This window comes from bacterium (assembly GCA_036382775.1).
Lineage (GTDB): Bacteria > Hydrothermota > Tepidihabitantia > SM23-42 > JAOAFX01 > DASVHD01.
Genome location: DASVHD010000010.1, coordinates 1 through 57,671, shown reverse-complemented (window position 1 = coordinate 57,671; position 57,671 = coordinate 1). Strand labels below are relative to the sequence as shown.

Here is a 57,671-nt window from a genome sequence, read left to right as displayed (position 1 = left end):
GACATAAATACAAGCAATAATGTTGATTTTCCGTCGCTTGCCGTTAATGGCGATCAGGTGCAACTGTTATGGACCGCCAAAGATTCCATCCGGTACCGCTTTGGCTGGACCAATACCGAAAACTTAAGTCAACCCATAACCATTGCGGCCTGCGAAAATCCGATTGCCAGCGGTTCCTATCTTGCCTGGACCAAGCAAGATGGGTATTTATCGCATCTCTATTACGGCGCGATCCCAGCCAGCGGGTTAATTGACCCGGTTGAAATCAACTATTCTACGGATCTGATCAATTATCCACAGATACTGTTCAACCCAAAAAAACAGAATCAAACGCCATCCCTGGATCTGATCTGGACCGAATACAGCCAACTGGACAGTCTGGGCTACATCTATTATCTCAACCTTCCCTTGACCGAAGAGATTCCTGTATATTCCTTTGATCTGGGGACGGAAACACCGGTGCCGGTACTGGTACAGCGTGATGGTTTCTTAGCTTACGGCAGTGAAGACTTCAAAACCATAGACTACGATTCTACGGAATTAATCTATCATTTGACCTTGCATTCGCCCCACAAGAAATACAAGATCAAGTGGACCTATTATCACCAGGAACCGGACAAGATCAAGCTCGATTTCAGCATTGACGATATTCTGCATCATAACCGCTGGGTCAATCCTTGTGAGCAGGTGATTCAGGAAACCTGGATCCCGGATTCGTGCTTGGCAGATAATGAAATAACCATCAAAGTTAAAAAGCTTAGCGGTTCACTCGCGGTTTTAAGCGGATTTGAAATTTATGAGCAAATAGTCGGTGGCGGTGGACCACAGGGCAGCGAGATCATGATCAGCCGGCCGTTTTCTATGGATAGGATTTATCCCAATCCGGTAAAAGGAATGATCAAGATCAGATTCAATTCGCCGGATGAACGTCAGGTGATCATTAAGTTGTATGATGTTACGGGCCGATTGGTAAACAAGTTATTTGCAAACAAAGCACATACCGGCATGAATGAAGTTCCTTTGAAAACAGGAGAATTAGCAAACGGAATATATTTTATAAAACTCGAAGCTGATGCATACTGTAAGGTCGAAAAAGTAGTGTTTTTAAAATAAATTTCAAGTTATTTGATTCGAAATACACACCGGCGGTCTTGACCCGAATCATTTTCTGGATAGAATCATCAGGCATGCGTAAATCAATAATCTTTTTTATCCTCATCATATCCTGTCCGCGGCCCGAGGTAAAAGCCATACCCGAGCCTGATTATGTCAGAGAAGCTCAGCGGACATACCGCGATAATCCGCTTTATGCATATGTTATTTTGAAAAACATGACCGCCCCCGCGACATCGTATTCGCCGGAGCATGCGCAGGTCCTGCTCCAGATGTACATTGACCAGCGTGAGTACGGAAAAGCCGAGCGCCTGCTTGATAGCACGGCGTGGTCCGCTGTCCTACCCGTGGATTTGATGCTGCGGGTGGCCCTGAACGCCCAGCGGTGGGACAAGGTACTATCCCTGGCCGATGATAACCTGTTGAAGGGGATCGCGCATTACAACCGGGCCGATTATGACAGCGCGATCGAATACTTGAAAAGAAATGTCGAACCGGCGAACTACCGGGTCATGTACCTGGCAAAAACCTATTATGCCTTAAACAAATTCGACAGCGCACTGAGTGTGCTTGGCAGCATAGATTCGGTGGATAATTACCTTTCCGACCGGTACCAGAGCCTGCTCTTTGACATGCTGCTGGCGGCATCGGATATCGCGGCGGTAAAAAAGGATCTCGGTAAGCTGAAGGACGCATCGCTGCGGGACCATGTCATGCTCAAGGTGTATGAAAAGCAGAACCGACGGACCGAGATCAAGGAAACCGCCTGGCGACTGATAAAAAAATATCCGCGGTCCAGCGGCGCTTACTATGCGTTGTCGCTGGTAAAACCATTGACCGCCGCAGAGCACGGGGCGTGTGGCAAGGTCTATTATTATCAGAAAAAATATGATGATGCCATAAAGCAGTTCCAGAAGGCTTCGCGCGACAGCGAGATCTATTACCTGCTGGGCATGATCGCATATAACCGGAACCAGTTCGAGCGCGCGCTCGCCAATTTCAGGAACAGCGGCTGGACCGAAGCGCTCTACTACCGGGGAAGGATCTGTGAAGACCAGATGGATTACGCGCGGGCGATCGGCATATATGATTCGTTATGCAGCCTTCACAAGAACAGCCGGTACGCGACCAGGGCGCTGAAACGCAAGGCATTCCTGCTTGAAGATATCGGCGACACGCTGTCCGCGGTTCAGGTGTTCCTGCAGGTCAAGGAAAAGGGAACGCGTTTCCGGGCCGCCATGCAACTATACCGTCTGGGCAGGCTGGACCAGGTCGTCTCGGTGCTGGATGACAGTACCGAACCCGGTTTTCTCTACTGGCAGATCCGCGCGAAGGATCGTTTAAACCAGCCCACTGACAGCCTGAAAGCGCTGCTGTTCAGACGGTACCCGTTATCTTACTACTCCCTGTTTAAAATCGGAAAGACCGTGGTCTTTGATTCATTGTCGTTGAGCCAATGGGTCCAGCAATGGGGGGATTCGACCGTGACCTTTGATCACGAGGATTCTTTGCATGTCAGCCGGGCGATCAGATATTTCGCCCTCAATGATGTTGAGGCGGTGGCGGCTGAACTGGAAATGATCGAGGACATGTCAGCGCAGGACCTGTGTTATCTCATGGGCTTGTGCCGTCTTTGCGGCGCCGACCGGCTGTCCGTTAACTTTGGTCTGAAAATTAAGGCGCTCGCCGAATTGCGCGGTATCAGGAATTTTCCCAGGGAATTCATGAACATGATCTATCCGGTGCGTTACGCCTTCAGTATCATGGAACAGAAGACCGACCCGATCCTGACCCTGGCACTGATCTGGCAGGAGAGCCTGTTCGACCCCCGCGCCACTTCCACGGCGGATGCCCGCGGGCTCATGCAGATAATCCCCTCCACGGGCCGGCTGATCGCCCGCGATTTCGGTATCGATCAATATTCCCTTTACGATCCGGAAACTTCGATCCGGTTCGGAAGTTATTACTACGGACTGGTGACCAGCGATTTCAATTCCGTGCCGCTGGCACTGGCCGCGTATAATGCGGGGCCGGTCAAGGTCAAGAAATGGCTTGCCCAGGACCCCAATGCCGAACTTGACGAGTTCATAGAGCTGATACCGTACAGTGAAACGCAGAATTACGTGAAGCTTATTATGGCACGACAGATCATATATAGCAGCTTGTACGGGGATTACAGCGGTGTTGGGTCGGACTGATCTTTCTTTTTAAACAGCAGTTCCTGGACGATCAATATAATGGCGCCGATCGTTATGAAGGCGTCAGCTACATTGTATGTGAACCATCGATAATTGCCAAGACCCATATCTATATAGTCGATCACGTGGCCGAGCCGTAAACGATCCAGCAGATTGCCGAGCGCGCCGCCGATGATAAGGCCAAAGATCGCGACTTTCAGCCGCTCGGTCTGGGATAATCCGATATAAGTGAAAAGGATCACGCCGGCGATGGTGAGAATATAGTATAGGATGCCATGCCCGTAGGACAGGCTGAACACGCCGTAGGGATTGTACGCCAGTTTGAACCGTAACAATGAGCCGAAGATCTCCCGGGGCGGCTCGAACGGCGTCAGCGCGTTGGTGACCAGGATCTTGGTGACCTGGTCAAGGACGACCGCCACGGCGATACTACAAACTAGGAGCAGGATGTTTTTCTTAATGACCCCGGTATTCATGCCGGATGATGGTTTATGTTGTGAAAATGAAACTGTCAAATTGACGGCGGGCTATTTTGTACACTTGATGCAGGTCCGGGCGCGGGGCAAGAACTTGAGACGCCGTTTCTCCACGGGCTTGCCGCATTTTTCGCAAAAACCGTATTTGCCTTCAGCGATCTTCCTGAGCGCCAGGTCGATCTCAAAGAGCGTTTCCCGACGCTGGGACAGTATCTGCGACGAGATCTCCCGTTTTTCCGTTTCCGTGCCCTGATCGGCCATGTGGTTGGCGTATGCGGAAAGGTCTCCGGAGGCTTCCACCTGGGTCCGGGCGATCTGCTCGCTATCGTACGCCAGGCCCTTCAGGATGCCTTCCCGTTCTTTGATGAGCAGTTTTTCAAAGATCTTCAGTTCGCTTTTCTTCAGTTTTTTGATCTTCGTCATTTTCTTTTCTCCTTTAGCATGTTTAGATACGATTTTGCCTTGATATTCGTAGGATCGACCCTCACGACCTCTTCCCACTCTTTCTGCGCGTCTAAATATTTTTGCCGCTGGTAGAAACACAAACCCAGCAACGTTCGTGCGTCAAGGTACTTACGATTCCGGTCCAGGATCTCATGCAGGATCGATTCCGCTTTCTTGAAATCATCCAGCTGAGTGTAGGTCTTGGCAAGCTTTAGTTTAATATCGAGAAAAGCAGGACTGATCTTCGCTGCGCGTTCATACTCTTCGCGCGCTTTCTGGAATTCCTGGAGCTCGTAATAAGTGTCCCCGAGCTGGACATAGGTATTGGCTAGCTTCGCTTTGATCTGCGGCGAAAAGCCCTTATCCTTTGTCTCCAGGCTGGCCGCGCGCTCGAATGATTTGATCGCGGCATCGAACTGGCACTGGTCATTATAAACGATGGCGAGGTTAACGTACGCTTCTATGTAGTTCGGATTCAGCTCGATGGCTTTTTGAAAACTCGCAATGGCCGTCTGGTTATTACCCAGGTGCGAATAGGCGAGTCCCAGCGCGTTATGAACGTCCGGGTAACTGGCATATTGACTGGCAACTTTCTTTAAACCTTCGAGGGCTTCCTTTACCTTACCCTTATCATACAGCTCGAGCGCCTCGACATACATCTTCTTGGTCGCTGAATCCATAAGGTATTATATCCATATTTTACGATATGTCAAGGTGTTGAGGTCGTAAAGGGTTGCGTGATCTGTATAAAAAAGCGGTTAAACCGCCGTAATTACGGCGGTTTAACGTTTCTGGCGTCGGAATTGCTTTTCGACCGTCGTGGCGATCCCGCCCCGGGGATTGAATTCGCCGAGGACTCGTGCCCGGCGCGGTTTCACGGCTTTAACAAAATCGTGGAAAATGCGGTTGACCGCGTTTTCATAGAAAATTCCAAGGTTACGGTACGCCAGAATGTACAATTTCAGGGACTTAAGCTCGACAAAATATCGATCGGGCTCATATTCGATCGTGACCTTGCCCGTGTCGGGGAGACCGGTGCGCGGGCAGACCGATGAATATTCAGGAATGGTTATCGTTATCGCATAATCACTGAATTGGCTGGGAAGGACATCGAGCATGGGGAGTTTGGCGTCCAAACCCGCAAGCGCGTGCTTCCTGGAATAGGCTGGTGCCGAAGGTCTTTTCAATTTCATAATGGCTCCTTTAGAAAGAATGTTTTTTGTCCGGATATTTGCCGTTCTTCACATCCTGACGGTACGCGGCAACAGCCCGACGTATCTGCGGTCCCAGATTGGCGTATTTTTTTACGAACTTCGGCGTGAAGTCTTCAAAGAGCCCAAGCATGTCCTGGAGCACGAGGATCTGGCCGTCGCAGTGAACACCAGCCCCGATCCCGATCGTGGGGATGTTTACACTGCCGGTGATCCTGCGCGCCAGGGTGGCCGGGATCTTTTCAAGAACAATTGAAAAACAGCCCAGGTATGCAAGGAGCCTGGCTTCTCGCAAGAGCTTCGATGCTTCGGGCCTGGTCGAGCCCTGCAGTTTATACCCGCCGAATTTATGGATCGATTGCGGGACCAGCCCGATGTGACCCATGACCGGGATACCGATGTCAACGAGCTTTTTTACTGTGCTGGCAATGACCGTGCCCTCGAGTTTGACCCCGCTTGCGCCCACTTTCAGGAACCTCCCGGCGTTGTAGATAGCTTCGCTTTCCGATACCTGGAATGAAAGGAACGGCATGTCCGCGATGACCAGGGCATTGTGCACAGCATGGGACACGACCTTAGTGTGATACAGCATTTCCTCCATCGTGATCGGCAGGGTCGTTTTTTCACCGGCAAAGACGTTCGCCGCCGAATCACCAACAAGGACGATATCGATGCCGGATTCATCGAGGATCCGGGCGGTCGGGTAGTCGTAAGCGGTCAGGCAGACGATCTTTGACCGCTGCTTTTTCATGGCCCTGATAGTTTCAACGGTGATCATGCCCGGGAAATGATGCGGCGGGGTTCTTTCAATTGCGTGATCTCATTGACCAGCACGTCGACATCGCGGGAGTTGCCAATGAAATCAAAACCGCTGATATTGATGATCAAGAGCGGCGATGAATTGTAATGGAAGAAAAAAGTGTTGTACGTATCGGCCAGCCGCTCGACGTATTCATATTCCAGCTCCCGCTCAAATGCCCGGTTGCGCTGCTTGATCCGCTTGTACAGGATATCGGACGACGCCTGGAGGTAAATGACCAGATCCGGCCGCGGGATCTCTTTGACCAGCATCGCGTAGATCTTGTCATACAGAAAAAATTCCTCTTCGGAGAGATTGACCTCGGCGAATATCCGGTCCTTGGCGAACAGGTAGTCGCTGATGACCCGGGAACTGAAAAGGTCCATCTGGGCGATCTTGCGCTGCTGGCGGTACCGGGACATGAGGAAGTAGATCTGGGTGTGAAAAGCGTAGTGCGACGGATCGGAATAGAATTTTACCAGGAAGGGGTTGTTGTCAAATTCCTCGAGCAAAAGCCCGGTATGGAACTTGTCGGCGAGGATCTTTGCCAGGGATGTTTTCCCGGCGCCGATCACGCCTTCAATTGCGATAAACCTTAACTCCCTCATCACCAAGTTCCCGGGCGTATTCCTTTATGGTCTTGATCCGGCGGGGCGGCCTGAAGTCAGCGGCGATCTCAGCCATTGGTATCAGGGCAAAGGACCGGTGGAAAAACTCTTTGTGCGGGATGATCAGGTCCTTTTGGTTTACCACGCGGCGGCCATAGAAAAGGATATCGAGATCGATGACCCGCGGGCCCCAAAATGCGTTTTTGCGCCGGCCCATATCGCGTTCGATCGATTTCAGGCATTGCAGGAGCTTGGCTGGCGAACGTTCCGATGATGCTTCGATCACCATATTGAGAAAATCAGGCTGATCCGTGTTACCCCAAGGCTTGGTCATGTAAATCCGGGACTTTTTCTGGATCGTGATCATCTTTTCCTGCAGATGCTTGAGCGCGGTCTGTAAATTCTTTTTAAGATCTCCCTCGTTCGTGCCTAAAAGGATAAAAATATTATCCATTCCTCGTTATTCTATCTTAAAACTCATGCCTTGTCAAGTCAAGTTGGAAATAAACCGGGTTCTTTCTAACGGTCGTCACACTCTTTTCAGCATATCCAGTGATAATACACCCCCTCCTTTTTCCTCCCCCCTCGAGGGGGAGGGTTAGGGTGGGGGGGCAATGACTGAAGGAACGTGGAAGCGTGATTTTACCGCTTCAGAATTCTTTTGACGGCTTTTATTATTTCTCTTGCGGTTTTCTGGTCTGAGGCTTCGGCGATGATCCGAACGAGCGGCTCAGTATTGGAGGGGCGGATGTGCACCCAAGAGTCTTTTTTAGTGATCTTCAAGCCGTCAGTCTTGTTGACCTTGCCCTTGAAAGCCCTTATGATCGCCGCCTGTTTGGCCAAGAATTTTTCCTCTGTCGTTTCGATTTTTTCCTTGACCATGTAAAGCGGCGGATATCGGCTTATCAGTTCGGAGAGTTTTTGCTTGCGGCTGGTCAGGAGCTTTATGACCAGGGCCGCCGCAACCAGCGCGTCGCGGGTTGCGTTGATCCGCGGGTAAATGACCCCGCCATTACCCTCACCGCCGATCATTGCTTTGGCTTTTTTAATGGCATCTACGACGTGCGCCTCGCCGACCATGGTTCGTATTAACCGCGATCTGTATTGTCGGGCAATATGATCCATGCGGCTGGTCGTGGACAGGTTCGTCACCAGGCATGTTTTGCGCCTGGCCGCGCCGAGGACCTGCTCTGCGGCGAGGACGAGCGTGTTTTCCTCGCCGATCGCGTTGCCCTGGTTATCAACGATCGACAGACGGTCGCAATCCGGGTCAACGGCGAAGCCGAGGTCGCAATGCTCCTGCTTGACAAGTTCGCACAGCCCGGTGATATTTTCCGGGGTGGGTTCGGGAGGCCGTGGAAATGCCGAGCGGAATTCGCAGTTCAATCGGAGCACGGTGCAGCCGAGCCTTTCCAGGAGCGCAGGCATGGCGTACGATCCCGCGCCGCTCACCGCATCAACAGCGATCCGTAGTGGGACCGCAACGGTTTCAGTCTTTATACTAACTTTTTTACCTTTTTTATCCTTTTTACTTTTTTTGTCCTTTTCTTCTTTCTTCCCCATATCCAGCACATCAAGGATCTCGCTTATGTGCCGGTCAACTGCTTCGCGGTACATGACAACCGGGCTCTTGACGGACGAGGAAGCCGGCCTGACCGGCTGGCGGATGAACGCCAGAAAATCGGTTACTGCTTTGTCGTCCAGGAACTCGCCTCTGGAGTTGATGAGCTTTATGCCGTTGTTATCGATCGGGTTGTGGCTGGCCGTGATCATGATGCCGGCATCGGCTTTGACCCGGCGCACGATGAACAGCACGGTCGGAGTCGGGACGATATCCAGGTTAATGACGCGGCAGCCGTTGGTCTTGAGCGCTTCGGTTATGGCTTTGGCGAACATGGAACTGGAAGGCCGCGTGTCCCGGCCCAGGACAATGGTATGCGCTTTCATGAAGGCGGCAAACGCCCGGGTGACGCTGACCGCGATCTCCTGGGTCAGGTCGGTATTGGCGATACCCCGCAGTCCGGAAACACTGAACATCAGCGCCATGTTAGATTATAACCAGCTTATTGTTTTTGTCAATGAAAGCGCCAATAACCATAAAACAACTAAGAGAATAAAGATAAAATAACAGAAAAATGGCAACTGGCAGTATTATATCGGCGGGTTAGTCACGAATTGTGTTGACTTTTTGGTTTTATTCAATTCAAAGAAGTTTCTTAAACTCATCAAAACTTAACCCTGAATCTTTTACGATTCCGGCCATCGTAAAAGCATTGACCGGATTTGACCTCGGGATCGTAATTATTCGTTCCCCATTGGTCATTGTAATGTGTTTTCCTTCTCTGGCTATCCAAAAACCTGCTTTCTCAAATGCTTTAACCGCACGCTTGTGGTTAATGCCTGGCAGTTTAGGCATTGCTAAACTGCTACTTCTACATAACGAGTTTTTTTGTTCTTACTTAATTCTTTTACGGTCTCTAAATATGAGTGAATCGCATCCTTTATGTTTTCCAATGCTTCTTTCTCGGTTTTGCCTTGTGACCAGCAGCCAGGCAACCCTGGACACCATATTGCATAACCTTCTTCAGTTTTTTTTATATTAACCCTGTATTTCACAGCATCTTATTATAAGAGCTTTTTATATATTGTCAAGGTGCAACTGCAAAAGCCAGTAACATAAATATTGGCGATATTCAAAGCGGTTTTTGTTTCTATTGAAAGCATGGTGCATCGAGGGATGCTTTGATAATTAAATTGTTGAACAATTGTTCAATTGTTGAAGTGTTGAAACATCAGTATACAACTACATCCTGGTACCTCTCGAACAATGCTCTACAGGATAAATGGATTCCGTGTTAAACACGGAATGACATATGATAGAATGATTTGCCAGCAATGTCTGAAACCACTAATCAATATTCGGTTAGCTAAAGGTCTTGAAAAAAGCCTTATATTCAATATAATATGCCACGGATATTGTGACTAAAATTTGATTTTAATAGTTAAATGAAATTATGCAAATGATTCTAATCTAAAAGGAGAATGATAATGCAAGGATATTACCGGTTCCCCACGATTCACGATGATACGGTCATTTTTGTCAGCGAAGACGATCTGTGGACAGTTTCCATTAAAGATCCGGTCTGCCGGCGCCTGACCTCGAACCTGGGCGAGGTCGCGCATCCGTTCTTGTCACCGGACGGAAAATGGGTGGCGTTCACCGGGCGGGAAGAAGGACATCCCGAGGTTTACTGCATGCCCAGCCAGGGCGGAGTTGCCAAAAGGCTGACCTTCCTTGGTGCCACTAATTTCATCGCCGGCTGGACCAAGGACAGCCAGCGGATATTGTTCGCCACCACTTATCAGCAATGGTATCCGGGATCGTTCAATATTTTTTCGGTTGACCGCGAAAAGGACATACCGCAACTGATCAAGGCCGGTCCGGCAAGGACGATATCCTTTGGTCCGGGTAAAAGCGTCGTGGTAGGACGGAACACCGGCGACCCATCACGCTGGAAGCGATACCGGGGAGGTACGGTCGGCGAACTCTGGGTCGATGCGCAGGGGAAAGGTAATTTCAAGAAACTTTTAACGTCGATCAAGAGTAACTTCGCGTCACCGATGTGGATCTCAAACCGTATTTATTTCATTTCCGATCACGAGGGCGTCGGCAATATCTATTCATGCCTGCCGGCCGGGAAAAATATTAAGCGTCATACAAACCATGTTGATTACTACGCGCGCAATGCCAGGACCGACGGGAAGAACATAGTTTATCACGCCGGCAGTGACATATTTATACTTTACCCTGCCAGCGGCAGGATACGCAAGCTAAAGATTTCGTACAACAGCCCAAGGGTCCAGACCAATCGTAAATTTGTCGAAGCCGCGCATTATCTCGAAGATTACGCAATCCATCCGCAGGGTGAAAGGGTAAGCGTAACGAGCCGGGGTCGTGTCTTTTCGATGGCCAACTGGGAAGGTCCGGTCAGCCAGAACGGGAAAAAGCAGAACGCACGGTACCGGCTGGGACGCTGGCTTGCTGATGGTAAAAGGATGGTCGTGGTGACCGACGAAAAAGGCGATGATACTCTGCAAATTTATGGCGCCGATGCAACGGCTGGTCCGCAAAGCCTGCCGAAAATGGATATCGGACGGCCGATCGAGATCGAACCGTCGCCAATAAAATCCCTACTTGCTTTGACCAATCAGCGTTACGAGCTTATTCTGGTGAACGTCCAGACCAAAAAACGCGTTGTTCTGGATAAAAGCAAGTACCAACGGATTACCGGTCCGGCATGGTCTCCGGACGGTGAGTGGATCGCCTACAGTTTCTGGGACTCGGAGCGGACTTCATGCATCAAGATCTGCAATGTTTTGACCCGGAAGACATACATGATCACAAAACCGGTCCTGCGCGATTTCTCGCCGAGTTTCGATCCTGACGGCAAGTATCTTTATTTTCTTTCCAACCGGCATTTTGACCCAACCTATGACACCATGCAGTTCGCCCTGGGTTTTCCGGCGAATATCAAGGCGTATCTCGTTGTGCTGAGCAAGGAAACGCCGTCGCCGTTCAAATACACACAGAAAGCGCCGATCGGATTTGAAACACCGGACCTGGAAAAGGAAGCAGCAAAAGCCAGGAAAAAAACGCGTACCGTGATCGATCTTGATGACATCGCAAACCGCGTTATTCCTTTGCCTATACCAGAAGGCAGGTATGGCCAGATCTCAGGGCTAAAGGAAAAAGCCGTGCTCACGTCGTTCCCGGTGGAAGGCAGCAAATACCTGTGGATGTCCGATTACGCGCCGCCAAACGGCACGCTCATGCTCTATGACATGAAGGATCTGAAACTCTCGGTGATCACGAGTGGCATCCTTGACTTCAAGGTTACCAATAAGAACGGTCTGCTGATCTACCGGTCCAGGAACGCATTGCGCGTCATCAAACCGGTGGAAAAAGTTGATGCCAAGTTGGACCGCCAGGGACCAGGACCACGGAGCGGTTGGATCGACCTGTCCCGGGTTAAGGTGATGGTCGAGCCCAGGACCGAGTGGCAGCAGATGTACCGCGATGTCTGGCGCTTACAGCGCGATCACTTCTGGACGAGCACCATGTCGGGGATTGACTGGCAGGGCGTGTATGACAAGTATTACCCTCTCCTGCAGCGGGTCGGTACAAGGTCGGAATTCTCCGATCTGATCTGGGAGATGCAGGGCGAGCTGGGAACATCGCACGCGTATGAATGGGGCGGTGATTACCGTCTTGAACCGCAATACCGGCAGGGTTTCCTGGGCGCGGATTTGGTCTATGACCGAAAATTCGACGCGTACCGGATTGCGAAACTCATGCCCGGCGATTCATGGGATGAACACGCGGCATCCCCGCTTATCGCACCGGGATTGAAGATCAAGAACAATGATTTGATCCTGGCGGTCAATGGTCAGCGTGTATCCAGGCGCATATCGCCGCAGGAATTGCTGGTCAACCGCGCCGGTGCCGATGTTTTATTAACCGTGACCAGTCCGACCGGGAAGAACAAGCGGTCGGTCACGGTGAAGACCCTCCCCGATGAATCGCTCCTGCGTTACCGCGAGTGGATCGAGGCGAACCGGCAGCACGTGCACGAAATAAGCAAGAACCGCATTGGATACGTCCACATCCCGGATATGGGACCGTTCGGTTTCGCCGAATTCCACCGCTACTTTCTGACCGAGATACAGTACCCTGCCATGATCGTTGATATCCGGTTTAACCGCGGCGGGCACGTGTCAGAGCTGCTGATCGAGCGGTTAAGGCGAAAAAGGGTTGGTTACAACATCACCCGCTGGAGAAAGCAGCCGTTCGCGTACCCTGACGAGTCGGTAATGGGACCGGTCGTGGGCATTACGGATGAACATGCCGGTTCAGACGGCGATATTTTCAGCCATTGTTTCAAGCTCTACAAGATCGGGCCGCTGATCGGAAAAAGAACATGGGGCGGCGTGATCGGCATATCTCCATACTATGGATTGTCTGACGGTGGTCTCACGACGCAGCCTGAATATTCTTTCTGGTTCGAGGACGTGGGCTGGGGCGTGGAGAATTACGGCACTGATCCGGACATCGTCGTGGAGATAAGACCCCAGGACGCGGTGCAGGGAAAAGACCCGCAGATGGCGCGCGCGATCGCTGAGTGCCTGAAGCTATTGAGAAAACAAAAACCAAAGATCCCGGAATTCGGCAAAAAGCCGAATCTGGCGATACCGAAAATACTAGTAACAAGAAGATAGTTCCTGGTTATCGTGTAAATGTGTAATTTGTTAATTACATAATAACTTATTTACTGATTACTAAATCTTACCTCACCAGGGTGATTTTTTGCACTGCCGTATGAGCGCCGGCTTGCGCGACCACGAAGTAGATACCGGCTTGGGCAAGAGAACCATCGGCATCCAAACCGTCCCAAGTGACTAGGTTAAATGGTTGAATGGTTAAATTGTTAAATGATCTCACCAGCTTTCCGGATGTGTCGTAGATCTTCATTGAATTTTGGGATTTGATCCCCCTCTCCTTTATCCTCCCCCTCGAGGGGGGAGGGCAAGGGTGAGGGTGGATTTGGAATTTGATTGTAGTCCGTTGGTTGAACGGATTCGGTGCAACCATAAGTGAGAAAGATTTTTGCGACAGCGGTATATTCACCACCTGTTCCACTCCGGTCCCGCCCCAGTCAATGACCGTCAAGATATCCGGTCCGGGCATGGCGATTGCTGCTTTCTGGACCGTGGGGCAGTAGTCAAAATACGCAGGCGACGCGGGCAGCTGGATTATATCGGTCCCCCGGTGAATATGACCGGGCAGGTTTCCGACCGGGCCCGTGAGCACGATCGGATCCCCGTTCTCGTCGAATATAACCTGGTACAGGTTCCCATAACTGGTATATGAATCAGTGCTGTGCAGGGCGCCCGTGCGAGGGTCGATATTGGAGATGGTCTTGCTGCCGTAATGTCCAACGCCCATTTCATCCGCGGTCTTGTTGTAATCAAGCCGGAGCGGATAATCACTGGCCGTAAAGGTACCCACTAAAGATGAAGACGAACCGTTGACATATATGATCGAGTAATTGTCCGAGAAGGCGTTGGTAACGGTCGCGTACTGTCCGGTGCTGTCAAAATCGACCTCGATCGGAAAGTCGCCGACCGTGATCGTTGCCACCACCGTGTTGGTCGCCGTGCTGATGACCTTTACCTGGTCGTCGAAAGAGACCGCGACCAGGACGTATGAACCCGTAGGATCGATATTAATGCCGCTGCACACGCCATAGCATGCCCAGACTATGCCGGTCTCACCGCAGGGTATCTCGGCGACCTCGGTGCTTGTCGCTCCGCTTAGCCTGATCACCGAGATAGTGTTTGCTCCGATGTTGCCGACGTAGGCGAAGGAATCGTCGGGAGCGATACAGACGACCGAGGATCCACTCCCGGTCGGCACGCTGGCCACGACCGTGTTGGTCTGGAGGTCGATGACCGCAGCCAGATTGGAATTTATGCTGGCCACAACTGCCCAGCGGGAATCCGAAGTGATGGCTACATCCTGGGGCCGGTCGCCGATATTTAAGGTGGCTTCGACATTGTAAGTGCTCATGTTGACTATCGTCGCGTTGTCCGACAACACCTCGGCGACGACGGCCTTTGTCCCGTTGGGGGTGATCGCGACCCGATGCGGGCAGTCGCCTTCCGGGTTCAAACCCGCGTTCGTGGTGCCGCGGTATGAAGGCGCGCTGGGTGTCGTGTAATCATAAAAGTAAAGACCCTCATGACGGTGCGGATCGAACCCGACGACCCGGTTGCCCGAGGGCGAAACCGCGCCGCAGCTCTGGGAATTGCCGATCGACTGACCGACCACGGTCTCGCCGGCAAAATCAACTACGGAAAAATTGTACTGGCCGCTGATCGCGTAGGCGCGGTTGGGCGAAGTGCCGATCCAGAACGCGGTATAGGTCTGGGTGAAGGTCACGAAATCGCTCGTCGCGAAACGCGCGATCGCGCTGCGGTTGTTGCTCACGCCGACGTACGCTTTGGTGCCGGTGGCGTTGACTCCGACCTCGTAGGTCATGAACTGGTATCCGGCAAGGGTAACCGTGCCGGTGACCGCGTGCGTGGTATTGTCGATCTGGTACAGAACACCTGGATTTAAATTGCTCAATACAATAGTCTTTGAACCGTCGAGCGAGATCCCGACCGCGGCGATATCCAGGATATTGGGGACCACGTAATCGACGCTGCCCGTGGTAGCGTTGATAAAATAAAGACTGTCCTGGTAGCCGCTGGAAATGAGGTAATTGCCGTCAGGCGTGACTTCGAAATTGGTGAACGTGAACGCGTTGCGGCCGTTCTCCGAGTTCCAGGAATACGTCATCAGGGCGATCGGGAAATTGCTGATGGTCAGGTCATGGTTCATGGTCTGGAGGTTGAATACCTCGCAGGTGTTGCTGATGTCACAGGCGACGAACGCCCTGGTGCCGGCAGGATTCACGCGCACGACCCAAGGCTGCTGGCCGGCCGGCAGGGTGAAGATATGGGCGATCGAGTAGTCAGACAGCTTAATCACGTAAACCTCGTCGCCGAAGCCGCAGGCCACTACCGCGTAAGAATCCGTGACCGCGATGCCCCAGGGATAGTCCCCGACGGGGATGTTCGTGATGACGGCCATGGTCGACCAGTTGAAGACCGTTATGTTGTCAGTCCCACGGTTCGTCAAAAGGACCCTTGATCCGTCGCGGGTAAAGCACGCCTGGCCCATGTAATCGCCCTCGGGCGCGATGCCCGGGTCGACATCGGTCTGGGAGTACTGCAACTGGAATGAGGGATTGTTGATAAAGTCGTTAACAGTCTGTCCCGGTTTAACCCGGACCGTGATGATGTCTGGATCACCGCCAGTGTTGACCGGTTCACTTGATCCAATACTTAAGCCTAAAATTAGAGTCAAAGCAAAAAACAATGACAAAGTTTTCATACAGCCTCCTTGCTTGTTAATTGTAATTCATATGATGAAAAAGTCAAGGATGAAATTCATGCGGGAAAGTAAAGCAAAGTAGCCGCACCCTTTAGGGTGCGCAGGCTAAAGCCCCGCTTTGCAGGATCATGACCTGCGGCTACAATCTATGCTAATGAATCCGAGCCGTTTTGCGCAGGTACGCGTCAATGAAATCGTCGATCTCCCCGTCCATGACGTCATCGACCTGGCTGGTCTCATATTCGGTGCGGTGATCCTTGACGAGCTTGTACGGATGGAACACGTAAGAACGGATCTGGTGCCCCCAGGCGATGTCGGTCTTCTGGGCTTCGAGCTTGTCCATCTTTTCTTCTTCCCTTCTTTTGTAATGATCATAGAGCCGCGCCCTGAGCACCCGCATCGCATTGTTCTTGTTCTGCAGCTGCGAGCGTTCGTTCTGGCAGGACACGATGATGCCGGTCGGGAGGTGGGTGATGCGGACCGCCGACGAGACCTTGTTCACGTTCTGACCGCCATGCCCGCCGGCGCGGAAAGTGTCGATCTTCAAGTCATCCTCGCTGATGTCGAATGTCACGTCTTCGATCTCAGGGTAAACGAACACCGAAGCGAACGACGTGTGGCGGCGCTGGTTTGCGTCATAGGGCGACAGCCGGACCAGGCGGTGCACGCCGACCTCGGCCTTGAGCAGCCCGTAAGCATAATCGCCGACCACCTCGATCGTCGCGTTCTTGATGCCGGCGATATCGCCGGGCAGAAGGTCGAGGATGCGGTTTTCGTAATTATGCTGCTGGATCCAGCGCAGGTACATCCGGAAAAGCATCTCCGCCCAATCGCACGACTCGGTGCCACCGGCGCCTGGATTGATCGTGATTATGCAATTCTTTATATCGTCTTCTTTTCCAAGGAGCAGTTTGAGTTCCAGCTCCTTGATCTTGCGTTCCGCGGTTTTCGCTTCGACGGTCGCTTCCTGGAGTGTTTTTTCATCAAGATCGGTCAAGGCCATAAGTTCCGAAAGCAGCTGCAGGTTCTGGCTGATATCCTGCGCGGCTTTGATCCAGAATTGCTTCCGGTCGATCTCCGCCATGACGCTTTGCGCCTGCTGGCGGTTATTCCAGAAGTCTGGATTTGCTGTTTTCTGTTGGAGTGAAGCGATCTCGACCTGGATTTTCTTCAGGTCAAAGATGCTCCTTTAATGAGGTGAACCTTGCCTGAAGATCTTTTATATCGTTTAAGTTCACGTGACCGGCCGCGGGGCGGTTACTATTGGCTTCGGACATGGCGACCTACTCCGTTTTCTTTTTTCGCTTGGGCGCGACCTTGCTTTTCTTCTGGACCCTGGTCCTGAATTTTTCTACCCGGCCGGCAGAGTCGACGATCTTCTGTTTTCCCGTGAAGAATGGATGGCAGCTCGAGCACAGGTCCACGGACATCTTCTCGACCGTGGAGCGGGTCTCGACCTTGCTGCCGCAGGCGCAGGTTATGACGCAGGTTACATATTTTGGGTGGATCCCCTTTTTCATAATACCTCCTCGCTCATGGAATCCAGAAATTCTTTATTGTTCTTGGTCCGCTTCATTTTTTCGGTGATAAATTCCATCTGTTCAATGGTGTTCATTTCGGAAAGCAGTTTGCGCAGGACCCATAGGCGGTTGATCTCGAACTCGGAAAGCAGCAGTTCTTCTTTCCTGGTGCCTGACTTGTAAAGGTCCAGCGCCGGGAAGATCCGGCGGTCCTGCAGCCTGCGGTCGAGGACCATTTCCAGGTTGCCGGTGCCTTTGAACTCTTCAAAGATCACTTCATCCATGCGACTGCCCGTGTCGATCAGGGCCGTGGCGATTATCGTAAGGCTGCCGCCCTCTTCGATCTTTCGGGCGGCGCCGAAGAATTTCTTCGGTTTCTGCAGCGCGGTTGAATCCAGCCCGCCGGAAAGCGTTTTACCGGAATGCGGCACGATCGCGTTGTGCGCCCGCGCCAGCCTTGTCAAGCTGTCGAGCAGGATCACCACGTCTTTCTTGGATTCGACCAGCCGTTTTGCCCGTTCCAGAATAATCTCGCCCACCTCGACGTGACGTTCCGGGACCTCGTCAAAGGTCGAGGAAATGACCTCGGCCTGGACCGAGCGCTCGAAATCAGTGACCTCTTCGGGACGTTCATCGATCAGGAGCACGATCAGGTAGATCTCGGGATGGTTGGTCGTGATGGAGTTGGCGATTTTTTGGAGGATAACGGTCTTGCCGGCGCGCGGGGGCGAAACGATCATCCCGCGCTGGCCCTTGCCGATGGGCGTGAACAGGTCTATGATGCGCATGGAAAGGTCGTTCTTTTCCGTCATTTCCAGATGGATCCGTTCATTGGGATAGAGGGGGGTAAGGTTGTCGAACAGGACCCTTTCGTGGAACTCAGGCAGCGACACTTCATTGATGAATTCGATCTTGATCATGGCAAAATACCGCTCGCCTTCCCGGGGCGGCCGGGCCAGGCCTTTTATGCTGTCGCCCACCTTCAGGTTGAACTTACGGATCTGCGAGATCGAAAGATAGATGTCATCCGGGCTCTGCAGGTAGTTGTAGTTCGGCGAACGCAGGAAACCATAGCCGTCGCCGTGGATCTGCAGGACGCCGTCGACCGGTACCAGTTCGGCGCGCTTGGTTTCGGCTTCGATGATGGCGTGGATCAAATCCGGCTTTTTCATGTCCGTGTAATTGGAGAGCCCCACATCCCGTGCGATATCATGAAGCTCCGTGACTTTCTTTTTTCTTAGTTCGGTTATCTCCATTAGGCACCTATCCTTTTATCTTGGTTATAATTTGATCTATGCAATCTGAGCATTTCTTAGTTTTTTTCAATAACCGGTTTTGCCAAAGATTACAGCATTAAATTACATACCAGCGATCACCGTCACCTTCATTCACGATTTATCGGAAGAACTGCCTGCACTTGCTCGGTATTACATAATACAAATCTCAAATCTATTAATGATTATATATATATTTCATTATTTGTCAATACTAAAGTGCAACCATCCGCTCGATGACCCTATATGCTTTCTTTCTTATTATTTCATCCACTGTTATCTCAGTGCTTGAGTCTTCGAGCGACCAAAGGATCTTTTCCAGGGTGGTGAGCTTCATGTTCGGGCAGAGGGCATAGGGATTGCCCGAAATGAACTTCTTGCCCGGCACCTCTTTTTGCAGACGGTGGAGCATGCCGATCTCGGTACCGATGATGAATGTATTCGCAGCGCTCTCCCGGGCGTAGGAAATCATCTGTGACGTGGAGCAGATCGCATCCGCGATCTCCTGGACATCAGTGCGGCATTCCGGGTGGACGACAACCCTGGCGCCGGGGTTTTTCGCTTTGAGTTTGGCGATACCGTCCTTGGAAAAGAGCATGTGAGTCGGGCAATAACCGTTGTATAGGTGAAAGGTTTTTTCCGGGACCGCTCGCGCGACATATGAACCGAGGTACTTGTCCGGCACGAAGAGGACCTCTGATTCCTTTAGCGAGCGCGCGACCTTGACGCCGTTCGCGGATGTGCAGCAGATATCGGCCATGGCTTTGATCTCGGCTGTTGAATTGATGTACGTTATAACCGCGGCCCGGGGATGAGCGTCCTTTTCTCGTTGCAGGCGCTCCGGCGTGATCATATTGGCCATGGGACAACCGGCATGGATATCCGGCATGAGCACCAGCTTTTCCGGGTTGAAGATCTTCGCGGTTTCGGCCATGAAATGGACCCCGCAAAATACGATCGTACTGGCCTTCACTGCCCGCGAAGCCTTGGCCAGTTCAAGGGAATCGCCGACCTGGTCGGCAATATCCTGGACTTCGGGCAGCTGGTAATTGTGCGCGAGGATAACCGCGTTGTGCTTCTTTTTAAGCTCCTGGATCTTTTTTACCAGACGGGTCATGCGGACTAATCAGTGATCGAACCGGATGTTAGGATGTAATTGATGGGATTGACCGGGATACCCGAAACACGGACTTCATAATGGAGATGGGGGCCGGTCGATTTTCCCGTATCACCGAGGAAGGCGATAATGTCCCCGCGTTTGACCACGCTGCCTTCGGTCACATTGGCGCGCTGGCAGTGGGCGTAGATCGTGGTATAACCAAAACCATGATTGATCTCGACCGTCAGGCCAAAACCCGGTTTTTCGACGACCGATTGCACGGTACCGCTGGCGGGCGCCACGATCGGTGAGCCGAGCGGTCCGGCCAGATCAATGCCCTCGTGCATTTTAATGGTCCCGGTGAATGGATCAAGGCGGTACCCGTAGCCGCTGACAAACCAGCCCTGGACCGGTACGATGGACGGCGTGTGGTCACGCAGCTGCGATTTATCGCCGACATGCTCGAGCAGTGCCCTGTAGCTTTCGCCCTGCTTTTCAGCGCGGATCAGGAGATTGTCGAGCAACGGCGATAATAATCTGAGGTCTTTTATGTCGCCGACGCTGTCCTGAACACCGGCGGTCCCTGTTTTCTGGATGTTCTGATCGACCGGTTCGAGCTGAGCATAGACCCTAAGCCTGGTGTCATACGATTCCAGGCTGTCGATCATGGTGTTCATGGTCTGGACCTCGGTTTCAAGCTTCTTGAGTTCCCTGCGGACTACGTCATTTTCCTGGTTCAATTGCTTCAGCCTCGTGTGGTCGACTTCATTGACGGTCACGTTAAGCAGGTTATAGACAAAAGCGATGACGATGGTCGCGACCACGACGGCACTTGTGACCATGATCCAGAAATGCAGCGAAAAGGTCAGCAGTTTATTTCTCTTGCCGGAAACTACAATAATTTCCATTTAATGGTTCCAGTGGTATTATAACAAATAACAAAAGGCTGTCAAGATTTAGTTCCCAATATTTTCAAACGCTAATTCATTATTATCCCCCCTCCCTGGATGGGAGGGGACAAAGGGGAGGGTGAAATATCGTGAAAAAAACTACACTAAGCTATAATATTCACCCCCACCTTTATCCTCCCCCATCAATGGGGAGGAGGCACACTATAAAAAATAAGATAAGAAAAAATTTGCCTAAGCGGAAAATATCGGGATCTTTATTTTGTGCTTTTTAGCGAAGGCGATCGCCTCCGGATAGCCGGCATCGTAATGCCGGGCGACGCCTATGCCCGGGTCATTGGTCAATACCCGCTGGATCCTTTGCGCCATGCTGGCAGTGCCGTCGCAGACCAGCACCTGGCCGGCGTGGATCGAATAGCCGATGCCCACGCCGCCGCCATGGTGGACCGAGACCCATGACGCGCCGGAGGCGGTATTGAGAAGCGCGTTAAGCACGGGCCAGTCTGCGATCGCATCCGAACCGTCCTTCATCCCTTCGGTCTCGCGGTACGGCGATGCCACGGAACCGGCGTCCAGGTGATCCCGGCCGACGACCACGGGCGCCTGCAGGACGCCTTTTTGCACGAGCCGGTTGATCTCAAGACCGAAGCGGTCCCGCTCGCCATAACCGAGCCACATGATGCGGGCGGGCAGGCCCTGGAACGGGATCTTTTTTTGCGCCAGCTCGATCCAGCGCCGGACCGAAGGATTATGCCCGAAGAGGTCGAGCACTTTGCGGTCCAGGACCGCGATATCGCGCGGATCGCCGGACAGCGCCGCCCAGCGGAACGGCCCTTTGCCCTCGCAGAACAAAGGCCGGATATATTCAGGGACGAACCCCGGTATGACAAAGGGATTTTTCACGCCGGCTCTATGCGCCTGGCCGCGGATGTTATTGCCGTAATCGAACGTGACCGCTCCTTTTTTCTGCATGGCCAGCATTGCCTCCACCTGGCGGGCCATGGATCCAAGGGCTTTATTCTTATATTCTTCCGGCTTGACGCCGCGCAGGTGCAGGGCGTCGCGCAAGGACATGCCCCCTGGCACGTAACCGTTCAGTTCATCGTGGGCCGAGGTCTGGTCGGTAAGAATATCCGGGATGACATCCCTCCGGACCAACTCCGGTTCGATGTCCGCCGTATTACCGACGAGTCCGATCGACAGCGGGATTTTTTTCCGGACCGCGTCCGTTACCAGCTTAAGCGCCGAGTCGAGGTCCGATGTCATAGTATCACAAAAACCCTGTTTGATACGGCGTTCGATGCGCCTGGGGTCGATCTCAATGTCCAGGATCACACCGTCGTTCATGGTCACGGCTAGAGGCTGGGCGCCGCTCATCCCGCCCATGCCGCCGGTCAAAACCCATTTGCCTTTCAATGATCCGCCAAAATGCCTGCGGCCGCAGGCCGCGAAGGTCTCATATGTGCCCTGGATAATCCCCTGGGTGCCGATGTAGATCCAGGAGCCGGCCGTCATCTGGCCGTACATGATAAGGCCCAGAACCTCGAGTTTCCGGAAATAGTCCCAGTTCGCCCATGCCGGCACGAGCAGGGAATTGGCGATGATCACGCGCGGCGCGTGCTCAAAGGTCTCAAACACCGCGACCGGTTTGCCAGACTGGACCAGCAGGGTCTCGTCGTTTTCCAGATTTTTTAATGTTTTAACGATCGCTCGGTAACATTCCCAGTTCCGCGCCGCCTTTCCACTGCCGCCGTAGACGATCAGTTCCTCCGGGTTCTCCGCGACATCGGGATCGAGGTTGTTCATGAGCATGCGCAGGGCGCCTTCCTGCTGCCAGCTTTTACAGTGGAGTTTGGTGCCGCGCGGCGCGCGGACCGGCTCGTAAACAAACTGTTTCAACTTTTTAAGGGTTTTTATTCTTTTCATCGGGCCTCGCTTGATGATGTATTGTATCAAAAAGTGAGAGCCTTGTCAATGCAAAGACGGAATAAACCCTTTAATTGACACTTCCGTCTAATTATATATAATATAGCATGAACCTATTACTTAGCTTGTTAATTGTCACCCAGTACTTCGGCCAAAACAAGGTCCAGTACCGGGACTACGATTTCAAGATTTTTAACACGGAGCATTTTGATATTTACTATTATCCCGGCGGCGAAGACCTCGCAGCTTTTGCCGAGGATGTGCTCGAGGACGCATACCGCCGGTACAGCGAAGACCTGGGTACCGAGGTTGATTTCCGGATCCCGGTAATCCTGTATAATTCGCCCAACGATTTCTCCCAGACCAATGTTACGCTGGAACTGGTCGAGGAATCGGTCGGCGGTTTCACCGAGATCCTCAAGAACCGGATGGTTATTCCGTTCTCCGGCGATTACAAAGATTTCCGGCATGTGCTCGCCCATGAACTGGTGCATGTTTTTGAATTCACGATATTTTTCCCGTCGAAACTGGAAGCGCTGGTGAGCGGCGACATCTTTTATTCGATACCGCTGTGGGCGATGGAGGGATTGGCGGAATTCGAGTCGATCGGCTGGGACGAGGAAGCCGATATCATCATGCGCGACATGATCATGAACAACAACGTGGTCATGCTGGATATCCTGGGCATTTACGGCGGATATATCGTCTACAAGGAAGGCCAGGCTTTCTATTACTATGTGGCTGAAAAATACGGCCGGCAGAAAGTCGGAGAATTCGTGCACATGCTGAAGAACAAAAAGAACCTCGAGGCGACTTTCGTGAGCGTCTTTGGCGTTACCGTCGATGATTTCAACAAGCGCTGGGTCAGATTCTATCAGCTCAGATACTGGCCGAAGATCGGTCTGCAGGAGAATTTCGATGAATTCGCGCGGATCGTTTATGATCACAAGAAAACGAACACGCTTTACAATACTTCGCCGGCGATCTCGCCCAACGGCGATAAGATCGCCTTTATCAGCGACCGGACCGGCGTCGCCGAGATCGTCATCATATCGAGCATTGACGGCCGAATTCTCAGGAGGCTGGTACGGTCCGAATATGCTTCGGGTTACGAAGGCTTGCACCTGTACCAGGGCGGATTGACGTGGTCGCCGGATGAAAAATACATTGCCTTCGCAGCCAAGTCCCGGGGCGAGGATGTCCTGTACATCCTCAACAGCCAGAACGGCCGCCAGTTCAAGCGGTTCGCTCTGAAACTGGACGGGATTTACTCGCCGACCTTTGCGCCGGACGGTGAAAAGATCGTATTCTCCGGGATGAAAGATTCGTATTTGGATATCTATATTGTCGATATCGCTTCCGGCCGCTATGAGAAAATAACGGACGATATCTATGCCGATAAGTACCCGGTGATGAACGAGCACGGTTCGGTCCTGTTCGTGTCGGACCGTCCAGATTCCTCGGAAGAATACCCGTACGGAGCGTACGCACTGTTCTTATCCGGAGAAGGGGAATTCAGTCGGTTAACGCCGAGGGTCGGGTATGTCGCGTCGCCGTTCCTGGCAAAGGCAACCGATGCCGGTACTGATTCCGGTATCTTCTTCACTGCCGATTATGATTCGGCATATAACCTGTACTTCTATTCGTTCGCGGACCAGCGGATCACAAAACGGACCGATATCCTGACCGGGATCTACTATCCCTCGATCAGCGCGGACAGCAAAAAGATCGCGTTTAGTTATTTCAACAATTATGGATATGACATCTGCGTAGTCAAGGAGCCGCTTGGCAAGATGACCGATACGCAGGTCAAGGATACGCTGGAAAGCGAATACTCGTACGAACCGACCGAGCTCGACCAGGACCGGATACGGAATTACCGGCCGCACTTCACCTTTGATTACTTTACTGCCAGCGCGTCGTACTATTCACCACTGGGTCTCTCCGGAATGAGCGAGATCGGTCTGAGCGACATCCTGGGAAATCACCAGATCGGCCTGGCGGCGAACATCTACGGCAGCCTGACCGATTCGGACATCTACCTGCGCTACTGGTACCTGAAGAAAAGAACCGATTTCGGCCTGGCGGCATTCCAGTATCTCAATTATTTTGGTCAGGACAACGATCTTATAATCTGGCGGTACTTAGGCGGCGGCGGCATGGCCCAGTACCCGCTGGATCGTTTCATCCGGCTCGAATTCGGCTTGTACGCCTATAAAGTGCTGGAGACACGGTGGATCAATTTTTTCCCGGATTACATATCTGATCTTAACGTAGATACGTCCTATACATTCTTCTACCCGAGCCTGGCTCTTGTCTTCGACAATGCCAAGTGGGGAGATACCGGGCCGAATGACGGTCGGCGCGTAAGATTGGAAGGATACACGACCATCTTGAGCGATTTTGATATCAAGAGCGCGGTGCTCGATTACCGCCGGTACTTTCGGCTGACGCCCCGCGCTTCGCTCGCGGCGCGCCTGGTGCTGGCCGGTAGCTTTGCCGACACGGTCGATATCTGGTCGATGGGCGGCGCGGGTTCCCTGCGGGGATTTGATTATTACACGTTCAACGGTACGAAGCTCGGTTTCTTTAACTTTGAGTATCGTTTTCCGTTCATTGATCGGCTGAAGATCGCGTTCCCCCTGCCCATGGAGATCACCAGCATCCGGGGAGCGCTGTTCGCCGACCTGGGCGGAACGTACTCGGATTCGTTCAAGATCTATGAATGGGATCACGGCTTGAAGCTCAAAGACTTGTACATGGGCGTTGGCGGAGGTCTCAGGTTCTATTTCCTGTATACGATCTTCAAACTGGACATGGCGCGGGCGACCAATTTTAAGAGCTGGACCGACGAGCACGGCCGGCGCTCATCCTGGAAATTCTACCTGACCCTGGGCTCCGAGTGGTAGTTCATTAAAATCGCTAAAAACGTTAGTATCGTTAGGTTCGTTCATATCGTTAATTCCGCAATTATCGTTTTTTTTCTGACAACCGGTTGCGGCCGGGAGCACAAGACGACCGTGACCTTCTGGCATGTGCTGAGCGGACCGGTGGGCAAAAAGCTTGATGTCATGATCAATGATTTCAATATCGCGCATCCTGAAGGTGAAATAAAATCCGTACAAATGGGTTCCTATGACGCTCTGGCCCAGAAACTCATGGGCGCGCTAGCCGCGAATGACCCGCCCGTGATCGCCCAGATGTACGAATCATGGACCGACCAATTCTACCGGGCCGGCTATTTGTTACCGGCGCAGGATCTGCTTGCCGGAGACACCGGGTTTGCGCTGAACGATATTTACCCGGTGTTCATTGAGGACAATATCTATGATTCGATGCTCGTGACGCTGCCGTTCAATAAAAGCGTTCCGGTATTCTACTATAACGCCGACCAGCTGCAAGCGATCGGCTATCAAAATTTCCCCGGCGACTGGGTTGGTTACCGACGTTTATGCGAAAAGATTGACTCGACCGGAGTCTGGGCGACAAGCTGGCCGGTCGATGTGTGGTATTTTTCCACGATGCTTTACCAGTCGGGAGGCGCGCTGTATGACGTGGCAAACCACCGGCCGTTGTTCAATTCACCGGAGGGAGTCAAGGTTCTGCAGTATCTTTGCCGCCTTGTGCGGGACAGCTTGTTTTACCTCAACCCGGGGTTCCAGCGGCAAGACGAATTCCTTGCCGGCAATGTGGCGACGATCCCGGCGTCGGTCGTGTCCTGGGCATTCATGAAGGACCGGCCGTCGTTCACCATGGGCGTCGCGCCGTTCCCACAGGGCGAGCTCAAGGCGGTCGTGATCGCCGGCACGAACATTGGATTTTTCAGAAATATTTCACAAGCCCAGAAAAAATTGGCATGGGAGTTCGTGCGCTTTTTTCTCCAGGCCGCTAATCAGGCGCGGTGGTCTGCCGCCACCTACTATCTGCCGGTGCGGAGGTCTGCCACGATCCTGCCGGAATACCAGAAATTCCTCGATGAAAATCCGGCTTACCGGAAAGTGCTAGAGCAACTGGATTATGCCCGAACCGAACCGAAAACACAAGCGTGGTTCACGGGCAGGATATACCTTGGTGAAGCGCTCGAAGAGGCACTCAGACTGGAGCGGTCGCCGGAAGATGCATTGAACAATGCCGCTCACCGGCTCATCATTGAACAGGAGTGATCAATGGAATTCAAAACCGCAAAACTAGACACCGCAGCAACGGTGATATCCGCTTTTACGACCGTATTTCTGGCCGTGATGGCGGGTTTTTTTATCGTGAAAGTCCCGATCGGCATTATTTTCGCAGCCGGTATGATGTCGATCGTGGTCTTCAGTTATCTTCTGGCGCCCCGAAGGTACCGCTTTGAAGGATCGAAACTCGTGATCGAAAAGGTTTCCGGAAAAAAGATCGTGATCGATATAGCCGATATCAAAGGTTATAGCCCGGTGGCCGACTTCAGGCAGTTAAAACCTATACGATCGTTTGGGAACGGCGGGCTATTCGGATACTACGGGTTATTCTCCACGCGCGAGTACGGGACGATAAACTGCCAGCTGACGAGGTTGAAAAAAATATTTCTCATCGAAACAATCCGGGGATATTATGTGGTCAGCCCGGAGGATGCGGACCGGTTCGGAGAATATATGCACAGCACGATCAGCGGTATGACAGGAAAAGTACTGCCTGCCCAGCCCCTGGTGCGCGCCGCGTCAAAGCCGGCAAGCCTGGCATATCTCCTCATCCCTGACCTGATCATGGCCATTACGATCATCATGGTGATCCTCTGGTACCCCCAGCTGCCGGATAAACTGGCGACTCATTTCAATTTTCAGGGAGTGGCTGACGGTTGGAGCCCAAAGACGGCGTTCATCTGGATGGGCATCGTTCCGCCGGCGGTGATCTTTGCCTTCAATACGATCCTGTTCGTTATTCTCCGCTCGCACTACCATGATCCTCATATCCCGGCTTTCCTGGTGCTGCTTTTCTCCCTGATCCAGGCATTTCTGGTCTTTGTCACTTATGACATCTGCTGGTTCAACACGCGCGGGGTTCATATCGTGCCGATTCATTACGCAGTGATCGTATTTTTGGGGTTAGTTGGGATCTTTTTCTGGGTCTACTACAACCGGATCCGAAAGCCCGGTTGATTTTTCGCTTATTTAAAGAGTTCTTTGCCTTTGCCGACGACCTTGTTCAACTGCTCTTTGAAGTAATCGGTGCTTTCCACAATGTGCTTGGGGATCTGCTGACAGTAGTATTCCCAGGACCGCCGGATCTCAGAGCCGAGCAGCTGAACCAGCGTACCATTTCTTAATCCCTGTTCCACTTTTGTCTGGTTATAAAGGACAAGATCCGATGCCAGGGCTTTGGCGAGCCGTTTTGCCCGTTCATGCCATTTTTTGTCTTCCGCGCTTAGCTGTCCTGCTGGAGCCGGAGTCGGTTGCACCACCACGGGCACTGGTTCATGGATGAAGGTCGGCGGCGTGACATCAGGAGGGGATGGTGCAGGTGCAGGCGTTTCGATGATAGGCGCTTTTATTTCGGGTTTAGGCGGTTCTGGTTTAGGTGCCGGTTCCGGGATCGAAGGCGGCACGACCTCTGGTGTCTTGGGTTCTGGTATTGGAGGTGGAGGAACAGGTGCTGGCGCGACCGGTTCTACGACCGGTGGCGGAGCCGGTTTCTTTATGATAATGATATTCTGGCATTTGTGGCAGCGGACTTTTACTCCCGCGGGTGGAAGTTTATTCTCGTCGACGTTGTATCTAGTCTTACAGGACGGGCATTCAACAACCATGTTGGATCTCCTGATAGATCTTACGGCACTGTTTTTTCAGGTCCGCGATCGTACCTGTGTTCCGGATGATAAAATCAGCATACTTTGCCATATCCCGTTCCTTCTTTTGTACGTTAATAATATGCCAAAACGTGTCTTTGTCAATACCTTTTGCCAGTGACCGGCGTTCTTTCAGGTGGGTTGGCGCGCTGACCAGGATCATATAATCAAGATCCCTTAAGACATCTTTCCAGCCGAATAAAAGCGCGGCATCGATCACCAGAATGCCGGATTTGAAACGGCGGATGCGCGTCCGGAGCCGGGAAACCAGGGCCGGGTGGGATATCCGGTTGAGAAGCCGCGTGTTCTTCAAGCTGTTAAATGCCGCCTTTCGCATAAGTGGCACGCTGATCCTGTTCCCCTTCATGACCGAGGGGCCAAAAGCTTTTTTCAGCGCAGGCGCGATCAACGGTAGGATCTGCTTGCCGAGCCGGTCGGCGGATACGCAGGAAGCACCCCAGCGCTCCAGGTAGCGGGCAGCCGTTGTCTTGCCGCTGCCGATGGTCCCGCCAATACCGACGATCTTTCTCTTAACGCATTTCATGGTGATCCGGGGGTTAATTCATGCACAATACTACCGCCCTGGGGTTTGATCCGGCGGTGGTATATGTCCGCATGACCGCGCAAAAAGTTGTCGTTTCTATCTAAGGGAAACTTTTAATGCAGAGCGTGGCGTTATGACCGCCAAAACCCAGCGAGTTGGATATCGTGCAGTTGATCTTCGCGTCGCGTGCCCGGCCCGGAACAAGGTCCAAACCGGCGCATTCGGGGTCGGGGTTTTCCAGGTTCACGGTCGGATGTACTCGTCCATCGCGCATAGACATGATAGAAACGATCGCTTCGATCGCTCCCGCTGCGCCCAGCGTATGCCCGGTCATCGATTTTGTCGAATTGATGAGCAACTTTGAAGCGTGTTCGCCAAAACAGTTTTTAATCGCTTTGGCTTCATACTTATCGTTCAAGTCGGTCGACGTGCCGTGGGCATTGATGTAATCGACCTGCCCGGGGACGATGCCGGCTTCCTTGATCGCCCTTTCCATGGCCCGGCGCGCGCCTTCGCCATCCGGTGCCGGAGCCGTTATGTGATATCCGTCGCCGGTCGCGCCGAATCCGCAGATCTCGGCGTAGATCCGGGCGCCGCGCTTCTGGGCGAATTCCAATTCTTCCAACACGAGCGTCGCAGCTCCCTCGGCGATGACAAAACCATCGCGGTTCACGTCAAACGGCCGCGATGCTTTCTGCGGTTCATCATTGCGCCGGGAAAGAGCTCGCATGTTGGTGAATCCAGCCAGGGCGAATGGCGTGACCGGCGCTTCCGCGCCGCCGCTGATGACCATGACCGCGTTGCCGTTCTTGATTTCCCGGAACGCGGTGCCGATCGCGTGGGCGCCCGATGCGCAGGCCGAAACAGTCGTGTAGTTAGGTCCTTTCAGCCCATAGTGGATGGCGATGTATCCTGAGGTCATATCCGGTATCATCATGGGGATCAGAAAAGGTGAAACCCGGCTCGGCCCATGGTTCATAAATTTTGTGTGTTCCTCTTCCCATGTCAGCAGACCGCCGATACCCGATCCGATGATGACGCCGATATCCGCTTTGTCGCAGTTGTTGAAGTCGATCTTTGAGTCATTGACAGCCTCGACGGTTGCCCACATGCTCAACAGCACGCAGCGGTCAAGTCTTCTCGCCATTTTGGGGTCGACCCTCAGCTCGGGTTTGAAGTTTTTGACTTCACCGGCGATCTTTACGACATGCTTTGAAGTATCAAAAGACTTAATGTAATCGATGCCGCTCCTGCCTTCCAGCATGTTCGCCCATGAGGTCTTGACATCATCACCCACGGGTGTGATCGCGCCGATACCGGTTACGACTACGCGCTTCATAATCAATTATTATTTGGTTTTGGTTTCCAAAAACGACACAGCCTTGCCGACCGTATCCAGTTTCTGCGCTTCTTCTTCAGGTATCTGCAGGCTGAATTTTTCCTCGAACGCCATTATCAGTTCCACGGTGTCCAATGAATCCGCACCGAGGTCTTCGATGAATTTTGCTTCCAGCGTGACTTTTTCCGGTGGAACATGGAGTTGCTCCACGATTATGTTGCGTACATCGTCGAAAAGCGCCATTTTTTTCTCCTTTCCTTAATCCTTTCTTAACTTTTTCCTGCTTTACTTTCGAAATAAAACAGGTATGACATTACATTACCATACCGCCGTCAAGGCACAATACCTGACCGGTAATGTACGAGGCCGCGTCCGACGCCAGGAAGAGCGTGACCTGAGCCACGTCATCCGGCGTACCAAACCGCCCCAGCGGTATCAGTTTTATATACGAATTCTTCGCATCGTCAGATAAAACATCCGTCATCCTGGTCTGGATGAAACCGGGAGCGATCGCGTTGACCGTGATGTTCCGTGGAGCGAATTCTTTAGCGCAAGATTTGGTAAATCCAATGATCCCGGCTTTGCTGGCGGCGTAATTCGCCTGGCCGGCGTTGCCGGTCAGGCCGATGACCGAAGCGATGTTGATAATACGACCGCTGCGCTGTTTTAGCATGTGTTTGGACACGGCTTTGGTCATGAGAAAAGTGCCGGTCAGGTTGATCTTCAGCACCTTATCCCAGTCGCCCGCAGTCATCCGCAGGATCAAGCGGTCGTTGGTGATGCCGGCATTGTTCACCAGGACGTCGATCTGGCCATAGTCGCTCATGATCGTATTGATCGCATTGTTGATGTTGTCTTCGTTCGTTATGTCGAGCTCAAAGAAACGCGCCGCAGCACCGATCTCGCTAGCGGTTTTCGCGCCGGTGTTGGCGTCGATATCGCAGATCGCAACGCGGGCTTGTTCCCGGGCGAATGCCCGCGCAATGCCCGCACCGATGCCGCTGGCGCCGCCGGTTATTACGGCGACTTTAGATTTAAACGACATCTGGTATTGTATCCATTTTTTGAAACAATGTCAAGTACGCTTGGATCGGGATGTATGCATGAGGGACGGCCGAGGCTGCGGACCAGCGGCCATGCGCAAAACAGCTGTTATTTCAGCAGAATGGTTTTCTCGGTCAATGTCTTGAGACCTGCTTGGAGTCGTATAAAATAGATCCCGGCCGGTACTTCGCGGCCAGCATCGTCGGTACAAGACCAGATTATTTGGTTAAATGAATGATTAGTTAAAAGGCTATAGTGCTTTACAAGGCGGCCCGTTACGTCGTAGATGGAAAGGACCGGTTCTGCCGGCTGGGCGCCTTCTTCACTGGGGAAGACCAGCGTTATTCGCAATGAACCGCAAAACGGTGTGGGGAAAACACTGAGTGAGATCTGCGCGCCATCGTGATCGGGCCAGGTATTGGGGGTTTCCACCTGGAGATGGCCGGACTGGTAGGCGCCGGTGTTGTACTGGTCATACCGGAATTTTGGCCACTCGAAGTTAATGCCCTCCAGATCGAATACGAAAAATTTGAATCCGTTAGCCCCGGACATGAGCTCAAGACAGGAGTCATTGTCGATGTCATACGCTGCCGGCGACGACTCGACATAGCTGCCCATGCTGATCGGGAATCCGGGCACGGGATCGGCAGTGCTGGTATTGGCAAAAAGGCTCCATTCGGTCGAACCGTAGGTAATATCCATGAGATCGTTGCCATCCAGATCCGCGACGATGGGCAGGTTGTAGTCATGGTCCTCAAAGGGAGGAAATCCCGGGAGCTCATTGCCCAGCGAGTCCAGAGCCAGGAGTGTTGTGCTGTTGCCGCAGATCACCTCAGGATGTCCATCACCCGTAAGATCGGCAAAGATCGGACCCGCTTCCACGTCCCCCAGGTAATTGATCTGCTTTTGCCACAGGATGCTGCCCGAAGCATCGATGAAATGCACATAGTCGCTGGAGTCGGAATACACGCATATTTCAAGCTTGTCATCGCCCAGAATATTGCCCAGTACCGGCGAGTAAACCATGCGGCGCATGACGGGTATTGGGAAGGGCGGTAGATTCATGCCGTCATGGGTGAAAACAAAAAGCGAATCGCAGTCTTCCCCGCCGGGTACGACGATCTCAAGGAAGTTATCATTGTTGATATCGGCGATCGCGGGCGTGCCGCCGATCCAGCCGTACAGCTGCCGGAGCAGACCGCTCGCGTTATAAACGCCCTGACCATTATGATGGAACGCATATAATTCTCCGCTTTCGGTACAGACAAAGATCTCCAGGTCGCCGTCGTTATCAATGTCCGCCAGCACCGGCGACGATATGATCGAGGATAGCACTTTGGGCCAGCCCGGCAGAATTTCTCCCTGGTTGTCGACGGCATACAGGTTACCGTATGACCACGTCCGGACGGCAAAAACGATCTCCAGGGTGCCGCTGTTGTCAATATTGCCGATCGCCGGGGACGACCAGATCTCTCCCGTGGCCTGGTACAGTCTGCCGTCACCGGTGACCGGAGTGCCGTCGCAATGCCATGCGTACAGCCCTCCGTCTTTCGCGGTCGCCACGACCTCAAGACCAGCGTATGCCGGATCGATGTTGCCAAAATTGGGCGACGAGAACTGGTATCCATAGACCGTTGTCGGCCAACCCGGTTTCAACTGCGGGTTGGTCCAGATCCATGTCGTTTCAGAACTGCCGCTTTCGTTCATCGAAGAATCGACCGCCGTGACAAAATAATAATATTTTGTACGGTCCTGGACCGTGAAGTCTTCGAACATGGCGGTTGAATTGAGCGGGTTGCGGATAAAGGTATATGGACCAATCTCCTGGGTGGAACGGTAGATCCGGTAGCCAAATACGGCCGGGTCAGGGGTGTTGGCCACGACAATGGAGTGGGTTTTACCCCATGCCCAGACCGAATCCGGCGGTGGAGGCACTGCCAGCGTGATCTTTTGATTCATGATCTGCTCACCGTGGTACTTTAGATGCATGAAATATTCGGGTACGCCGGGATAAGCGAGAAGCACCTTGAACGAATCCGGATAAGGGGAAACGATGGCGCCGGGCTGCATGGGCGGGAAGATGACCAGGCTGTCGAGCATGACCAGTGTATCGGCGCTGACGGCCGATATCTGCGCGATTAATGAATCCGACGGCGCGCTGCCGGCATTCTCTAACGTCGGCATGATCGCGATCGTGTCGGCGCAATACGAGCTCGACTGTTTGAAAAGCCTGATGCGCGGGGACGAGCATTCCACCTGGAATGTATCGGCACCAGCAGTGCTCGTATAATTTATCGTCATGCACAGGTCTAACGAATGTTCGTCGGGCAGGGAAAAGGCGGTCAGGAAATGGTAAGGGATGATATTCTCTCCGGTCTGGCCCGGCAATATATTGGGATACGAGGTGCTGTCCGAGATCATGGTTATGAAAGTATCGGAACAGGCGATGCGCGCCCAGAGGTTCTGGGCGATCGCCCCACCGGTATTCTTCAGCGTAACATACAGGAAGATGTCTTCGCCGGGGTTAATGACGCCGTTATCGTTATGCAGGGAATCGACGATCCGGCTGGTATCATAGACCGCCCAGGGACCCGCGGGTTTTACGAAGACAGAGTCTATGTGGGTCACGTAACCGTGCTTGATAATGGAATATTTCAAGTAGCCGCTGGAGATCGTTTTGACCGGTATCTGGATAAAGCCGGAACTGCCCGAGTCCGTGATAAATACTTCGTTTTCTTTGTATAGGACCGCGGCAAAGGTCGTGGCAGGGTTAACGAGCAGGGCAATGGTATCGGCACCGACCTGCAATGTTTCCGGCGCTACCGCCACCAAAGCGAAGCGCGAGGCAAGCGTGTCCCAGACCGGGATCGCCGGATCGCCCAGCAGGTTGATCGAGAATTGAAAAACTCTTTTCCAATTGTACCATTGCGACGAAGCGATGTACGGTATCTTTTGGAATGCCTGCGCCGCGCCCAGGAGCGGATGACCAATCGTATCTGAATAGAGATAATCAAAAAGCGCTATGGTGAACGCCTCGTGGTCGTAGGCAGAACTGGAACTGGAAGGACCTATGAACCCGACACCGCCGCCGATCGTATCGCCGACGACCCAGTGTTCACCCAGGCAATCGACCTCGTACGGCCCGCAATAACACGTAATGATGACCATGAGCGGATAGGCAATATTGGTGAGCGAGTCGCAGAAAAAGGTCGTCATATTTTCACGGGGGTTGGTGCGGATCCGTGCCTGATTGATGTCGCCATGGCCCAGCAGGTTTATCATGCCATACGGCTTATAGATCTCGTTCTTGACCGCGGCCAACGGCTGCTCGTTGATGATCAGGGAATGAAACTCCGGTGGCACGTGCGCGCGCAGGCGCGTTGCCATATTATAAGCATCATTCGATGTGTAAAAATCAGAGGTGATGAAGAGCGCCTTGTCGGTCCACGATTTCACGGCCCCAGTGGAGGGAGACAGGTAATGCTTGAGCTTGTATAAGTAATTTTGGACCTGATGTCCGGACGTGGAGGGCAGCCGACCGACAAAAACGTCGGGATAAAAATCGATCGAATCTTCAACTTCGCCGAATTTATCGTCGCCGTCAAAATTCCAGCTGGTTCCCTGGCCTGCAGCTTCATTATCAAGGTCCGAGAAATAAAGGTCGGTCGCGATATGCATGGGATACTGGCCCATAAGCGGCGCGAACCAGACCAACCTTGTGGGGATGGCCGGCACATCGCCGCCCAGCAGGACCTGGCTGACACCCCATTTTTCAACGGCGTCGGCGATAAAATTGCGCAATTGTTCGGCATCGTCAATGCCGGTATAATGCTGTTTGACCCAGGTCATCGTCTTTAAGACCGCGTTAAACCCAAAGAGCTTTTTGAAATGCTGGAACTCTTCGTAGGCGGGAACCTGGTCCTCGGTGGTGATGATGAGGAGGTCCACGGGCGGCCCCAGCAGGGAAGGGAGCTCGGCCGGCGCGGCGTCTTCAGGGTTGGCGGCGATGCGCGAAGACGGGGCAAATGGTTTATTCTGCGTCAGGGAAGCGACGAATGATTCAAAAAAAGCTTTTGACCAGGCCGACTGCCGTAAAGGCGCAATGCCGCCGCCTGGTTTGGTTTCAATAATCACTTTTGCCTTCGTGAGCCGCTGCAATTTTCTGCCCGATCCCTGGTACCGGAAAAGCGCCAGGGAAAATTGAACGATGCGGTACCCGCGGAGGTTGCCGGATGACTGATCGATAATGGTCTGGCATGGATACCATTCGTCAGAATCGTACCGGGTTTGGTCAGGCAGCGTGAACGACTCGGGTTCCTCGATCGACGTGGCGGCTTGTTCGGGGAACAGGTAATATGTTCCGGCAATATCCTGCCAGACCTCTTCGACGATATTCACGGAACGCGCGCGTTCGTTGACAGGCAGGCAGTAAGAATAAGTTAGAACCGGGATCTCGGGAGCACCCGGATTGCCGGCGGTTATTGCGCTCTTGACCGTGATGCGGTCATAACCCAGGCGGGTTTCGATTTCATAGTCTGTCATGCTGACCGGAACGTCTATGGTCAGACCGAGTAAAAATGAATCAAAGATTATCAGCAATGCCAGATATTTTTTCATATGAAAATGATCAAAAAGTTTCCTTTTAGGCGATCGCACGCCAATTCTGTGACCCTCAGCGCTCCCCTTGCGGGGAGCGCTGAGTAATCTACCATTGTTACTTATTCAGGATGAGTTTCTGCGTTCTTTCGTAGCCTTGATCGGTCTCGAATTTCACGAAGTAAACACCGTTGGCGACGCGGCGGCTCTGGTTGTCGGTCAGGTTCCATATGGTCGTGTATTTGCCGGGAGTGAGTTTTCTGGCTGCCACCGTGCGGATGAGCGCGCCCAGCGTGCTGTAGATCTTAAGCGTGACCTTGCAATCCTGCGCCACTTCGTACTGCAGCGTAAGGCGTCTGCCCGTGATGCTCGGGGCGATGTCGTAGAAGAGGTTATGGTGTTTGACGTTGCCCGGGTTCTCCTCGATGCCCACGATCGGTCCGGCTGAGATCGAGTAACCAGGCGTAAAGCCGTGCCAGTTCACTGCCGAAACCCGGTACCAGTAATCGGCCTCGACCGGGCCGGGGAGCACGTCCATGAACGAATCCGATGCCACGCCTGAACCCGAGGCCGTGATATAGCCGACGCTGTCGCCGAGCGCTCCGACAGCGGTGGTCCGGTACACGATGTATCGCTCCACCTTTTCGATGGAGTCAGGGTTGGTCGAGTAATTCTTGTTATCCCACTTGACCTTGACACTGCTGCCACCCATACTGACGGCCGTGACATTGGACACTTCCGATGGCAGGACGATGGTCGTCACGTCGATTTTGAAGACCTCGGAATTCTCGATGTTCGTTGTCCAGAGATAGTATTTGTTGCCGCGGCTGTAAGGCAACATAGTATCCAGGGCGAGTAAGGGATTCTTTCCTTGGAAATCAATATCATAGCCCGGATACACGCCCCAGTGGTTCGGGTTCTGGATGGTAAGCAAAGTGTCGATCGATGTCGAAGCGCTGGCCGGCGCGCGTCCGCGGTAGATCTCGTTGGTGAACAGACAGATGCGCCACATACGCCAGCCGTCGTGCTCGATACCCCGGCCATTGCGCCAGTGATCCTGGGGGGCTAGTGTTCCCTCAGGGATCACCCACTTCCCCCGGCTGAGCGCGGTACCGGCTGATGCCGGTCTCGATTCGACCCGGAGCGATTCCTCGAACAACCCGGTAACGCCGTCTGCCAGATAGTAGACGTGCCAGTAGACAAAAGTGGAATCGTTCATATAGTTGATGGGTGCATATCTCGGCGGGAAGGTTACGCCTCTTACCCGTTTGATCTGCACGTTAGCCCAGTCGACATTGTAATGCCTGACCTTGGGAGTGACCGTGGTCAATGTCCTGGTCGTCTGGATAAGGGTATCGCCGTTGGACCAGTAGATATTTCCGTCAGCCGCGATATCACAGGCACCATTGTAACGCATGCCGGGATTCGCCGCAGAAGTAATGAGCGCGCCAGTGGGACTGAACTTGTATAAGCGCCAGGAACCCGCAAGCGGCGGCAGTGAATCGCCATCCGATAGAAATATCGTGTCCCTATACACTGATATTGCCAGCGGTTTGAAATCGGGATGGGTTACCGTGCTGAAGTTGAATCTCCAGGCGATATTAGTGGCATTGACCGGGATGCACAGCACTCCGGAATCTGCGTAGCCCGTAGCCCATACTTTGTATTTCAATTGCGCGGTGTAGTTGGGCGGCGTGTTGAAGCCGACCTGGACCACGTAGGGGTTTGAAGCGTCGCTGGCATAGGAATTATTTGCCATCGACGCGGCGATCGTCTTTCTCGCCGCGGGGACGATCGTTAGATAAGGATCGCTGGTATACAATGATTCCTGGACCGCGGTCGCAAGCGCGCCGCTGTTGTAGAATGTCAGGATCAAGGAATCTGTCTCGCCCGCGTTGAACAGGTTGTCCGCGCCGTTATTCGTACCGGAAGTGACCGGATCCTTTATGACGTAGGAATTAAGGCTTATTGCCGCCAGGGACCCTGTGTTTGTCATGCGGCTCAAGAAAAAGGACATATTATAACCTGTTTTGCTTATGCCTGTGACCGAAGGTCCCCAGCCAGCCGGTGTCGTACCCGAGCGCGTGTTCCTTCCGCAATTAGGGATCGTTGTGGAGTCGAACTTGGCGTACCCGTAATCAGCGGCAAACGGAGCAAAGAAGTCGTTCGGTGAGTATTTAACGGTATCTCTACCGGTAATCACTGATGATAGATAGTAGTACCAGTTGGGATCGAAGAGGTTGCGTTCCGTGAACAGCCGGTAATACTGGTAAGCGGGCGGACCATTGTTATAACGCGCGCCCGACATGTCAGTGCCGTCCCGGTGATATATCACAAGACCGCTTCTCGGCAGGCTGCTTTCATACCGGCCGGTCAACTGGCGGTTCTCCAGGAAGAACAGCTCACCCACGGAGCGCAGGGTGGTGTTCTGCACCATGATCACGCGCGGATAGTTCAGCGCGGTTCCGGGCTGGGAATCCAGCTGGGTGATGTTGTATTTCCCGCAGGTCGTCAATTCCGCCGAGTCCAGGACCGCTGCATTGCCTAGCCAGCCGCCGATCGAGCTCCATGAACCGTCGCAGTCATATTTCAGGTAACCGCACATATGTGAAGGATAGGCGCCGCCCGGGTTGCCGTTCCATGAGCCTGAAGACATAAGACAGAAAACATCGACGCCGTTGCCGTCATAATCGTAATCGTAAAGGTCGGGCGCGGACGCGAACTGGTGGAACAATTCGTGGCAGAAAACGCCGAGCTTCGCGTTCTCGGGGATAACGACGGCGCGGTTCACCAGTTTGCCGTCATATGTCCCAAAAGAACCGGTGTATGACGCAGACCAGATGTCAGCGGTATTGCCTGATTCCTCCTCACCATACCCGGGATGGATGACAAACAACTGGTCGACGTCGCCGTCACTATCGAGGTCGTAATTTGCAAAATTGACATAGGCATTTGCCGCGGTGCATGCGTTTGAAATATACGTGGTAGTCGATGTGTTAGCTGCCGCTCGAGTCATGCCCGAACTCCTGATCGAATCGACGTCGCCCATCCATTTCAACTTGGCGTAGGTCGCTTCCCAGTAATAGTTGTTCATCGAGTAAACCGATGTATCTGGTACATAGGGGGGGACGCTGTCGCCAAAGGCAATGCCCATGAAATGCCTTCTCTCGAGGTTCGCAGCCGGCGTTTGTCCGACCGCATTCCATCCGAACCCCGAATCGCTAAATGCGCCTAAAAGGCAAATCAGCGCGTTCTGCCCGGTCAACGCCAGGATCCCGGTTTTTTCCTCATTGCTTGCGTTTTCTTTCCCCAGGCGCTTTATTTTGTTCTCATTGGCGATGACCGATGGCAGCCAGGTATTGATCACCTTATCCTTATTCTCAGGGAGCTTTGCGATCACCTCGGCTGAAGGCCTAATCGGTGTTTCATAGGGCGGCGCGCTTCGGTTGACGATGAATTCGGTCGGCGACAGCAAGCCGTTATCTTTTTTTGCGTACGTATACCAGCCGTTATTGTTTTGAACGATCGTATGGCCTTCCAGGTCTTCAAAAAAGTGATAATGCTCATCACCGATGAGCCTGGCCTGGAAACTGGATCCGTCCGGCTGGGTGAAGGTCTTAACCTCTTTCCAGTTGCTCGGAACAGCTAAGAGCACCAGGGGAAGAAGCATGAACATTAATTTAAGCGTATTCTTCATAAACAACCTCCTTGATTTTCTTTTTTAGCTTTATTCAATGGTATCACTACGATCCATTGTTCCTGACCACATGCTTACTTTTAGCAGGCTTAAGGACACCACCTCCTTTTTAAGATATTTATGTTCATTTTTCAAAGAACTGATCCAATAAAAAGATTTAAGTCTACCCTTTATCTTTATTTAATTAAGGGTAGCCCTTACCTTCATACCTATATTATAAAATTATAGGCACATTCTATCGCTTGTCAAGCCTTCAAACGCTAATGCGTCAGCACGATCTTCTGGCTTTTCCGGGCCTGCGAATTCTCATAGATGATGAAGTACACACCACTGGGTACCAGCCGGTCAGCATTGTCGTTTCCTTCCCAGGTGCAGGAGTATGTTCCTGGTTTGACCTTGCCTGAGTAGAGGTCCCTTACCAGCCGGCCGCTCAGGTCATAGATCTTAAGGAAAACGTGCTCTTCGGCAGGCGTTGAATATTGGATCCGGGTCCGGATACTGAACGGATTGGGTTTGATCTGGTTCAATGCAAACACCGGTCCGGGAACACCCGGGTTATTTTCCGCAACGCCGGGGATAACGCCGAGCCATCTGAGCACACTGACCATTACGGGTCCCCGCTGCGCGAACAATACCGGCGTACCGTCGATCGCCTCCCATGGGAAAGCGAAATAAACGACCCGGTAACCAGTGGCCGCGTCCTTGTACTTGATGGCTGCGCTGCCGCCTATCTGCCGGTAGCGGTACACCGAATCGGCGCCGGCAAGGGGGAAGATCCGGTCCTTAGAATCGGCGTTGTCGGCGCCGCCGATCCCGCCGATCGAGATCGTATCTTTATAGATATCGCCGACCGAATCGCCCGGCACAGTGATGGCTCGCATCTCGGTGATCATGCCCGAATCGAACTGGGCATGCAGGTAGTTCTGGTAGAAAGAAGTAGCGCCGATATCTTCGCCAAGGTTCTGGCTGGATATGAAAAGCTTCCCGCCGCGCGTGAAAAAGGCGGCGAGACTGTCCTGGTCTTTCGCAATGAGAATATTAGAGGTTTTTTGGGCGGTGAACCACACTACGACGGGAAAATTGTCGCCCATAAGATTCCGCGGCGAACCCCAGGAATCCGGCCATGTGAAATAACTGACCTGCAGGGAGTCGAGCGCTTTTTTATAATAGACCTCCATCGTGTCGCCGTTATCGTTGTCAACCAGCAGTAACGCGGGATTGACCGGTCCGATGATGAATGCATAGCCGGTCGGGTAATCTTCCGGGTCATAACCCATGTTCGGCATGGCAAAACTGTCCTGGGCTTCAACCCGGTAGGCGATGATCCGGCCGTAGTTCTGCACCGGTATCGACGCATAGTACTGGCTGGGCGTGCCGGTCGGATACATCGGCAGGATGTGCTGCTGGCCTGGAGATTCCCAAAAACACAGCTTCACGAGGCTGATACCGGAAGCGTCGGTCACGTTGCAGTAGATCTGGTATGGTCCGAGGAAGCTGGTATCAGCCCAGACGGTCGTATTGGTGATCACCGGCCCGGCCCGGTCGAATATTTGGAACGAATATGGCGATGCTGCGCCCCGGGGAGGCGAGCACGTGAGATTGATGCTGGGATAACTGTTGTCCCGGGCCATGAGATACCATTCGACCGTTGTTGACACGTAAGCCGGCGGCGGCTGTTCCGGGATGTGGAAGAAGAAGGTTTGGCCGTTTACGCTGTCATGCGCCATGGGGACATAACCAGCGCCGTTGACATTACAGTAAAGCGAATCTCTCGAGATGCCCGTCGAGTCGTAAATGTATGCCGAAACTACGAACGGTCCGTAATATCCCGTGTCGCTTAAAGCGGTGACGCTGTCGATCACCGGCGGCACGAATTCGTCGCGGCCCCGATAGATATAAGCTCGCCCGGTGCTGCCATCCGAACCGACAATGATATCGTCGAAACCATCGCCATTCAAGTCCCCGCAGCCGGCAATAGAAACGCCGAAACTGTTGTTCGGATCGGGCGCGTCCGCGTATGCTTCATAGACAGTATCAAATTCGGTCGCGTACAGGAATATTCTGCCGACGCCGCTGTTGTAATTTTTTGCGCCGACCGCCAGATCTGAATACCCATCGTTATTAACGTCGCCGACCGCGCTGATACTGGTACTAAAATTGCCGCCGTCCAGATCCCCGTTCAGGATATAATCCGGCGTTGTATCCTGCGACGTTTTGCCGAGAACGATATAGCATGCACCGCGGCCGCTATTGCGCTGCGGAATACCGATGGCGAAATCCTGCATGCCGTCGTGATTTATATCGGCGATGCTCGCAACCGAGGCGCCCAGTATCTCCCCTGACCCGCCTTGCCAGATCAGATCCGGGTTGATGTCCATGGTTGGGCTTCCGTAGAACAGGTATGCTTTGCCTCCCGAATAATAGGCGCTTGGCGCGCCCACCAGCAGATCATCCCAGGCATCGATATTGCCGTCCATCCGTCCAGTGGCGATCGCCGAGCCAAAGAGCTCGTCCGACCCGGTCCCGCTTTCACCCGCAAAGATCAGGGTATCGGCGGGTCCAGCCGCGCTGACGTCGGTGAACAGATAGATCCGGCCAGTGTTGTTCGAGCCGTCAAAATAGCAGGGAGCGCCGATCGCTATCTCCGGTGACGCGGTGCCGGTGAGGTTGCCGCACGCGACCGCGAATCCAAACTGCTCAAGGCTGCCGGTCGGGCAAACAAGGGTCAGATCAGCCGCCGTGTCGATCCCTGCTCCTCCAAAGTACACGTAAGTTTTGCCCACTCCGCCGTTATAAAGCCTCGCGCCGACGACCAGTTCCGAACTGCCGTTGCCGTTGAGGTCCGGGCAAAAGGATATGGCTTCGCCGAAAAAGCTGAAACCGGTTTCTCCTTTAAAGCGCAGGTCCGGGATGGTGTCGAAGCCTTCGCCGAAATAAACATAGACCATGCCTTCGTATCCCGGTCCGTCAAAATAAGAACCTACGACAATGTCGCCAGCGCCGCCGCCGTTGATGTCAACACCGCTGATCACGGTTTTGCCGTAATTAGATGGTCCGTACAATGTCGCCAGGGGTTCAAGCATGCCGGCGCTGCCATAGGCGATCTCTGTAAGCGCAACTGCGATTATCAATATAGTCAATTTTTTCATGTTTCCTCCCGGCTCTTACTTTAACAGGACCGTTTTTTCGGTCAATTTAACATCGCCGGCGTCAAGCTGTATGAAATACACGCCGGCGGGCAGGTTTCTACCCGACATGTCCGTGCCTGACCACGGAACGCAGTAGTTCTGTGATCGAGCGTTGAAGACCGGAGTCAGATCACGCACCATCCGTCCGGCACTGTCATAGACCTTGAGCGTTGTTTTCAGTTTGCCGGAAAGCGAGTACATGATGTCAAGCCGGGCGTGGAACGGATTGGGTCGGGCGCTGAAATTGGTGACATACGGTTTGACCGTCCGGGACACATCTTCTTTAACGCCAACCTGGTATATCGTGCTGACGATCCTTGACATGCCGCTCTCCTGATCTGACCAGTCATAGGCCTTTACGCCGTAATAATAAGTGGAATCAAGCAAGACCAATGTGTCGGTATAGGTGGTCTCCAACGGGGTCGCTACGCCGATCAGGCTGTAAGGGCCGCTGTAAGCGTGGGCGCCGTAAACATGATATTCTGCGAGGTCCTGCGGCTGATTGGGATGCCAGGAGACCGTGATGCCGGTCGGCGGATGCGGTACCGCGGCGATGACGTTAGGCGCCGGCGGGTACGGATCTATCCAGTTGATGATCCGGCTCATCAGGGTATCGCGAAGCTGGAAGCTCGTGATCGCCTCGATCGGGAAAGTAGAGAAGACCACGCGGTAAGCGCCGGCCGATGTCCTGAGCATCGAAGGATTTGACGAGCGGTTGTTCAGAAATACCGGCGTGGCACTGGTGGTAACGTCGTCAGTATAGTCCAGGCCGTAATTATTGCCGTTAAGGTGGTTGAAATCGATCGGGCAGTTCAGTCCGTCGCTTATGGGATCGCCGCTGATCCCGACAGCGCTGTCACAGCCAATGTCGTTCGTGACCGCGGTGATCAACAGGATCGAATCGGCAAAATAGCAGGGGAAGTTGTTGTAAAGGAAATCCTCCCCGACAAGGAGCAGTTTGCCGCCCATCCTCAAGTAACCGAACAAATTTTGCAGAGCGGCGTCGTTGATGGGGTTCTCGGGGAGATATTTCCAGCCCTTGGGTCCCAGGTTCCAGATGACCATGCCGTTCTGCCGCAGGTACAGGGAATCGGGGACGCCGTTGTCCGCTTCGCTGATCCGCGTGCACCGGTAGCCGATATTGGCAAGCGAGCTCTCATAGTATTTTTCCCAGCCAAAGCCGTAGACATCCTGGGCGTCGAGGTCGTCATCATAGATGAGCACTTGATCGGGCGTCGGGAATTCGATGTACTTGCCGGTGATAATGCAGTCGTCAACAAAAAGCCCGCTGCCAGGCGTGCTGACGCGGTGGGTCCAACTCACGATCCTGAACATGATGCTGTCCATGCCCACCAGGTCGTCGAGAATGACGGGACCGTATTGCTGGCCGAAACTTACCCAGTTACCGTTCGTGCTGCCGTTATAATAATAACCGGTCGCGTTGTACCACGTCGCGCCTTTATCAGAACTCAGTTCGATCCTGTAGCCGTCGTCACCATACGGATTGAGGTAAGCGTAGTTTAAGTAAAAATCGAGTTCGCATGGTTCGCCCGTGGAGACGTCAGAGAGATCGAAATACGGCGAAACAAGAGCGCAGTATGTGCCGGTCAGGGGGAACTGGCCCGTTAACGAGTCGAAACATCCGTATGAATACGTGGGGCTATGCGAGTTGAGGGTGGTAAGATGCCAGTAATCGCCGAGTGGATTAGTGGGATGAGCGCTCCATTGTCCCATGCCATTCTCGCCGTTTTCATAAAAATAGGTATTGTCAAGATTGTCGTATACCCGGATGTTGTCCAGGTTCCACATACCGCTGTATGAGCCTGAGCCGCTTTGGTCGGATTCTGCCGGATCAGAGAAACCGGTGAACCGTATCCTGACGGTGCCGCCGATATAAGGGGTCAGGTCAAACCCGACATCGCTCCAGGACATATTCGGACCCCATCCCCAGCCCGGGACCGAGTCGAATTCTCCCGCTAGATAATTATAGTAATAACTCCATGCCGCCCTGATATTGTAAGCGGTGTTCGGCCAGTGGATCGTATCGGGTTCGATCGTCGTCCAGGTCGTACCGTCATCAGTGGATATCCATACCGTGATACAGTCCCAGCCGTCCCATTGATCGCCGGGATAACCGCCTGACGGGCTCTCATTGGACGGGCGGTGAGCGAATGTAAGCAGCGCGGTATCGCCGGTCACGCTGCCCAGATCGATCGAGGGCGATTCCAGAAATTGCGCCCACTCATCGCCGTAACCGTAGTTGGGATTGATCCAGCCGGGCAAGGACATGGTGCCGCACCAGAAGGAGTTGCCCTCATAAGCATTCAAAAGATCAATGTGCCAGAAAGTATCCGAGATGACCATGTCCATTGATGTCCAGCCAACTGCTCCGGATTCGAAATCATCGAAAAATATCGTGTCGCCGGGGTTACGCTGGTCAAGAAGATCACGCTTTATATTTTGACTGTGCAGGGTCTTTACGGGGATCAAATTGGGAGTTGCGGATGCCAGTGCCAGTGAATGAAAGATCAAAACGGAAAAAAATAAACCCAGCAATCTGTAAAGTTTCATAATACCTCCTTATAATAAAGATAATAAAGAATAATATTCATATTCCAGCGTATTGTCAATAGTAATACGTTTGTGAAAACGATCAAGTTGACAAAAAAAACCGCCCCGTTTAAAACGGGGCGGTTTTAGTGCTGTGTTTGTCGTTACCTTATCAGAACCGCTTTCTTGGTGTCTTTGAATTCATCGGTCGAGTACTGGTAGAAGTAGATGCCGGCAGCGGCCGAACGCCCGTTGTCATCCGTGCCGTCCCACACCACGTTGTAAACGCCGGGCGCACGGTGTTCGTCAATGAGCGTCTTGACCAGTTGTCCGACGCTATTGTAGACGTTCAGCTTGACCTTCTTCGGATGCGGCAGTGCGAACGCGATCTTGATGTGGTTGACCGACGGGTTGGGCAGCGGGACCGATAGCCCGTAGGAGAACGGGATGATCGTGCCGAACTCATCGACGTTGATGCCCAGACCGCCGTCAATGAGCGTGAATGTCCGCATGTACCAGATACCCCAGTTCAGAGCTTTTGCCGCGTTATCCCGTCCGCGCACGTAGAGCGAACAGATGTCCGTGGTTCCGGGCAGGTAGAAGATCCGGATATCGCCCCTTACGGTCTCAAGTACCGAGTTATAAGAGCCGTCATTCGCGTAGCAGTTGAACGTGTCGTATCCCGCAATGAACCAGCGGGCCGCGCCGATCGTGCTCAAGCCGGTCGCGGAATCGCTGATCACGGCCGTGAAACTCACGAGGGTGTCGCTGGCCGCGCCCGTAACGATCTTCGGGTTGGCATTCGCCAGCATGACGATCGAGTTAGGGATCGTGACCGGTCCGGTCAGGTCGCCGCCGGTGCGGTTGAGCGTGAAGTTTGTGGTCGCGGCAAAGCCCTTCATCGATGGATAAAGGCCGCCATCGCTGACCGTCACCTTAACCTGATATTTGCCGCCGTTGCTCAGGGACGTGATGTTCCAGGAGTAGGGCGAGGTTATGCCCGTGCCCGCGACGATCGTGAACCAGGTCTGGCCGCCGTCCGGCGAGTATTCGATCCAGGTAGAATCTATGGTCGTACCGCCATAGGCAGTCGCGGTCCACGCGATCGATATCGGGCTGGTCGTGTAGGTATTGCCTCCCACTGGCGAGGTCAGGGTCACATCCGGATGATCATGACCGATCAGCCAGATAAAGACGTTATTAAGCACCGTGGCTCTGGTCGCGCTGTTCGGAATGGTCGTGTCGATCTGGGTGATCTCCCACCCGTTATGAACGACCCGGGTGTGATATCCGCCCCAGATCCCGTCACCAAGCGAACCCATGTTATTCGTTGATTCCCACTTGATTGCGCAGGAATCGCCGCCCGTATTGCCGTGCCAGACGAACGATCCGGTCCCGGCCGCGCCGGTGCCGGAAAGCAGGATCGAATCGCCGGCCGCGCCCTGTCGGAACGGCTGATACGTGACGCCGCCGGTAAAGGCACCGCTGATCGGATCGCCGGGCATGCCGTATAATGTCGTCCAGGTCGTGGCGACGATGTCGCCGCGGTAGCGGAAATGCAGGTAGTTCTTGCAGAACAGAGTATCCGCGGTCGGTGAGTTCGCCCAGGGGTCCCATCCGGCGTCATGGCCGGTCATGGAGAACCGGGCGCCACCATCATGGTAGAGCTTGATCGTTTCCTTCTGGGCCACTGTCCAGACTGGATAGTTCTCCTGTCCGACCTGGAAATAGACCGCTTTGTACTGCTTGAGCTGGTTACGCGTGAACTGGCCGTTGTCCCTGGTGTTCCACCAGTTATAGGTCCAGCCACCCGCGGTCAATGCCGTCTGCAGGAATTCCGGATGCGCGAACTCTTCGCCCTGCAAATTGGAATTCAACAGAACGACGAGCACGTCGGTGCCGGCAGATCCCTTGGTCGTGAACGAATAGTGCGCGTCATGGTTGTTGTCGCGCACCAGGTTCCCGCGGAAGTCCTTGGATTCGACATCGTAGTAGTAGGTGGTCTTGGAGGACAACCCAGTCAGCTTTAGCCGATGCGGTATCATGTAGGGAGTATCCAGCTGAGCCGTGAGGTTGAGGTTCGATGGGTTGGTGCCGTAGAAGACCTTGCTCGTGCTGTTGTCGTTCGTGGTCCAGCATACATCGACCGAGAAAGCGTCGATATTCTCGCAGTGAACATTGCTGATGATGAAGTAGTCGGCGTCGATCGCGGCCCAGGTATAACAGGTATAAGATGGGCTGGCGTCTACATAGGTAACGGTTACTGTGTCACCCTGGCAGACCGATACGCGGTTGTCGCCATGGACCGGTTTGTGGAAGAGCAGGGGGATAGAGCCTTTGAAAACGTAGGCGCTCTCGGCCAACTCGGCGCACTTCAGGGTCTCGACCGCGGCTTCTATGTACTTGCCATGGATCGTGACGCGGACCGTGTCGCGAACACCGACTGTGCCGTAATTCGTGTCCTCGACCCTGACCCTGACCGTGTCAATGAAGAAGTCGTTAGCGCGGTACACGGGTTTATCGGTCGTGACCGCACCGGCGACCGAGGTCGCGTTGTAACTGATGACCAGCGCGAACGGCTGGGGACCCAGCGGTACATTGCGGCCTTCGATCCGCACGAGCCAGTCACCGGCGGTCGGCGCGTTTCTGCGCGCGCATTCGACGATGTTCAAGCTGTCCCTGGAACCGCCGGTCGTAGACTGGCCGCTTGCCCAGACGTTGCCCAAATAGGTCGTACCGTCACCGAACACCGTGACATCGATATCATTGACGAGCTGACGGCTGGCTGACGGGGTGCCCGGATAATCGGTCCAGACCACCGCGATCTTAAGGTTCGCCGCGCCGGATGGAACGTTGAAATGGTATTCCACACGTTCGCCGGTCAGAACGCCGATCGTGTCGTCAAAGACCATAGTCTTGCGAGTGTCGCCGTTGAAATATAAAGCGCTGTCGAGGTCGATCCTGCCCCAGCCCGTATTGTTATTGGGGGTTGTGTAGCCGGTCATGTCGTTATCGGCGCAGTTGATCAGAACGGCCTTGATCATTGCCGCGCTGATATAAGACCACGCCGCACCGGCGACTTTCTTGCCGTATGGATACCAGCCTTCTCTCAGATACTGACGGACCAGGGCGGCAGAGCCGGCCGCACCCGGGCATGCCATGCTCGTACCGCTCATCGAGCCGTATGTAGCAGTGCCCGAGATGGAAGAAGTTATGCCGCTTCCCGGGGTTAATATATCCGGTTTCATGCGGCCGTCCGCGCACGGACCGCGGCTGGATACCGTGTAGAAAGTCCGGCAGGACGTGCTGTTGGAAGTCCCGCCCACGGATACGACGTTCTTTGCCGAAGCCGGCGCGCCGACGGTCGTGTTAGGACCGCCGTCGTTTCCCATTGAATAGAAAATGCAGTAGTCCTTGTGTCCCCACATGAACTGATCAGAAGCCAGGGATGTCGCGGTGTAGGCGCCATAGGCCGATGCACCCCATGAATTGGAATGGGAATACGCTCTGATGCCGTTCGACGCGTAATATTTGTTATACGACCGGATGAAGAGGTCATTGAGGTCGCCGAACGTGTAGATACTGGTCGAACTTGCACCGCCGCAGTCATTATGGTAGATCCTCGCCATCTTAGCGATACCGTCATAGTAGGAAGTGGCATGAGTTGTGTCATCGCCCGAGATCGTGCCTGACGTATGGGATCCATGGTAAGGACTGATATCTCCCCATAGGATCGTTGATAGGGATCCTGAATCATACGCGACAATGGCGTTGTGCGCGGGATAAACGCCCCAGGTCGTGATCGCCGCGCTGCCGGAGCGGGCGGCATAATGAGACGTGTTGATGCCCGAATCACCATGTCCAATGATCTCGCCCTGGCCGATGATCCCCATGCCCCACATGCGGCGGGCGGTGTTATCATCACCGGTCGGAACCGATGCCCGGTACCCGGTCATGACCACCCACTGGTACTGCTGGTTAAGGGGTTTCTTTTCCAGGTCCGGTTCGATCCAGTACACGCCTTTTATCCGCGCCAGCTGGTGCAGCTGGTCTTTGTTGACCACGCCGAAGATCATCTTGTTGATGCCGTTGTCCGAAACCTCGAATTCGCTGCGGCTGGTTACCGCGCGAACTTCATTCAAGGTCGAATTAAGGTCGGCATCCAGGAACAGCAGGATCACCACGCTCGGCTCCTGTCCTTCCCGGTCAAACAAGGTTGAGATCTTGTACGCCGGCTGGTAAATACCGGCCCAGTTGACCGCCGGATTAGCCCTGATTTCATCGGCTTGCGCTTTGTTGTTAATAGTGCAGACAAAACCATAGTTCGGGATGTAGAAATGGATGTCGATGCCTTTTGACTGGATCCAGTCGCGCTGGGCCTTATAAACCGGCCCGCTGAACTGGATAATATAGTAGCCGCTTTCATTATCCTGATAGCTTATTTTCAGGTCTTCGGGCAGCTGAGGCTCGCCGCTTTTACCTAAATTTATCGTGTTAAAAACGATCCCGTTGGAGAACGAAATTTCAGTCGCGTTGCCGTATGTTACGGGGACGAAATAGCTCTTGGACGCTTCGGGTTGGGTTGGATAGGATCCGGTCCGTTCGACCGTGACTACCGGTTGTACAGGTTCATTTACGGCTGGCTGGGCAACCCTGGTAGTTGTGACCGTTCCCGTTCCCTTGCTCGCGGCAAACAGGAACACGGCAACGCACATCAATGCTAAACATTTCCTCATAAATTCCTCCTTCTTCATTTAAGGTTTAATTCTTTTCAATCTCCCTGTCATGACAGGGAGATTGTTCACTATGGTAATGTTAATGACATCACCTCCTTTTTATTTTGTATATTAATGAAAATATTCTTCCAACAACAATACGTACGTTAATGAGCGTAATTTTTATTGTAGCCGAAATATTTATATTGTCAATACAACGATCATGATTCTACATAAGACTTAAGTCGTCATATCGCTACAATAAAATAGATCTTCTTATTATTGTATATTATAATAAATAATTATGCCTTGTCAAGACTCTAAACGATATGATGAGCCATCGGATATTCTTGACAGATCCGGTTTTTGTGCTATACTTTAACCGGATGAAACGGACAAAAAAGATGAAAAACACGCTTCCCCGAAAACGGCATGGAAAAATGAGGGAAACTAAAAAGGATGGGTTAAGGATCGTTTTCCCGAAAGAATTACCCGGAGCGTCGGCCGCGGATCTCACCATGTTCAGCATGGATAGCGATGTTTTCTTTAACCGGGAGTTAATAAACTGGGAACCTATTTATGATCTCTATCTGGCGGATGACAGGTTGATAATCAGTATTGAGATCGCCGGGATCAGGCTTGGCGAGACCACCGTGCGGATATCGCGGACCAGCATGCTTATCGACGGCGTGCGAAGATCACCGGCTGCCATGGAGAAAAAACACTGTACCTATCATAACTTAGAAATACCCTATGGTTATTTTTTACGGCGCATCGACTTTCCCGTGCCGGTGCAAGCGCGGCAATGCCAGTACCATTATGACAACGGTATTCTGATCATTGTGGTCCCCGTGGTAAAGGAGCACGTCGTGCCGGTCGACGGTGATTGACCTGATCGATCGGAAAGAATAATAAGGAATACATGGAAGAAAAAGCAGTAACCATTCCTGACGAACTGGGGATCATTCCGATCAAAGGCGGCGTGGTATTTCCGGAACAAACGGTTCCCCTGATCATACAGACGCAAAAGCTGGCAAAATTGATCGATGAAATACTGACCACCAGCAAGCTCGCCGGTGCCCTAACGCAGCTGAACCCCGACATCGAAGAGCCGAAACCGCACGAGGTTTACAAGATCGGCTGCGTCATTCAGATAACGAAGATGCTCAGGTTCCCCGATGGCACGATCAGGCTGTTGGTAAAGGGGTTAAAACGGTTCCGGGTCACGGGTTTTTCCCAGGCCGAGCCTTATCTCAAGGCCAAGATCGAGACCATCGCCCATGAATACAAAAAGACCATGGCGTTGGAAGCGTTGATGCGCAATGTCGTGACCATGTTCCAGCAGCTGGTGTCATTGGCCCCTTACCTGCCCGACGAACTGGGCGCGATCATCATGAACATCGAAGATCCAGACCGGCTCGCGGATTTCGTGACCAGCTATACAAATTTCGAATTTCCCGACAAGCAGGCCCTGCTCGAGACCGTTGATCCGAAGGACCGGTTCGCCAAGCTTATTCCTCTGCTGCAAAAGGAGATCAGCATCCTGGAACTGGGAGCAAAGATCCGGTCCCAGGTCAAGAACGAGCTCGACAAAGGCCAGCGCGAGTTTTACCTGCGCGAGCAGTTGAAAGCGATCCAGAAAGAACTGGGTGAAAGCGATGAACACACAAGGGAGATCGAGGAACTCAGGAAGCGAATAACCGAAGCCCGGATGCCCGAGACCGTGGAAAAGACCGCGTTCAAGGAACTCGACCGGCTCGCCAAGATGCCTTTGCAAGCTGCCGAGTACACGGTGTCAAGGACTTATATTGACTGGCTCGTGTCGGTTCCCTGGACCCAGTCGACTCAGGATAATAATGACATCAGGCGTGCCAAGAAGATCCTTGATGAGGACCATTACGACCTTGAAAAGGTCAAGGAACGCATCCTCGAGTACCTGGCGGTAAAGAAGCTGAAACCGGATTCCAAAGGCACGATCCTGTGTTTCATTGGACCGCCCGGCGTCGGGAAGACGTCTCTGGGCAAATCCATTGCCCGGGCGCTGGGTCGGAAATTTATCAGGATATCGCTGGGCGGGATCCGTGATGAGGCGGAGATCCGGGGTCACCGCCGCACCTATGTCGGAGCCCTGCCGGGCCGGATAATCCAATCGTTGAAAGGCTGCGGTTCGAATAATCCGGTCTTCATGCTGGATGAGATCGACAAGGTCGGCACTGATTTCCGCGGGGACCCGTCGTCGGCCCTGCTCGAAGCCCTTGATCCGGAACAGAACAATTCTTTTTCCGATCACTATCTCGAAGTCCCCTTTGATCTTTCCAGGGTCATGTTCATCGCCACCGGGAATATTGTTGATCCGATCATTCCGGCGCTCAAGGACAGGATGGAGATCATCGAGCTGCCCGGGTACATCCTGGAGGAAAAGCTCCAGATCGCGAAAAAATACCTGATCCCGCGGCAGATACAGGAGAACGGGCTGAAACTCGGGGATGTCGTGTTTGACCAGACCACGCTTAAGGGCATCATCGGTAATTACACGCGAGAAGCGGGCGTAAGGAACCTCGAGCGCGAGATCGGTTCGGTCTGCCGTAAGGTTGCCAAGTCGATCGCGGAAGGCAAAAAACGCGGTGCGAGGGTCACCCAGAAAAACCTTTCTACATTCCTGGGGCCGCCCAAGATCTTTGCCGAAATCGCCGCGCGCCGGGGTGAGATCGGAGTGGCAACGGGTCTTGCCTGGACACCGACCGGCGGCGAGATCATATTCATTGAATCTATCAGAATTAAAGGGAAACGGGGATTGATCCTGACCGGACTGCTGGGCGATGTGATGAAAGAATCGTGTCAGGCCGGACTGTCATTCTTGAAGACCCGGCTCGGCGCCTGGGGCATCGATGATGCAGTCGATGATCAGGATATCCACATCCACATACCATCGGGCTCGATCCCAAAGGACGGGCCGTCAGCCGGGTTGGCGGTCGTGATGTCGCTGACCTCGTTGTTCCGCGGCCAGACCATTGATCCCGCCACCGCGTTCACGGGTGAGATCACGCTCACCGGCCGCGTTCTGCCGGTCGGCGGCATAAAAGAAAAGGTCATTGCAGCAAAGCGCGCCGGCATCCGCAGGATCTACCTGCCGCAGGATAATGAAAAGGATTTCAGAATGATCCCGCCCCATGTCAGGGCCGGGCTGCGCGTGAGGTTTGTGAGAACGATCTCGAGCGCGCTGGGTGAAGTGTTCAATATCCATGCATCAAGGAGAAAACGATGATCTGCCTTTTATTTCTGCTGGCCGTTCAATACCAGAACGTGACGATACCCCTGAGTGATTCAACGAGCGAGCTCGGCATTTACCTGTCGATATCACCGGATGAGCTCAAGAACGTCTTCCGCGACAGCGTGTTTTCAGGCCGTTATGAGATCCAGCTCCAGGTTTACGACAAAAAGAATACGCAGGTCGCCGGTGATTACTGGGAAAGGAATGTCACCCTGGACAGCGCGGATATCCAGGACACGATCATAATCCTGGTACCGGCCGCAGCGGTGAACTACAGCCTTCGCGTGATCGACCTGTACGCCTATGAAATATTCGCCGTGAAAGCCAAGATCCTGCGCGCGCGTTTTCTCTCAAATATCCGCTGGTTTGCGCGGTCGGATACGGTGACCGTGTATTTCACCGTCCTGAACAAGAACGGGGAGGCGGACAGCATGACGGTCAGGTTCTATGACCGGGATATCCACCACTCGATTCTGAAAAAGGAGATCTATAACGATTCCCTTGTCATCAGCGTCAGCGAACTGCCGATCGCCGAATACTTCCTTAAATTCCTTTTGTTCACCAAAAACAAGAAAGCCGACGAGTTGGTCGTTCCTATTAAGGTGTCGCGTCCGTTCTACCGGGATGAGAAAGCGTGGCGTTTAAGGGTGAGCCAGCTCGAATACATCGCGACGCCGTCGGAGATCGATGAATTGAAAAAAGCGGATAAGGAAGCACGGGATTCCCTGTGGATTTTGTTCTGGAAACAATACGATCCCACGCCCAACACGTCGAATAATGAAAAGGAGACGGAATATTTTCAACGCATCACTTACGCCGACGAGCATTTTTCCTTTGGTGACCGGGGATGGCACAGTGACCGGGGGAGGATCTATGTGAAATACGGCGCGCCCGATGAAGTTCAGTCAAAACCGTACGAGCTTTCGACCAGACCCTATGAGGTCTGGTATTATTACAAGCTGAACCTGCGGTTCATTTTTTACGACCGCCACGGGTTCGGTGAGTACAATCTCATCAGTCAGGAAGGAGAACGCATATGACGGTGCTCTTGATATTCCTGGCCGCTGCGCCATTGAATTTTTTTGTTGACCCGGTCATATTCCAGATGCCGGTTGCGCTGCAGGATTCGACCGGACGCGTGCAGGCGGTCCCGCAGGGAGTTTTTTACGCGGAATTCAACTGCGAAATACCGTACCAGGATCTGGATTACGCCGAGACCGACAGCCAGATCACGGCCAGCGTCGAGATCCGTTTCAAAATGCTTGACCGCGTGCATCAGGATTCGCTGACCGATGTTCTTAAGCGCGATTTCGGCATCGTTTCTTTTAAGACCGCGGCACAGGAGGAATTGGCATTCATCGTGCAGTTCGGGATGTTCGTCAATGAAGGTTCCTACCAGTACGAGGTAAACATTGTATCCGGCGGCAACCAGGGTGCGGTTGTCGACAGCCTGATCGTGGACCGGGAAGCGTACCCGTTCAGCAGCGTGCTTCTGGCCAGCGCGATCAAGAAGGACACGAGCAGCGGATACCTGTGCAAGGGCGATCTCAGGGTCGTGCCCCGGCCCTCGCATCTTTTCAAGGAAAACGATAAGAACCTTTTCGTCTATTTTGAGCTTTACAAACCAGATCCCACCGGTCAGCCTCTCGTCGTCACGTACGAGATCATTGATTCCAGCGGCAAGGCGCTGCGTCGTGTTTCGCAGAGCGTGAAAAAAACGTACCGCACGCAGCCGGTGAACGCCGGTCTGAATATCCAGAACCTGGGCGCCGGGTCTTATTTGTTCAAGGTGACGGTATCGGACTCCGGCGCGCAGTGGGTTCGGGAAAAGAGCATCCCTTTCAAGATCCGCCGTCAGGTCATTGAACCGGTCAGCTACGAAGGCCTGCCTTATTATGAGGAGATCGAGTATTTTGTATCCGCCAAGGAATACGGTTATTTTAAAGCACTGGACAAAGCCGGCAAGGAGAGCTATCTAAAGAAATTCTGGAGCAGGCGTAATTACTATACCATTGCCGACAAGTTCGAATATGCCCGTGAAAAATACAAGGAAGGGAATAAGCCGGGATACAAGACCGACCGCGGGCGCATTTATATAAGATACGGGGAGCCGGATGAAATCGAAGAAGGCACCATTGATATTGAAGTTTCAAAGCCCTACAAACAGTGGGATTATTATACTGGAATAAAATTCATATTCGTTGATATCCGCGGTACGAACGAGTATACCCTGATCTGGACCAACGCGCCGGGGGAACGTTCACAGCCTTCGCTTTACGGGTACCTGCCGGAGGCAAAACGGCGCGAGTTCAATCTGGAATAACCGTCAGCATCTTATCAGTGCCGCTGGACAAGTGAATTTCAGGAGGAAATATGGAATCAAATAAGCAGCCCGCGCAGCCGGAGCAACAGGGTCAAACCGGGCATGATGCCGGAGACATCGATTCCAGGATCGACGATGTGGTCGGCAAAAAACTGGATCCATTTTTTCAAACCATGAACGATATCAAGTCATATTTTGAAAAGTCCAGGGAAAGCTGTAATAAACTATATGAAGAGATCCGTTCGTTGAAAACTTTTATTGAATCGCTCGATCTTGGAAAGAAGGAGAATATCGCGATCTTTGTCGATTCCCAGAACCTGTATTATTCAGCGCGGATGGGATACGCGGCAAAGGTCGATTACGAGAAGCTGATGCGTTTGATCACGGGCAAACGGACGCTGGTCCGGGCGTACGCGTATATCGTACAGCCGCCCGATGGTGACGTGAAACCGTTCGCCTCGAGCCTGGAAAGGATCGGGTATCTGGTGAAAATAAAGGACGTGCGCACACGGTCCGACGGTTCGGCAAAGGCGAACTGGGACATGGGCATGGCGCTGGATATCCTGGGCATGCTCGACCACGTCGATACCGTCGCCCTGGCATCGGGCGACGGGGATTTTGTTCCGCTCGTGGAATTCATAAAGGGCAAGAACCGCAGGGTAGAGATCTTTTCGTTCCCGGAGAACACGGCGTACGACCTTAAGGAAAAAGCCGATCGTTTCGTGCCACTGGAAGAGAACGTGATCCTGAGCCGCGACCGGATCGTGAGAGAGGATCCGAACGGCAAGAACGCGTCGTGATCGACTATCACATCCATACTGTCCATTCGAGCGACGCCGAGGGTTCGCTTGATGATTATTGCCGGCGCGCCCTTAATTTGGGTTTGAGCGAAATATGCTTTACCAATCACTGCGAACTTGATCCTAAGCGAAATGATAATGTCATCCGTCTGGACGGGCAGGTGCTGCCCCTGTCGCCGACATCGCTGGCAGTCCTGCAGGAAGAGGTCGGGCGGGTCAAGGATAAATACCGGAAGTCCGGCCTGATCGTGCGGTTCGGCCTTGAGGTCGGTTTCTTTGAGGGCGTGGAGAAGCGTCTCCGGGACATGACCGCAGATCTGGAACTTGATTACCTGATTACCGGGATCCATTGCCTTGAGCACGTATGCATCGACAGTTCCCGGGAATATGAAGGCTATTTCACGAAGCACGATGCCGCGCGCTTGATGGAAAAATACTATAAGTTGGCGGAAACCCTGGTTGAAAGCAGACTCTTCGATACTTTCGCGCATCTCGACGTCTATAAGAAATACGGCATCGGGTATTACGGGGCAGAAGCGATGCGGCAACTGCCGGTTGAACGGCTGAACGTGATCTTTAAAAAAATGGCGCAGCAGGGCCTGGCTCTGGAGATAAACACTGCTGGCCTGCGCCGGGTTGACGAATTCTATCCATCAGGTATGTTCATGCGCATGGCAAAAGAAGCCGGCGTGGAAAATATCGCCATCGGTTCGGATTGCCACAAAGTCGATGACCTGGGCAAAGGGATCAAGGAAGGATACGAGTTCGCCCGGTCGTTCGGGTTCAAGGCAGTATGCGGGTTTGAAAAAAGGAAACCGATATTTTTCAAAATATAAAATGCACGAATATCTAAATTCTAAATCCTAGACAAATTCGAAATCCAAAATCCTAATGTTCAAAACGGTTTTGAATTTAAAAATTAGTATTTTGAAATTATTTAGGATTTAGGGTTTCGGATTTAGAATTTTAAGAATGAATGCAGCCGCAACCTTCAGGTTGCGCTAAACACGAAATTAATAAATTACTGCGCAGTCTAAAGCCTGCGACTACACCTTCGGAACCATTGTTAGCTCCGCATCGCCTGCCTGATCTTTTTGCTCCTCAAATAGATAACCAGCAACAGATTGGGAACAATAAAAAACAGCGCCACAACCATGCCCAGGATGATCATGGCCTTTAGCATACGCGCGAAAACCGGGTCATCGAAAAGGA

The 57,671-nt window shown here is 53.0% G+C and carries 39 protein-coding genes (1 of these 39 running past the window's edge); 12 read left to right on the top strand and 27 right to left on the bottom strand.

What is annotated here, in order from left to right; genetic code table 11:
- Positions 1-1,113: the end of a C25 family cysteine peptidase gene (locus VF399_02000; protein HEX7319113.1), read on the top strand. The gene continues 4,239 nt to the left of window position 1, outside the view; the window shows 1,113 of its 5,352 coding nt (coding positions 4,240-5,352); its start codon lies beyond the left edge, outside the window; it ends in the stop codon at positions 1,111-1,113.
- 74 nt (positions 1,114-1,187) lie between these two features.
- Positions 1,188-3,311, top strand: coding sequence for a transglycosylase SLT domain-containing protein (locus tag VF399_01995; protein HEX7319112.1), 2,124 nt, complete (start codon positions 1,188-1,190; stop codon positions 3,309-3,311).
- On the opposite strand, the gene lspA is transcribed toward VF399_01995, so the two are convergent.
- The 10 genes from lspA to VF399_01945 all read right to left on the bottom strand — a co-directional run bounded on the left by lspA (position 3,287) and on the right by VF399_01945 (position 9,465).
- Positions 3,287-3,787, bottom strand: coding sequence for a signal peptidase II (gene lspA / locus VF399_01990; GenBank protein HEX7319111.1), 501 nt, complete (start codon positions 3,785-3,787; stop codon positions 3,287-3,289). The genes VF399_01995 and lspA overlap by 25 nt on opposite strands.
- Before the next feature lie 51 nt (positions 3,788-3,838).
- The gene (locus tag VF399_01985) at positions 3,839-4,210 is read right to left on the bottom strand and encodes a TraR/DksA C4-type zinc finger protein (protein HEX7319110.1); all 372 of its coding nucleotides are present in this window, start codon (positions 4,208-4,210) and stop codon (positions 3,839-3,841) included.
- Positions 4,207-4,911 carry a tetratricopeptide repeat protein gene (locus VF399_01980; protein HEX7319109.1) on the bottom strand — a complete coding sequence of 235 codons (705 nt, stop codon included), beginning with the start codon at positions 4,909-4,911 and terminating at the stop codon, positions 4,207-4,209. Before VF399_01980 ends, VF399_01985 begins: the two co-directional genes overlap by 4 nt.
- 102 nt (positions 4,912-5,013) lie before the next feature.
- The gene (gene queF, locus VF399_01975; protein HEX7319108.1) at positions 5,014-5,424 is read right to left on the bottom strand and encodes a preQ(1) synthase; all 411 of its coding nucleotides are present in this window, start codon (positions 5,422-5,424) and stop codon (positions 5,014-5,016) included.
- A gap of 10 nt (positions 5,425-5,434) precedes the next feature.
- Complete coding sequence (gene panB / locus VF399_01970) at positions 5,435-6,220, bottom strand: 3-methyl-2-oxobutanoate hydroxymethyltransferase (GenBank protein HEX7319107.1); 786 nt, start codon at positions 6,218-6,220, stop codon at positions 5,435-5,437.
- Positions 6,217-6,849 (bottom strand): deoxynucleoside kinase, encoded by a 633-nt coding sequence (locus tag VF399_01965; protein HEX7319106.1) that lies wholly within the window; start codon positions 6,847-6,849, stop codon positions 6,217-6,219. Before VF399_01965 ends, panB begins: the two co-directional genes overlap by 4 nt.
- Positions 6,821-7,303 (bottom strand): 2-amino-4-hydroxy-6-hydroxymethyldihydropteridine diphosphokinase, encoded by a 483-nt coding sequence (gene folK, locus VF399_01960; protein ID HEX7319105.1) that lies wholly within the window; start codon positions 7,301-7,303, stop codon positions 6,821-6,823. Before folK ends, VF399_01965 begins: the two co-directional genes overlap by 29 nt.
- A 188-nt stretch (positions 7,304-7,491) precedes the next feature.
- Positions 7,492-8,895, bottom strand: a complete 1,404-nt coding sequence (gene glmM / locus VF399_01955; protein ID HEX7319104.1) for a phosphoglucosamine mutase — start codon at positions 8,893-8,895, stop codon at positions 7,492-7,494.
- A 157-nt stretch (positions 8,896-9,052) separates the two neighbouring features.
- Complete coding sequence (locus tag VF399_01950) at positions 9,053-9,265, bottom strand: type II toxin-antitoxin system HicA family toxin (protein HEX7319103.1); 213 nt, start codon at positions 9,263-9,265, stop codon at positions 9,053-9,055.
- A 2-nt stretch (positions 9,266-9,267) separates the two neighbouring features.
- Positions 9,268-9,465 (bottom strand): type II toxin-antitoxin system HicB family antitoxin, encoded by a 198-nt coding sequence (locus tag VF399_01945; protein ID HEX7319102.1) that lies wholly within the window; start codon positions 9,463-9,465, stop codon positions 9,268-9,270.
- Between the two features lie 432 nt (positions 9,466-9,897).
- Here VF399_01945 and VF399_01940 point away from each other — a divergent pair, with 432 nt between their 5' ends.
- Positions 9,898-13,125: a PDZ domain-containing protein gene (locus tag VF399_01940; GenBank protein HEX7319101.1), complete on the top strand. Its 3,228-nt coding sequence runs from the start codon at positions 9,898-9,900 to the stop codon at positions 13,123-13,125.
- Positions 13,126-13,192: 67 nt separating this feature from the next.
- Here the strand turns inward: VF399_01940 and VF399_01935 are convergent, their stop codons facing one another.
- From VF399_01935 to hutU, 7 genes are all read right to left on the bottom strand, one after another.
- Positions 13,193-15,847 (bottom strand): beta-propeller fold lactonase family protein, encoded by a 2,655-nt coding sequence (locus VF399_01935; GenBank protein HEX7319100.1) that lies wholly within the window; start codon positions 15,845-15,847, stop codon positions 13,193-13,195.
- 151 nt (positions 15,848-15,998) lie between these two features.
- Positions 15,999-17,124 (bottom strand): peptide chain release factor 2 gene (prfB, locus tag VF399_01930; GenBank protein ID HEX7319099.1). Its coding sequence is split into 2 segments (ribosomal slippage): positions 15,999-17,024 and positions 17,026-17,124, totalling 1,125 coding nucleotides; the frame shifts between segments, so codons are not numbered across the junction.
- Between the two features lie 6 nt (positions 17,125-17,130).
- A complete protein-coding gene (gene rpmE / locus VF399_01925) occupies positions 17,131-17,367 on the bottom strand; it encodes a 50S ribosomal protein L31 (GenBank protein HEX7319098.1) in 237 nt (78 codons plus the stop codon).
- On the bottom strand, positions 17,364-18,623 hold the full coding sequence (gene rho, locus VF399_01920) for a transcription termination factor Rho (protein HEX7319097.1): 1,260 nt from the start codon (positions 18,621-18,623) through the stop codon (positions 17,364-17,366). Before rho ends, rpmE begins: the two co-directional genes overlap by 4 nt.
- 232 nt (positions 18,624-18,855) lie before the next feature.
- Positions 18,856-19,758 carry a quinolinate synthase NadA gene (nadA, locus tag VF399_01915; GenBank protein ID HEX7319096.1) on the bottom strand — a complete coding sequence of 301 codons (903 nt, stop codon included), beginning with the start codon at positions 19,756-19,758 and terminating at the stop codon, positions 18,856-18,858.
- A gap of 5 nt (positions 19,759-19,763) precedes the next feature.
- Positions 19,764-20,648 (bottom strand): M23 family metallopeptidase, encoded by an 885-nt coding sequence (locus VF399_01910; protein HEX7319095.1) that lies wholly within the window; start codon positions 20,646-20,648, stop codon positions 19,764-19,766.
- A gap of 234 nt (positions 20,649-20,882) precedes the next feature.
- On the bottom strand, positions 20,883-22,574 hold the full coding sequence (hutU, locus tag VF399_01905) for a urocanate hydratase (GenBank protein ID HEX7319094.1): 1,692 nt from the start codon (positions 22,572-22,574) through the stop codon (positions 20,883-20,885).
- A gap of 107 nt (positions 22,575-22,681) precedes the next feature.
- Here hutU and VF399_01900 point away from each other — a divergent pair, with 107 nt between their 5' ends.
- The 3 genes from VF399_01900 to VF399_01890 all read left to right on the top strand — a co-directional run bounded on the left by VF399_01900 (position 22,682) and on the right by VF399_01890 (position 27,706).
- Positions 22,682-25,483 (top strand): hypothetical protein, encoded by a 2,802-nt coding sequence (locus VF399_01900; GenBank protein HEX7319093.1) that lies wholly within the window; start codon positions 22,682-22,684, stop codon positions 25,481-25,483.
- 111 nt (positions 25,484-25,594) lie between these two features.
- Complete coding sequence (locus VF399_01895; protein HEX7319092.1) at positions 25,595-26,737, top strand: ABC transporter substrate-binding protein; 1,143 nt, start codon at positions 25,595-25,597, stop codon at positions 26,735-26,737.
- 3 nt (positions 26,738-26,740) lie between these two features.
- The gene (locus VF399_01890) at positions 26,741-27,706 is read left to right on the top strand and encodes a PH domain-containing protein (GenBank protein ID HEX7319091.1); all 966 of its coding nucleotides are present in this window, start codon (positions 26,741-26,743) and stop codon (positions 27,704-27,706) included.
- Between the two features lie 8 nt (positions 27,707-27,714).
- Here VF399_01890 and VF399_01885 read toward each other — a convergent pair whose 3' ends face one another.
- The 10 genes from VF399_01885 to VF399_01840 form a co-directional block, all read right to left on the bottom strand.
- The gene (locus tag VF399_01885) at positions 27,715-28,353 is read right to left on the bottom strand and encodes a zinc-ribbon domain-containing protein (protein ID HEX7319090.1); all 639 of its coding nucleotides are present in this window, start codon (positions 28,351-28,353) and stop codon (positions 27,715-27,717) included.
- Positions 28,343-28,936 carry a dephospho-CoA kinase gene (gene coaE / locus VF399_01880; protein HEX7319089.1) on the bottom strand — a complete coding sequence of 198 codons (594 nt, stop codon included), beginning with the start codon at positions 28,934-28,936 and terminating at the stop codon, positions 28,343-28,345. Before coaE ends, VF399_01885 begins: the two co-directional genes overlap by 11 nt.
- Positions 28,937-29,036: 100 nt before the next feature.
- Entirely contained in the window at positions 29,037-30,278 is a 1,242-nt protein-coding gene (fabF, locus tag VF399_01875; protein HEX7319088.1) for a beta-ketoacyl-ACP synthase II, read from the bottom strand.
- A 6-nt stretch (positions 30,279-30,284) separates the two neighbouring features.
- Positions 30,285-30,518, bottom strand: coding sequence for an acyl carrier protein (gene acpP, locus VF399_01870; GenBank protein HEX7319087.1), 234 nt, complete (start codon positions 30,516-30,518; stop codon positions 30,285-30,287).
- Between the two features lie 70 nt (positions 30,519-30,588).
- Positions 30,589-31,320 carry a 3-oxoacyl-[acyl-carrier-protein] reductase gene (gene fabG, locus VF399_01865; GenBank protein HEX7319086.1) on the bottom strand — a complete coding sequence of 244 codons (732 nt, stop codon included), beginning with the start codon at positions 31,318-31,320 and terminating at the stop codon, positions 30,589-30,591.
- 107 nt (positions 31,321-31,427) lie between these two features.
- Complete coding sequence (locus VF399_01860) at positions 31,428-35,936, bottom strand: C25 family cysteine peptidase (GenBank protein HEX7319085.1); 4,509 nt, start codon at positions 35,934-35,936, stop codon at positions 31,428-31,430.
- Positions 35,937-36,033: 97 nt separating this feature from the next.
- Positions 36,034-39,612, bottom strand: a complete 3,579-nt coding sequence (locus tag VF399_01855; GenBank protein ID HEX7319084.1) for a M6 family metalloprotease domain-containing protein — start codon at positions 39,610-39,612, stop codon at positions 36,034-36,036.
- A gap of 260 nt (positions 39,613-39,872) precedes the next feature.
- Positions 39,873-42,761, bottom strand: a complete 2,889-nt coding sequence (locus VF399_01850; protein ID HEX7319083.1) for a FlgD immunoglobulin-like domain containing protein — start codon at positions 42,759-42,761, stop codon at positions 39,873-39,875.
- Positions 42,762-42,776: 15 nt separating this feature from the next.
- Entirely contained in the window at positions 42,777-45,371 is a 2,595-nt protein-coding gene (locus VF399_01845; protein ID HEX7319082.1) for a T9SS type A sorting domain-containing protein, read from the bottom strand.
- A 143-nt stretch (positions 45,372-45,514) separates the two neighbouring features.
- Complete coding sequence (locus VF399_01840) at positions 45,515-50,086, bottom strand: S8 family serine peptidase (protein ID HEX7319081.1); 4,572 nt, start codon at positions 50,084-50,086, stop codon at positions 45,515-45,517.
- Positions 50,087-50,505: 419 nt separating this feature from the next.
- On the opposite strand from VF399_01840, the gene VF399_01835 reads away from it, so the two are divergent.
- From VF399_01835 to VF399_01810, 6 genes are read left to right on the top strand one after another with little or no spacing between them, the layout of a single operon-like run.
- On the top strand, positions 50,506-50,955 hold the full coding sequence (locus VF399_01835) for an Hsp20 family protein (protein HEX7319080.1): 450 nt from the start codon (positions 50,506-50,508) through the stop codon (positions 50,953-50,955).
- Between the two features lie 32 nt (positions 50,956-50,987).
- Entirely contained in the window at positions 50,988-53,330 is a 2,343-nt protein-coding gene (gene lon, locus VF399_01830) for an endopeptidase La (GenBank protein ID HEX7319079.1), read from the top strand.
- The gene (locus VF399_01825; GenBank protein HEX7319078.1) at positions 53,327-54,376 is read left to right on the top strand and encodes a GWxTD domain-containing protein; all 1,050 of its coding nucleotides are present in this window, start codon (positions 53,327-53,329) and stop codon (positions 54,374-54,376) included. The genes lon and VF399_01825 overlap by 4 nt, the downstream gene beginning before the upstream one ends.
- Complete coding sequence (locus tag VF399_01820) at positions 54,373-55,659, top strand: GWxTD domain-containing protein (protein HEX7319077.1); 1,287 nt, start codon at positions 54,373-54,375, stop codon at positions 55,657-55,659. The genes VF399_01825 and VF399_01820 overlap by 4 nt, the downstream gene beginning before the upstream one ends.
- A 50-nt stretch (positions 55,660-55,709) precedes the next feature.
- Entirely contained in the window at positions 55,710-56,459 is a 750-nt protein-coding gene (locus VF399_01815) for an NYN domain-containing protein (GenBank protein HEX7319076.1), read from the top strand.
- Entirely contained in the window at positions 56,456-57,295 is an 840-nt protein-coding gene (locus VF399_01810; protein HEX7319075.1) for a histidinol-phosphatase, read from the top strand. Before VF399_01815 ends, VF399_01810 begins: the two co-directional genes overlap by 4 nt.
- Positions 57,296-57,671: the final 376 nt, after the last annotated feature.

Bases quoted from the DNA above. Each gene is read 5' to 3' on its own strand.
- VF399_01910 (HEX7319095.1), bottom strand. From the start codon at position 20,648: ATGGAAATTATTGTAGTTTCCGGCAAGAGAAATAAACTGCTGACCTTT.
- coaE (HEX7319089.1), bottom strand. From the start codon at position 28,936: ATGAAATGCGTTAAGAGAAAGATCGTCGGTATTGGCGGGACCATCGGC.
- VF399_01980 (HEX7319109.1), bottom strand. From the start codon at position 4,911: ATGGATTCAGCGACCAAGAAGATGTATGTCGAGGCGCTCGAGCTGTAT.
- VF399_01850 (HEX7319083.1), bottom strand. From the start codon at position 42,761: ATGAAAAAATTGACTATATTGATAATCGCAGTTGCGCTTACAGAGATC.
- acpP (HEX7319087.1), bottom strand. From the start codon at position 30,518: ATGGCGCTTTTCGACGATGTACGCAACATAATCGTGGAGCAACTCCAT.
- VF399_01885 (HEX7319090.1), bottom strand. From the start codon at position 28,353: ATGGTTGTTGAATGCCCGTCCTGTAAGACTAGATACAACGTCGACGAG.
- panB (HEX7319107.1), bottom strand. From the start codon at position 6,220: ATGATCACCGTTGAAACTATCAGGGCCATGAAAAAGCAGCGGTCAAAG.
- VF399_01965 (HEX7319106.1), bottom strand. From the start codon at position 6,849: ATGAGGGAGTTAAGGTTTATCGCAATTGAAGGCGTGATCGGCGCCGGG.
- hutU (HEX7319094.1), bottom strand. From the start codon at position 22,574: ATGAAAAGAATAAAAACCCTTAAAAAGTTGAAACAGTTTGTTTACGAG.
- VF399_01855 (HEX7319084.1), bottom strand. From the start codon at position 39,612: ATGAAGAATACGCTTAAATTAATGTTCATGCTTCTTCCCCTGGTGCTC.
- queF (HEX7319108.1), bottom strand. From the start codon at position 5,424: ATGAAATTGAAAAGACCTTCGGCACCAGCCTATTCCAGGAAGCACGCG.
- VF399_01820 (HEX7319077.1), top strand. From the start codon at position 54,373: ATGACGGTGCTCTTGATATTCCTGGCCGCTGCGCCATTGAATTTTTTT.
- VF399_01995 (HEX7319112.1), top strand. From the start codon at position 1,188: ATGCGTAAATCAATAATCTTTTTTATCCTCATCATATCCTGTCCGCGG.
- nadA (HEX7319096.1), bottom strand. From the start codon at position 19,758: ATGACCCGTCTGGTAAAAAAGATCCAGGAGCTTAAAAAGAAGCACAAC.
- VF399_01840 (HEX7319081.1), bottom strand. From the start codon at position 50,086: ATGAGGAAATGTTTAGCATTGATGTGCGTTGCCGTGTTCCTGTTTGCC.
- VF399_01890 (HEX7319091.1), top strand. From the start codon at position 26,741: ATGGAATTCAAAACCGCAAAACTAGACACCGCAGCAACGGTGATATCC.
- glmM (HEX7319104.1), bottom strand. From the start codon at position 8,895: ATGGCGCTGATGTTCAGTGTTTCCGGACTGCGGGGTATCGCCAATACC.
- VF399_01940 (HEX7319101.1), top strand. From the start codon at position 9,898: ATGCAAGGATATTACCGGTTCCCCACGATTCACGATGATACGGTCATT.
- VF399_01835 (HEX7319080.1), top strand. From the start codon at position 50,506: ATGAGGGAAACTAAAAAGGATGGGTTAAGGATCGTTTTCCCGAAAGAA.
- lon (HEX7319079.1), top strand. From the start codon at position 50,988: ATGGAAGAAAAAGCAGTAACCATTCCTGACGAACTGGGGATCATTCCG.
- VF399_01860 (HEX7319085.1), bottom strand. From the start codon at position 35,936: ATGAAAAAATATCTGGCATTGCTGATAATCTTTGATTCATTTTTACTC.
- VF399_01900 (HEX7319093.1), top strand. From the start codon at position 22,682: ATGAACCTATTACTTAGCTTGTTAATTGTCACCCAGTACTTCGGCCAA.
- VF399_01845 (HEX7319082.1), bottom strand. From the start codon at position 45,371: ATGAAACTTTACAGATTGCTGGGTTTATTTTTTTCCGTTTTGATCTTT.
- fabG (HEX7319086.1), bottom strand. From the start codon at position 31,320: ATGTCGTTTAAATCTAAAGTCGCCGTAATAACCGGCGGCGCCAGCGGC.
- rho (HEX7319097.1), bottom strand. From the start codon at position 18,623: ATGGAGATAACCGAACTAAGAAAAAAGAAAGTCACGGAGCTTCATGAT.
- VF399_01815 (HEX7319076.1), top strand. From the start codon at position 55,710: ATGGAATCAAATAAGCAGCCCGCGCAGCCGGAGCAACAGGGTCAAACC.
- lspA (HEX7319111.1), bottom strand. From the start codon at position 3,787: ATGAATACCGGGGTCATTAAGAAAAACATCCTGCTCCTAGTTTGTAGT.
- rpmE (HEX7319098.1), bottom strand. From the start codon at position 17,367: ATGAAAAAGGGGATCCACCCAAAATATGTAACCTGCGTCATAACCTGC.
- VF399_01825 (HEX7319078.1), top strand. From the start codon at position 53,327: ATGATCTGCCTTTTATTTCTGCTGGCCGTTCAATACCAGAACGTGACG.
- VF399_01985 (HEX7319110.1), bottom strand. From the start codon at position 4,210: ATGACGAAGATCAAAAAACTGAAGAAAAGCGAACTGAAGATCTTTGAA.
- VF399_01935 (HEX7319100.1), bottom strand. From the start codon at position 15,847: ATGAAAACTTTGTCATTGTTTTTTGCTTTGACTCTAATTTTAGGCTTA.
- folK (HEX7319105.1), bottom strand. From the start codon at position 7,303: ATGGATAATATTTTTATCCTTTTAGGCACGAACGAGGGAGATCTTAAA.
- VF399_01950 (HEX7319103.1), bottom strand. From the start codon at position 9,265: ATGCCTAAACTGCCAGGCATTAACCACAAGCGTGCGGTTAAAGCATTT.